The 51,968-nt window shown below is 62.9% G+C and carries 47 protein-coding genes and 2 pseudogenes (1 of these 49 only partly in view); 37 read left to right on the top strand and 12 right to left on the bottom strand.

The annotated features are described in order from the left end of the window. The first annotated feature begins 193 nt into the window (after positions 1-193). The 5 genes from cobF to RL_RS32925 all read left to right on the top strand — a co-directional run bounded on the left by cobF (position 194) and on the right by RL_RS32925 (position 4,536). Positions 194-958 (top strand): precorrin-6A synthase (deacetylating), encoded by a 765-nt coding sequence (gene cobF / locus RL_RS32945; RefSeq protein ID WP_011655355.1) that lies wholly within the window; start codon positions 194-196, stop codon positions 956-958. A 71-nt stretch (positions 959-1,029) separates the two neighbouring features. Beyond that, positions 1,030-2,412 carry a precorrin-3B synthase gene (gene cobG / locus RL_RS32940; protein WP_011655354.1) on the top strand — a complete coding sequence of 461 codons (1,383 nt, stop codon included), beginning with the start codon at positions 1,030-1,032 and terminating at the stop codon, positions 2,410-2,412. Positions 2,413-2,414: 2 nt separating this feature from the next. Then, positions 2,415-3,047 (top strand): precorrin-8X methylmutase, encoded by a 633-nt coding sequence (locus RL_RS32935; protein WP_011655353.1) that lies wholly within the window; start codon positions 2,415-2,417, stop codon positions 3,045-3,047. After that, positions 3,044-3,775, top strand: a complete 732-nt coding sequence (locus tag RL_RS32930) for a precorrin-2 C(20)-methyltransferase (protein ID WP_011655352.1) — start codon at positions 3,044-3,046, stop codon at positions 3,773-3,775. The genes RL_RS32935 and RL_RS32930 overlap by 4 nt, the downstream gene beginning before the upstream one ends. Continuing rightward, positions 3,772-4,536 (top strand): precorrin-3B C(17)-methyltransferase, encoded by a 765-nt coding sequence (locus RL_RS32925; RefSeq protein WP_011655351.1) that lies wholly within the window; start codon positions 3,772-3,774, stop codon positions 4,534-4,536. The genes RL_RS32930 and RL_RS32925 overlap by 4 nt, the downstream gene beginning before the upstream one ends. On the opposite strand, the gene RL_RS32920 is transcribed toward RL_RS32925, so the two are convergent. Further along, entirely contained in the window at positions 4,500-5,270 is a 771-nt protein-coding gene (locus RL_RS32920; protein WP_011655350.1) for a cobalt-precorrin-6A reductase, read from the bottom strand. The genes RL_RS32925 and RL_RS32920 overlap by 37 nt on opposite strands. Here RL_RS32920 and RL_RS32915 point away from each other — a divergent pair. Further along, positions 5,269-6,501, top strand: a complete 1,233-nt coding sequence (locus RL_RS32915; RefSeq protein ID WP_011655349.1) for a bifunctional cobalt-precorrin-7 (C(5))-methyltransferase/cobalt-precorrin-6B (C(15))-methyltransferase — start codon at positions 5,269-5,271, stop codon at positions 6,499-6,501. The two genes, RL_RS32920 and RL_RS32915, sit on opposite strands and share 2 nt — an antisense overlap. 4 nt (positions 6,502-6,505) lie before the next feature. Next, the gene (cobM, locus tag RL_RS32910; RefSeq protein ID WP_011655348.1) at positions 6,506-7,264 is read left to right on the top strand and encodes a precorrin-4 C(11)-methyltransferase; all 759 of its coding nucleotides are present in this window, start codon (positions 6,506-6,508) and stop codon (positions 7,262-7,264) included. A gap of 20 nt (positions 7,265-7,284) precedes the next feature. Here the strand turns inward: cobM and RL_RS32905 are convergent, their stop codons facing one another. Continuing rightward, on the bottom strand, positions 7,285-8,097 hold the full coding sequence (locus RL_RS32905; protein ID WP_011655347.1) for a TIM barrel protein: 813 nt from the start codon (positions 8,095-8,097) through the stop codon (positions 7,285-7,287). Positions 8,098-8,259: 162 nt separating this feature from the next. Further along, a complete protein-coding gene (locus RL_RS32900) occupies positions 8,260-9,288 on the bottom strand; it encodes a LacI family DNA-binding transcriptional regulator (RefSeq protein ID WP_011655346.1) in 1,029 nt (342 codons plus the stop codon). A 131-nt stretch (positions 9,289-9,419) separates the two neighbouring features. Here RL_RS32900 and RL_RS32895 point away from each other — a divergent pair, with 131 nt between their 5' ends. From RL_RS32895 to nadC, 8 genes are all read left to right on the top strand, one after another. Continuing rightward, positions 9,420-10,508, top strand: coding sequence for a fatty acid desaturase family protein (locus tag RL_RS32895; protein ID WP_011655345.1), 1,089 nt, complete (start codon positions 9,420-9,422; stop codon positions 10,506-10,508). 21 nt (positions 10,509-10,529) lie between these two features. Continuing rightward, positions 10,530-10,844 carry a MocE family 2Fe-2S type ferredoxin gene (locus RL_RS32890; protein ID WP_003548266.1) on the top strand — a complete coding sequence of 105 codons (315 nt, stop codon included), beginning with the start codon at positions 10,530-10,532 and terminating at the stop codon, positions 10,842-10,844. Between the two features lie 11 nt (positions 10,845-10,855). Then, on the top strand, positions 10,856-12,082 hold the full coding sequence (locus RL_RS32885) for an NAD(P)/FAD-dependent oxidoreductase (protein ID WP_011655344.1): 1,227 nt from the start codon (positions 10,856-10,858) through the stop codon (positions 12,080-12,082). A 26-nt stretch (positions 12,083-12,108) separates the two neighbouring features. After that, positions 12,109-12,924, top strand: coding sequence for a 3-methyl-2-oxobutanoate hydroxymethyltransferase (locus RL_RS32880; RefSeq protein ID WP_011655343.1), 816 nt, complete (start codon positions 12,109-12,111; stop codon positions 12,922-12,924). Between the two features lie 29 nt (positions 12,925-12,953). Further along, the gene (locus tag RL_RS32875) at positions 12,954-13,952 is read left to right on the top strand and encodes an NUDIX hydrolase (RefSeq protein WP_011655342.1); all 999 of its coding nucleotides are present in this window, start codon (positions 12,954-12,956) and stop codon (positions 13,950-13,952) included. A 69-nt stretch (positions 13,953-14,021) separates the two neighbouring features. Then, positions 14,022-14,993: a quinolinate synthase NadA gene (nadA, locus tag RL_RS32870; protein WP_011655341.1), complete on the top strand. Its 972-nt coding sequence runs from the start codon at positions 14,022-14,024 to the stop codon at positions 14,991-14,993. Beyond that, entirely contained in the window at positions 14,990-16,531 is a 1,542-nt protein-coding gene (locus RL_RS32865; protein WP_011655340.1) for an L-aspartate oxidase, read from the top strand. The genes nadA and RL_RS32865 overlap by 4 nt, the downstream gene beginning before the upstream one ends. Next, positions 16,509-17,432, top strand: a complete 924-nt coding sequence (gene nadC, locus RL_RS32860) for a carboxylating nicotinate-nucleotide diphosphorylase (RefSeq protein WP_173364461.1) — start codon at positions 16,509-16,511, stop codon at positions 17,430-17,432. The genes RL_RS32865 and nadC overlap by 23 nt, the downstream gene beginning before the upstream one ends. A gap of 4 nt (positions 17,433-17,436) precedes the next feature. On the opposite strand, the pseudogene RL_RS38735 reads toward nadC, so the two are convergent. Further along, positions 17,437-17,577 (bottom strand): annotated as a pseudogene (locus RL_RS38735) (lactoylglutathione lyase); the annotation flags it as partial. Positions 17,578-17,661: 84 nt separating this feature from the next. Next, positions 17,662-17,746 (bottom strand): annotated as a pseudogene (locus tag RL_RS40920) (IS6 family transposase); the annotation flags it as partial. A gap of 525 nt (positions 17,747-18,271) precedes the next feature. Between RL_RS40920 and RL_RS32850 the strand changes: the two are divergent. The 6 genes from RL_RS32850 (at position 18,272) to RL_RS32825 (ending at position 24,280) form a co-directional block, all read left to right on the top strand. Further along, positions 18,272-19,261: an ABC transporter substrate-binding protein gene (locus RL_RS32850; protein ID WP_011655337.1), complete on the top strand. Its 990-nt coding sequence runs from the start codon at positions 18,272-18,274 to the stop codon at positions 19,259-19,261. Between the two features lie 5 nt (positions 19,262-19,266). Then, on the top strand, positions 19,267-20,040 hold the full coding sequence (locus tag RL_RS32845) for an ABC transporter ATP-binding protein (RefSeq protein ID WP_011655336.1): 774 nt from the start codon (positions 19,267-19,269) through the stop codon (positions 20,038-20,040). 4 nt (positions 20,041-20,044) lie between these two features. Beyond that, the gene (locus tag RL_RS32840) at positions 20,045-20,839 is read left to right on the top strand and encodes an ABC transporter permease (protein ID WP_011655335.1); all 795 of its coding nucleotides are present in this window, start codon (positions 20,045-20,047) and stop codon (positions 20,837-20,839) included. An 86-nt stretch (positions 20,840-20,925) separates the two neighbouring features. Then, on the top strand, positions 20,926-21,921 hold the full coding sequence (locus RL_RS32835; RefSeq protein WP_011655334.1) for an isopenicillin N synthase family dioxygenase: 996 nt from the start codon (positions 20,926-20,928) through the stop codon (positions 21,919-21,921). A gap of 2 nt (positions 21,922-21,923) precedes the next feature. Further along, complete coding sequence (locus tag RL_RS32830; protein ID WP_086935625.1) at positions 21,924-22,895, top strand: LysR family transcriptional regulator; 972 nt, start codon at positions 21,924-21,926, stop codon at positions 22,893-22,895. A gap of 32 nt (positions 22,896-22,927) precedes the next feature. Next, positions 22,928-24,280, top strand: coding sequence for a cytosine deaminase (locus tag RL_RS32825; RefSeq protein ID WP_011655332.1), 1,353 nt, complete (start codon positions 22,928-22,930; stop codon positions 24,278-24,280). 74 nt (positions 24,281-24,354) lie between these two features. On the opposite strand, the gene RL_RS39795 is transcribed toward RL_RS32825, so the two are convergent. Then, positions 24,355-24,549, bottom strand: a complete 195-nt coding sequence (locus RL_RS39795; protein ID WP_011655331.1) for a hypothetical protein — start codon at positions 24,547-24,549, stop codon at positions 24,355-24,357. A 214-nt stretch (positions 24,550-24,763) separates the two neighbouring features. Next, positions 24,764-25,813 carry an IS110-like element ISRle1 family transposase gene (locus RL_RS32820; RefSeq protein ID WP_011655330.1) on the bottom strand — a complete coding sequence of 350 codons (1,050 nt, stop codon included), beginning with the start codon at positions 25,811-25,813 and terminating at the stop codon, positions 24,764-24,766. Between the two features lie 469 nt (positions 25,814-26,282). Between RL_RS32820 and RL_RS32815 the strand changes: the two genes are divergently transcribed. The 5 genes from RL_RS32815 to RL_RS32800 all read left to right on the top strand — a co-directional run bounded on the left by RL_RS32815 (position 26,283) and on the right by RL_RS32800 (position 30,873). After that, a complete protein-coding gene (locus RL_RS32815; RefSeq protein ID WP_011655329.1) occupies positions 26,283-28,274 on the top strand; it encodes a BTAD domain-containing putative transcriptional regulator in 1,992 nt (663 codons plus the stop codon). 106 nt (positions 28,275-28,380) lie between these two features. Next, positions 28,381-28,524, top strand: coding sequence for a hypothetical protein (locus tag RL_RS40325; RefSeq protein WP_165422440.1), 144 nt, complete (start codon positions 28,381-28,383; stop codon positions 28,522-28,524). Positions 28,525-28,537: 13 nt separating this feature from the next. Then, entirely contained in the window at positions 28,538-29,800 is a 1,263-nt protein-coding gene (locus RL_RS32810; RefSeq protein WP_011655328.1) for a YcaO-like family protein, read from the top strand. Next, positions 29,797-30,540, top strand: a complete 744-nt coding sequence (locus RL_RS32805; protein WP_011655327.1) for a TfuA-like protein — start codon at positions 29,797-29,799, stop codon at positions 30,538-30,540. The genes RL_RS32810 and RL_RS32805 overlap by 4 nt, the downstream gene beginning before the upstream one ends. 66 nt (positions 30,541-30,606) lie before the next feature. Further along, positions 30,607-30,873, top strand: coding sequence for a hypothetical protein (locus tag RL_RS32800; RefSeq protein ID WP_011655326.1), 267 nt, complete (start codon positions 30,607-30,609; stop codon positions 30,871-30,873). 68 nt (positions 30,874-30,941) lie between these two features. Here the strand turns inward: RL_RS32800 and RL_RS32795 are convergent, their stop codons facing one another. The 3 genes from RL_RS32795 to RL_RS32785 all read right to left on the bottom strand — a co-directional run bounded on the left by RL_RS32795 (position 30,942) and on the right by RL_RS32785 (position 33,243). Then, a complete protein-coding gene (locus RL_RS32795; protein ID WP_011655325.1) occupies positions 30,942-31,346 on the bottom strand; it encodes a helix-turn-helix domain-containing protein in 405 nt (134 codons plus the stop codon). A gap of 202 nt (positions 31,347-31,548) precedes the next feature. After that, positions 31,549-32,385: an amidohydrolase family protein gene (locus RL_RS32790; protein ID WP_011655324.1), complete on the bottom strand. Its 837-nt coding sequence runs from the start codon at positions 32,383-32,385 to the stop codon at positions 31,549-31,551. Positions 32,386-32,457: 72 nt separating this feature from the next. Beyond that, entirely contained in the window at positions 32,458-33,243 is a 786-nt protein-coding gene (locus RL_RS32785; protein WP_011655323.1) for an IclR family transcriptional regulator, read from the bottom strand. A 454-nt stretch (positions 33,244-33,697) separates the two neighbouring features. On the opposite strand from RL_RS32785, the gene RL_RS32780 reads away from it, so the two are divergent. The 3 genes from RL_RS32780 (at position 33,698) to RL_RS32770 (ending at position 38,642) form a co-directional block, all read left to right on the top strand. Continuing rightward, complete coding sequence (locus RL_RS32780; RefSeq protein ID WP_026160307.1) at positions 33,698-34,432, top strand: SDR family oxidoreductase; 735 nt, start codon at positions 33,698-33,700, stop codon at positions 34,430-34,432. A gap of 108 nt (positions 34,433-34,540) precedes the next feature. After that, on the top strand, positions 34,541-35,818 hold the full coding sequence (locus tag RL_RS32775) for an L-fuconate dehydratase (protein ID WP_011655321.1): 1,278 nt from the start codon (positions 34,541-34,543) through the stop codon (positions 35,816-35,818). Between the two features lie 244 nt (positions 35,819-36,062). After that, entirely contained in the window at positions 36,063-38,642 is a 2,580-nt protein-coding gene (locus tag RL_RS32770; RefSeq protein ID WP_011655320.1) for a caspase family protein, read from the top strand. Positions 38,643-38,662: 20 nt separating this feature from the next. On the opposite strand, the gene RL_RS40040 is transcribed toward RL_RS32770, so the two are convergent. Beyond that, a complete protein-coding gene (locus RL_RS40040) occupies positions 38,663-39,013 on the bottom strand; it encodes a hypothetical protein (RefSeq protein ID WP_086935624.1) in 351 nt (116 codons plus the stop codon). On the opposite strand from RL_RS40040, the gene RL_RS32760 reads away from it, so the two are divergent. After that, on the top strand, positions 39,005-40,222 hold the full coding sequence (locus RL_RS32760; protein ID WP_011655319.1) for a methyltransferase family protein: 1,218 nt from the start codon (positions 39,005-39,007) through the stop codon (positions 40,220-40,222). The genes RL_RS40040 and RL_RS32760 overlap by 9 nt on opposite strands. 106 nt (positions 40,223-40,328) lie before the next feature. Here the strand turns inward: RL_RS32760 and RL_RS32755 are convergent, their stop codons facing one another. Continuing rightward, positions 40,329-41,939, bottom strand: a complete 1,611-nt coding sequence (locus tag RL_RS32755) for a hypothetical protein (RefSeq protein WP_041936942.1) — start codon at positions 41,937-41,939, stop codon at positions 40,329-40,331. Positions 41,940-42,088: 149 nt separating this feature from the next. Here RL_RS32755 and RL_RS32750 point away from each other — a divergent pair, with 149 nt between their 5' ends. The 7 genes from RL_RS32750 to RL_RS32715 all read left to right on the top strand — a co-directional run. Then, positions 42,089-42,679 (top strand): hypothetical protein, encoded by a 591-nt coding sequence (locus RL_RS32750; protein WP_011655317.1) that lies wholly within the window; start codon positions 42,089-42,091, stop codon positions 42,677-42,679. A gap of 292 nt (positions 42,680-42,971) precedes the next feature. Continuing rightward, on the top strand, positions 42,972-43,349 hold the full coding sequence (locus RL_RS32740; RefSeq protein WP_041936972.1) for a hypothetical protein: 378 nt from the start codon (positions 42,972-42,974) through the stop codon (positions 43,347-43,349). Between the two features lie 210 nt (positions 43,350-43,559). After that, a complete protein-coding gene (locus RL_RS32735) occupies positions 43,560-45,509 on the top strand; it encodes a DUF4384 domain-containing protein (RefSeq protein WP_011655314.1) in 1,950 nt (649 codons plus the stop codon). 22 nt (positions 45,510-45,531) lie between these two features. After that, positions 45,532-47,148 (top strand): caspase family protein, encoded by a 1,617-nt coding sequence (locus RL_RS32730; protein ID WP_011655313.1) that lies wholly within the window; start codon positions 45,532-45,534, stop codon positions 47,146-47,148. After that, positions 47,145-49,658: a trypsin-like serine protease gene (locus tag RL_RS32725; protein ID WP_011655312.1), complete on the top strand. Its 2,514-nt coding sequence runs from the start codon at positions 47,145-47,147 to the stop codon at positions 49,656-49,658. The genes RL_RS32730 and RL_RS32725 overlap by 4 nt, the downstream gene beginning before the upstream one ends. A 13-nt stretch (positions 49,659-49,671) precedes the next feature. Continuing rightward, on the top strand, positions 49,672-50,856 hold the full coding sequence (locus RL_RS32720) for a serpin family protein (protein WP_011655311.1): 1,185 nt from the start codon (positions 49,672-49,674) through the stop codon (positions 50,854-50,856). 43 nt (positions 50,857-50,899) lie between these two features. Further along, on the top strand, positions 50,900-51,968 hold the beginning of the coding sequence (locus RL_RS32715; protein ID WP_011655310.1) for a protein kinase domain-containing protein. 1,337 nt of this gene lie beyond the right edge of the window; only the first 1,069 of its 2,406 coding nucleotides appear in the window; the start codon lies at positions 50,900-50,902; its stop codon lies off the right edge, out of view.

Below are 51,968 nucleotides of genomic sequence, written 5' to 3'. Positions count from 1 at the left end.
TCCTTTTCGATGCGCTTTTCTGTCAACATAGCGTCAAAAAGCGTATCGAAAGTGACACGATTCGGGATTTGCAGCAACAACAGGGCTCAGATGCCACCCACAGGCCGGGTTGGCCGCGGCCAACTCCCGTTCAGCCCTTGCGGCGAGCTGGCTTTTTCGGCAAGACCGCCGGGACTCAACGGGGAGTATCCGCTTGAAGCATATCAATATCATCGGCATCGGCACGGGCAACCCGGAGCACCTCACCATACAGGCGATCAATGCGATGAACGCGGCCGACGTGGTCTTCCTGCCGGTCAAGGGCGCCGGCAAGGAAGAGCTCGCCGAGATCCGGCGGGAGATCTGCGAACGCTATATCAGCCGGCCGGCCGGCAGGGTTTCAGAATTCGCGGTGCCGCAACGGCAGACGGCCGACAAGACCTATGTGCAGAGCGTCGATACTTGGCATGGCGAGATCGCCGGCATCTATGGAGAACTGATCTCCGGTCTCCCGGAGGAGGGCCGCGGCGCCTTTCTCGTCTGGGGCGATCCCAGTCTCTACGACAGCACGATCCGCATCATCGAACGCGTGCGCCAGGAAGGCAGCCTGGATTTCGATTACAGCGTCATTCCCGGCATCACCAGCATTCAGGCGCTGGCGGCCAGCCACAGAACCCCGATCAACCTCGTCGGCAAACCGATCGAGATCACCACAGGACGCAGGCTGGCGCGGGACGGGCTTCTGACCGACAGCACCATCGTCATGCTCGACGGCGAACAGGCTTTTGCAAAGATCGACGATCCCGATGCCGAGATCTTCTGGGGCGCCTATCTCGGTACCAAGGACGAGATCGTCAGAGCAGGGCGACTTGGCGATATCGCCACCGACATTCTGAGGCTCAGGACCGAGGCCAGGCAACGGCACGGCTGGATCATGGACATCTATCTCCTGCGCAAGGGACGGGATTTCGAGGAATAGCGGTCCGAAGCCTTTCCATCAGCTTTGCCGGCCCGGCCGCGATCATGTAAGAAATGATCAGAGGATCAAGAATGAGCATTCGGGCCGCAAAGGCGAGCGACAGGACAGGCGAGGCGGATCTGCACGATCGCCCGGCGGTGGAGATGCGTAGGCGCGGCGCCTGCCCCGCCCTTGCCGCGCCCATGCCGACCGGCGACGGTTTGCTGGTACGGCTGCGGCCGGCCGGTGGCGCGTTGACACTATCACAATTCGCAAGCCTTGCCCGCTCAGCCGCAGCCCATGGAAACGGCATTCTGGAAATCACCGCCCGCGGCAATCTGCAGATCCGAGGCCTTCGGGCTGAGACCGTCGGACAGCTCGCGGCCGATATTGATGCCGCCGGGATCACCGTGCCGGACGGGTCGGCGATCGAGACATCGCCGCTGCACGGCATCGACCCGGAGGGGGTAAGCGATCCGGCCGCAATGGAAATGGCCTTGCGCAGCACGCTCCGCGATCAGCTTGCGTCGCCGCGGCTCGCGCCAAAACTCTCGCTTATCATCGATGGCGGTGGAACCTTCGGCTTATCGGCACTTTCCGCCGATATCCGTATCGTCGCGCAATCCCCCGCAGATTGGCTTGTCGCGATCAATGGCGACGGTGAAACTGCAATGCCAGTCGCGATCGGTCCTGCAGAGGCTGCGATATCGGCCGTCGGCGAAATCCTGAGCCTGTTGGCGACCCTGGGGCAGGGCAGACGGGCAAGGGATATCGATCCGGCGCTTCTGCGGGCGCGTTTTCCCGCGATGGATGGCATTCAGTTCATTCCGTCACGCGCGGCGGGGATGCCGCTTGCCGGCTCGCACAGGCTTAAGGATGGCAAAACCATACTCGGCATCAGGCCGGAATTCGGGCAGATGAGAGCCTCCGATCTGATCGCTTTGCTCGATCTGGCAAAGGCCCGTGGCGCAACGGGCATCCGGCTTGCACCCGGTCGCGGTTTCTTCCTCATCGGGCTTCCAGCAGATACACTGCCGGCTATGCAGATCGCCGCAGCCGGACATGGCTTCGCCGCGCAACCCGGCGAGAACAGCGAGCATATCGCCGCCTGCGCCGGCGCCGGCGGCTGCGGCTCGGCCTTCTACGAGACGCGAACCCTGGCGCGCCGGCTCATTGCCGTGGCACCTGCCCTTTTCGACGGTTCGCTGACGCTGCATCTATCCGGCTGCGCCAAGGGCTGTGCGCACGCGCGGCCGGCGCTGACCCTGACCGGCTCGGCGGAGGGTTATGGCCTCATTCTCAATGGGCTTGCTGCGGATCAGCCGGACGAACGGATCGCTGGCGGTCGGATCGATTTCGCTATAGAGAGGCTCGCCCGGTCCATCGAAGACAACAAGGACGCTGGCGAATCGACCGCCGCCTGCCTTACACGGCTTGGCGCAACCGGCGTTTCGAAGGCGCTGCGACAGGAATAGGAATGCCAGACTACGATTATATCCGCAGCGGCGATGCGATCTACGAGCGTTCCTTTGCCATTATCCGTGCCGAGGCCGATCTTTCGCGCTTCACCGGCGATCAAGCCGAAATCGCCGTGCGCATGATCCACGCCTGCGGGCTGGTCGAGGCGGCCGAGCATTTCCGGTTCTCCGCCGATTTCGTCAGCGCGGCGCGCGACGCGCTGAAGGGTGGGGCGCCGATCTTCTGCGACGCGGAAATGGTATCCCAGGGTGTGACCCGGGCGCGGCTGCCGGCGCTGAACGAGGTGATCTGCACGCTGCGCGATCCCGCGACACCGGAGCTTGCGCGCGAGACCGGCAATACGCGCTCGGCCGCCGCCATGCATCTCTGGCTCGATCGGCTCGGCGGCAGCGTTGTCGCGATCGGAAACGCACCGACCGCCCTCTTCCATCTGCTCGAACTCCTGCGCGACGGCGCCCCGAAACCCGCGGCGATCCTCGGCATGCCCGTGGGTTTCGTCGGCGCGGCGGAATCGAAGGATGCATTGGCGGAGAATTCCTACGGCGTCCCCTTTGCCATCGTCCGCGGCCGGCTCGGCGGCAGCGCCATGACGGCAGCCGCCATCAACGCATTGGCGAGGCCAGGCCTATGACGACAAGCGGCCGTCTTATCGGCGTCGGCACGGGTCCCGGCGATCCGGAGCTCCTCACCCTCAAAGCCGTGCGCGCCATCGAAGGCGCTGATGTGATCGCCTATTTCGCCAAGCAGGGCAGGGGCGGCAACGGCAAGGCGATCGTCGAGCCGCTGCTGAAATCCGGGGTGACGCTACTGCCGCTCTATTATCCTGTGACGACCGAGATCGATAAGAATGACGAACGCTATCACAGGCTGATCACCCAATTCTACGATCTGTCCGCGAAAGCTGTTGCCGGGCATCTCGATGCTGGGCTGACTGTCGCCGTTCTCAGCGAAGGCGATCCGCTCTTCTATGGCTCCTATATGCACCTGCATGTCAGGCTTTCCACGCGCTACCCGACGGAAGTAATCCCGGGCATCAGCGCCATGTCGGGCTGCTGGTCGCTGGCGGGCATGCCGATCGTCCAGGGCGACGACGTGCTTACCGTACTGCCCGGTACGATGGCTGAGGCCGAGCTGACGCGCCGTCTTGCCGATACGCAAGCCGCCGTCATCATGAAGGTCGGCCGCAATCTGCCGAAGATCCGCCGGGCGCTGGCGGCGGCCGGCCGGCTTGCCGAAGCCGTCTATGTCGAGCGCGGCACCATGGCGAATGCGGCGATGGAAAAGCTCGCCGACAGAACCGACGGCGATGCGCCGTATTTTTCGCTCGTGCTGGTGCCGGGCTGGGAGGGCAGCCGATGAGCGGCAGGCTTTTCGTGATCGGCACCGGTCCCGGCAACCCCGAGCAGATGACGCCGGAAGCTTTGGCCGCTGTCGATGCAGCGACGGATTTCTTCGGCTACGGACCTTATCTCGACAGGCTGCAGCTCCGCCACGATCAGCTGCGGCATGCCTCGGACAATCGCGAGGAGCTCGACAGGGCAGGGGCCGCACTCGCCATGGCAGCAGATGGCGCCAAGGTCTGCGTCGTCTCGGGCGGCGACCCGGGCATCTTTGCCATGGCTGCCGCGGTCTGCGAAGCGATCGAGAACGGGCCGGCCGCGTGGCGCGCGGTCGATCTCACCATCCTGCCCGGCATCACGGCGATGCTGGCCGTGGCGGCAAGAGCAGGCGCCCCGCTTGGCCACGACTTCTGCGCCATATCGCTGTCTGACAATCTAAAGCCTTGGAATATAATAGAAACCCGTCTTGTATTGGCGGCAAAGGCAGGTTTTGTCATCGCCCTCTATAATCCGATCAGCCGGGCGCGGCCCTGGCAGCTCGGCGAAGCCTTCAAGCTGTTGCGTGACCATCTGCCTGCAGCAACACCGGTTATTTTCGGGCGGGCAGCCGGGCGGCCGGACGAACGTATCGCCGTCCAGCAGCTGTCGCAGGCGGATGCGTCGATTGCCGATATGGCGACCTGCATCATCATCGGCTCCGCCGAGACACGCATCGTCTCGCGGCCAGGCAGACTGGACCTCGTCTATACGCCGCGCTTCATGGCGGGGGGGAACAGGTGATCGATCGCCGCCAGCGCCGCCTCGACAGTGTCGACCGCCTTGACGATCGAGGCCGGTGCGCGCGCCACCATCATCACCTCGATACCGAGCAGGCGGGCTGCCTCGATCTTCGCATATGTAGCGGCACCGCCGCTGTTCTTGGCGACGATGGCGTCGATGTCGTGCCGCCTCAGCAGATCGCATTCACCGTCCAGCGTGAACGGTCCACGCTCGAGGATGTACTCGACATTATCAAGCGCAAGCGCCGGTTCGACGGGATCGACGCTGCGGACGAGATAGTGATGCTGCGGTGCGGCTTCCGCATGATGCGCGCCCTGCCGGCCCGTCGCCAGGAAGACATGGCGGGGGGAGGGGCCGAGCGCTTCGATGGCAGCCGGAATGCTCCGCACCTCCCGCCAGCGATCGCCCGGTCGACGTTGCCATTCGGGACGGCGCAGAACGATGGCAGCAATACAGGCGGTCTCGGCCGCGAAAGCGGCGTTGGCCGAAATGCGCTCGGCGAAGGGGTGCGTGGCGTCGATCAACAGGTCATATCCGCCAGCCTTCAGGAAAGCGGAAAGTGCCGCAGCGCCGCCGAAACCGCCGATGCGGACCGGAACAGGCTGCACGGCCGGTTTTTCGGTGCGTCCGGCAAGCGACAACAAAACATCGCGATCATCCCGCGCCGCCAGCGCCTCGGCCAGCAGCCGCGCCTCGCTGGTGCCGCCAAGGATCAAGATGCGGGGTCGTCCCATGTCTGATGTCGCTCCTGCGTCCGGTCAGCGCTGGCTGACTATTATCGGCATCGGCGAAGATGGTCCAGAAGGGTTGGGCGAGGAGGCGAAAAGGCTGATCGCGACCGCACCCGCCGTCTTCGGCGGCGTGCGGCACCACGCGCTTGCTGCCTCGCTGATCACAGGCGAAAAGCTTTCCTGGCAGAGCCCGTTCGAGCGCTCGGTCGAGGCTATCCTAGAAAGGCGTGGCACGCCTGTCGTCGTGCTCGCCTCTGGCGATCCCTTCCTCTATGGCGTCGGCGCAACGCTCTCCCGCCATGTGGCGGCGGAAGAGATGTGCACCATCCCCGCGCCCTCGGCCTTCAGCCTTGCCGCGTCCCGCCTTGGCTGGCCGCTGCAGGAGGTCGCGACGATCTCGCTGCATGGAAGACCGATCGACCTGATCCGGCCGCATCTGCATCCCGGACGGCGCATCATCGCGCTGACCTCGGATGAGAAGGGGTCTGGCGATCTGGCTGCGCTGCTGACTGCTGCTGGCTTCGGTCAGTCGCAACTTACGGTGCTCGAGGCGCTTGGCGGCGCTCGGGAACGACAGAGAAGCGTCCTGGCGGCGGATTTCGACCTGCTGGACATCGATCCCCTGAATGTCTGCGCACTCGAAATCGCGGCAGGGGAGGGGGCACGCATTCTGCCGTTTACCGCCGGGCTCGAGGACGAGTTGTTCGAGCATGATGGGCAGATCACCAAACGTGAAATCCGGGCGATGACGCTTTCGGCGCTCGCGCCGCGTCACGGCGAACTGCTCTGGGATATCGGCGCCGGCTCGGGATCGATCGGCATCGAATGGATGTTGGCCGATCCCAGCCTCAAGGCAATCGCCCTCGAACAGTCGCCGGAGCGGGCCGCACGTGTTGCTCGCAATGCATCCGCCTTCGGCGTGCCGCATCTCGCCGTCGTCGAAGGTGCGGCACCCCTCGCACTGAAGGGCCTGCCGGAGCCGGATGTGATCTTCCTCGGCGGTGGCGGCAGCGAGCCGGGTGTTATCGATACTGCGATTGCCGCGCTGAAGCGGGGAGGGCGGCTCGTTGCCAATGCCGTGACGCTGGAAATGGAAGCGGTGCTGCTCGCCGAACATGCAAAACGCGGCGGTTTCCTCACGCGGATCGAAATATCGCGTGCCCAGCCTGTGGGCGGCATGAGCGGCTGGCGGCCGGCAATGCCGGTAACGCAGTGGCGCTGGACGAAAGGATGACGAGATGACGGTGCATTTCATCGGCGCGGGGCCAGGTGCCGCGGATCTGATCACGGTGCGAGGCCGCGATCTCATCACCCGATGCCCGGTCTGCCTTTATGCCGGCTCGATCGTCTCGCCTGAACTGCTGCAATATTGTCCGCCGGGTGCGCGTATCGTCGATACGGCGCCGATGTCGCTCGACGAGATCGAGGCGGAATATCTTCGCGCTGCTGCGGCCGGCCAGGATGTCGCCCGGCTGCATTCCGGCGATCTCTCGGTCTGGAGTGCGGTCGCCGAGCAGGTGCGCCGGCTTCAAAAGCATGGCATCGACTATACGATGACGCCTGGTGTTCCGGCCTTTGCCGCTGCGGCCTCGGCGCTCGGCCGAGAACTGACGATCCCGGCCGTGGCCCAAAGCCTGGTGCTGACCCGCGTTTCCGGCCGCGCGTCACCGATGCCGAACGACGAGACACTGGCGAAGTTCGGCGCGACGGGCGCCACGCTGGCGATCCATCTGGCTATCCACGCGCTGAAGCAAGTGGTCGAAGAGTTGACGCCGCTTTGCGGCTCCGACTGCCCTGTTGCGATCGTCGTCAAGGCCTCCTGGCCGGACGAGCGCATCCTGCGCGGCACGCTTGCCGATATCGAGGCAAAGGTTGCGGCCGAACCGATCGAACGCACGGCGATCATCTTCGTCGGCCCCTCACTCGCGGCGGAAGATTTTCGCGAAAGCTCGCTCTACGATCCGGCCTATCAGCGCCGGTTCAGAGGCCGGGAATAACTGCAGGCGACTGGGCGGCTTTAAACCCGCGCTGTCAGATACTCCATGCTGGCGCGCAGCGCGCCGGCCGGATCTTTCAGCGCATGCACCTCCGCCGCGAAGGGCTCGAAGGAGAACGGGCCGGTATAGCCCGCCTGCAGCAGCGCCCTGAGCTGCCCGGCATTGTCGAGCAGGTCGTCGGCATTGACCAGGACACGGTGGGAATCGCGCATATCGGCAACGGAAACAGCCGCGTCGTCGACGCCGGAGATGTGCACAAGGCCGGTCAGATCAGGAAAGGTCGCCGCTTCGCCGGCAAGGTGATGGTGGAAGGTGTCGTGGACAAGCCTGAAGGTCGATTCCGCGCCGAGTTCCCTGATTGCTTCGGCCGCCTCGGTCTTCGAGCGCAGTGAGCAGATCTCGAAGCCGAGCGGCTCGACGAGACCGATAATGCCGGCCTCCTCCAGCATCGGCTTCAGCGCGGCCAGAGACTGGCGGAGATTGGCCTGCCGTTCGCCATCGGCGCAGCCGGTGCCGTCGTTCTTCGGAACGAGGACGAGCGCCCTGGCGCCCGACGCGCCGGCATAATCGATCAGCTCCTGCGCTTCGGCGGCCCGGGTCGCATTCCACTCATTGAAGCGCTGCAGGGCGTTGATCGAGATGATCGTCAGACCATGACGGGCAGCCGCTTGCCTGATCATCTCGGGATGGGTGCCGTCAAGGATGGCATTGCCGGAAAGGTCGTTGCGGATCTCGACGGCATCGATGCCGAGCGATCGGGCCAGCGCGAAAAAATCATCAATGGCAAGCGACGGCGCGGCCATATGGTTGAGCGCAAAACGGATCGAAGTCATGATCGGTATCTCCTCCTGATCTCCGCGTCAGGGCGGAGCGGTCCTCGTGAATGGATCCCGCGAATCTCTATCGGAATTCGCGCCGCAATCCATCCGTCATCGCCGGCGCCGGCTTTCATTGCTGAGAGAATTTCGAACGGAATGATGGAATTCCATCATTGCTTAGATGTTCTCCGAAATATGGATATCGAAAGGCAGGAAGAGTTGCCCGGGAACAGCCGTTTCGCCGTTTTCGATGGCGCCCGTCATCAGCACCATCAATTCCTTACAGAGAGCGGGCAGGGGGGTACCGATCGCCATGGCGACGATATCGTCGGCAAGGCCGGCTTTGCTGTCGGGCGTCAGCTCGTTGACCACCAGGACGATCTTGCCGCCGACGCCTTCTTCGCGGAATGCCGAAATTGCCCCCTCCATGCCGCCGCCGCAGACATAGAGGCCGACGAGATCCGGATGTTTCTGCAGCAGTGTCAACGTCGCCTCATGCGTGATTTCGGCGGTCTCGAGATTGATCAGCGTGTCGACGACATCGAACTCGGGCGCATTCTCGCGAAAATAGGAGCGGAAGCCGATTTCTCTGAGCTCATGGCCGTGAAAGCGGTGGCTGCCGACGAAACAGGCGACCTTGCCGGGTCTGCCGGCCGTCCGTGCAATCGTCCAGGCGGCGGTGCGCCCGACCTTGCGGTTGTTGACGCCGACATAGGCGTCGCGCACGCCCGTGGCGAGATCGGAGAGCAGCGAGAAGACGGGAATGCCGCGCTCCTTCAACTCCTCGACCGCCGTCGTCACCGCCGGATAATCCGGACCGACGAGAGCAACGGCCTGGTTGCGGGCACCGAGCGCCTTGATCTTTTCGACGATGGCTGCCGGTGTCGCGGCTGAAGGAAAGTCGATCTGCGTCTGGATGCGCGCGGTCGTGAGCGCCCGCGCTGCGGTTTCGATCTCACGCACGAAGCTCTGATAGAAGGGCTGCATCGGCTTCTGCAGCAGGAAGGCGAGCCTGTATTGCGGCAGATCCTCGAAGACGCGCTGCTTGATGAGGCCGACAGCGTGATAGCCGATCGACTGCGCCGCATCATAGACCCGTCGCGCCGTTTCCTCGCGCACGCGGTGGCGCGCGTTAAGAACGCGGTCGACGGTGGCGACACTGACGCCGGAGGCGCGGGCAAGATCGGATATGGTGGGACGGCGCATTGGTGTTCCTGATGGATTCAATCATGAATGCAAGCCAATCTTGATGGCTTTTGATAGATTATATCAAGCCTGCATTGAGCGCTTTCCAAAGTCAACCTATTCTCCCAGGCAAGGGCAATGGGAGGCGGATAATGGCGAGCCAGACGAAGAAACGTGACTACGACCTTCTCGGCGAAAGCGGTCGCACCGCCATCGAGACGGGGCTTGCGGCAGCCGAATGGTATCACACCGACATTCCGCGCAAGGAGATGAAGGCGCTGATGCAGCGCTCCGATGCGCCGGCGATCCGCGACACGATCATCTGGCTCGGCGCCATGGCAATCTTTGCCGGGCTCGGCATCTATTTCTGGGGCTCGTGGGTGGCCGTGCCCTTCTTCCTCGCCTATGGCGTGCTCTACGGCTCGGCCACCGACAGCCGCTGGCACGAATGCGGTCACGGCACCGCCTTCAAGACGCGCTGGATGAACGATGTCGTCTACCAGATTGCCTGCTTCATGATCATGCGCAATCCGGTGACCTGGCGCTGGAGCCATGCGCGCCACCATACCGATACGGTGATCGTCGGCCGCGATCCCGAGATCGCCGTCATGCGGCCGCCTGATCTCTTCCGGCTGGTGCTTAATTTCTTCGGCATCCTCGACGCCTGGCATGCGATCGTCGATATGCTGCGCAATGCCTTCGGCGTCGTCAGCGCGGCGGAAAAGACGTTCATTCCCGAGATGGAGCAGCCAAAGGCCATCCGCATCGCCCGCATCTGGCTGGCGATCTATGTCGCGACGATCGCGGCCGCGATCGCCATGGGTTCGATCCTGCCGCTCGTGCTGGTCGGCCTGCCGCGCCTTTACGGCGCCTGGCACCATGTGCTGACCGGACTGCTACAGCATGGCGGTCTTGCCGACAATGTCATCGATCATCGGTTGAACAGCCGCACGGTCTATATGAACCCGATCAGCCGCTTCATCTACTGGAACATGAATTATCACGTCGAACATCACATGTTTCCGATGGTGCCCTACCACGCGCTACCCAAGCTGCACGCGATGATCAAACACGACCTGCCGGCGCCGAACCCGTCGATCTGGTCCGGCTATCGCGAGATGATCCCGGCCTTCCTGCGCCAGCTGCGCAACGAGGATTATTTCCTGAAGCGCGACCTGCCGGCCACCGCGCGGCCCTATCGCGAGGAATTCCACAACGAGTTGGCCCCGGCCGCGCAATAAAGACAATCGAGGGAGGAAAAGATGAGCGGAAATTGGATCCAGGTCTGCGACAAGGACGAGATCGACGAGGAGGATGTCATCCGCTTCGACCACGACGGGCGCACATTCGCGGTCTATCGCAGCCCGGACGACGAATTCTTCGCGACCGACGGGCTCTGCACGCATGAACATATCCATCTCGCCGATGGGCTTGTCATGGATGAGATCATCGAATGTCCAAAGCATAATGGCCGCTTCAACTACAAAACGGGCGAAGCCAAGGGTGCGCCGGTCTGCGTCAATCTCAAGACTTATCCTGTCAAGATCGAAGACGGTGCCGTCTTCATCTCGCTCTGAGGGAGGCCGGCATGGCTCATTACGTCATCCTGGGTGCGGGCGAATGCGGTGCGCGCGCTGCCTTCGCCTTGCGGGAAAAGGGCTTTGCTGGCGAGATAACGCTGGTCGGCGCCGAGCCGCTTCCTCCTTATGAACGGCCGCCGCTTTCGAAGGCCGGCTCCACCGATGCAAGCGATCCGAAATTCATCGCCGCGGCGGAAAAATACGCCGAAAACGGCATCCGGCTGCTCACCGGCCTGGAGGCCAGGGATTTCGATCCCGCATCCAGGATCGTCACGCTTTCGGACGGGACGGCGCTTTCCTACGACAAGCTTCTGCTCGCAACCGGTGCGGCCGCGCGTTCGCTCCCCGGTGCGCCGGAGGGCAGCCGGCATATTCGCGCACTGCGGACGCATCACGATGCGGCGGCGCTGCGCGAAGCAATGAAGCCGGGCCGGCATATCGCCATCATCGGTGGCGGCTTCATCGGACTGGAACTTGCGGCGACGGCGCGGTTGCTCGGCGCCGGCGTCACCGTCATCGAGGGGCTGGAACGCGTACTGAAGCGCGGCGTGCCGGAGGAGATCGCCCATCTGCTCACCGAGCGCCACCGCGCTGAAGGCGTCGATATCCGCTGCGGCGTCTCCATCGAGGCGCTGACCGAAGAAAGCGGAAAAGCCCTGATCCGATTGTCGACCGGAGAGGTGATCGAAGCCGATCTCGTCCTCGTCGGCATCGGCGCACGGCCGAATGTCGAGATCGCCGAAAGGGCAGGCCTCGCAATCGACAACGGCATTGCCGTCGACACCCATCTCCAGACCTCCGCACCTGATGTCTTTGCGGCCGGCGATTGCTGCTCCTTTCCGCTGTCGATCTATGGCGGCCGGCGGGTGCGGCTCGAATCCTGGCGCAATGCCCAGGAGCAGGGCACATTGGCCGCGGCCAACATGCTCGGCCTCAATGAAGCCGTTTCATCAGTGCCGTGGTTCTGGTCGGATCAATACGACATGACGCTCCAGATATCAGGCCTTGCCGAAGGGGCTGCCGCGCATCAGCGCCGCGATCTCGGCGCAGGCGCCTTCATTCTTTTCCATCTCGACGCCGACGGACGCTTGATCGCCGCAAGCGGCATCGGACAGGGCAATGCGGTGGCGCGTGACATCAGGCTCGCCGAAATGCTGATCGCAGCGCGCGCCCATCCGAACCCGGCAGCACTGGCAGCCAGCGACATCAAGCTGAAATCCCTGCTCGCCGCCTGAGCCGCCCGATATTTTCAAAGGAATAGATGATGAAGAAACATAAACGCGCGACGGTCGCCGATCTGCTTGCGGAAAAAGGCAAGCGCCAGCTCACCATGCTGCGCGTCACCTCGCTGGAGGAGGCGGACGCCGCCGAAAAGGCCGGGATCGACATCGTCTCAGTGCCGCCCTCGCTGCTCGGGCCGGTCTTTCGCGAGATCGCCCCCACTCTCTTTGCCATTCCGGGGCTCGAATATGGCGACCATGTCTCGGCGGAAGACTATCTGCGTGCCGCCTTTGCGGCGCTCAAGGCGGGCGGCGATGCGGTCTATTGCGCCGCAAGCCTGCAGACGATCCGGCGCATGCGGGACGAGGGTATCCCGGTCTGCGGCCATCTCGGACTGATCCCTTCGAAGGCGACCTGGACCGGCGGCTTCCGTGCCGTCGGCAAGACGGCGGCGAGTGCGGCCGAAATCTGGCGGCAGACCAAGGCACTGGAAGAGGCCGGCGCCTTCGCCGCCGAAATCGAAGTCGTGCCGGGGGATGTCGCTGCCGCCATCAGCAGCAACACCTCGATGCTGATGATCTCCATGGGGGCAGGCAGCGGCTGCGACGCCCAATATCTCTTCGCCGACGACGTGCTCGGCGCCAATCGCGACCACACTCCGCGCCACGCCAAGATCTATCGCGACTTTGCCGCCGAACATGACCGGCTGCAGCGCGAGCGCATCGCCGCCTTCACGGAATTTGCCGAGGATGTCAGGACAGGCGCCTATCCGGAAAAGCGCCATCTCGTCGGTATCGACGACGCGGAACTGGAGATCTTCCTGCAGCGGCTGAAAAGCGAGACGGGCGATAGCTGAGGGCAAACGCGTTCTATTGCCTCGATGATGTGGGAAGCGCTGCAAAGGCGCTTCCTCTCCATTGGCTTCCGTCCCGGCCTGTGTCAGGAATTATCCGTTCGATTCATTCGGAACGGAGTATTCGGTCCCCTGTGACGATCGGCTTTGCGCATGCGGAATTGATTGCGGTGCTCGTCGCGGTGACGGGGGACGAACCGCGCGTGATGACCATCCGTTCCGGCAATGCGCTGCCGTCGGGCCCCTTCGAAATGGGTCATCGCACCCTGCAATCTGGCCTGCGCGAATGGGTGCAGGAGCAGACGGAACATCCCGTCGGCTATCTCGAACAGCTCTATACCTTCGCCGACCGCGACCGGAACAACGACATCCCAGGCGGGCGGACGATCTCGATCAGCTATCTCGGCCTCGTCAACGAGCAATCCGGCGCCGGCCGGCCGGGATGGCACGGCTGGTACGAATATTTCCCCTGGGAAGACCACCGGCAGGGCCGGCCAGCCGTGCTTGACGAGATCATGGCGCGTCTGAGGAGCTGGGCCGATGCCGATCCGGCAAGACGCGACCATCGCCATCGCCGGGCAGATTTCACTTTCGGCCTCGACGGCGGCGGCTGGAACGAGGATCTGGCCCTGCAGCGCTACGAACTGCTTTACGAGGCGGGGCTCGTCTCGGAAGCCGGATGCGGGGCGGAGGCCAATCTCGGCCGCGCGATGTTTGCCGATCACCGCCGAATTCTCGCCACCGGCATCGCCCGGCTGCGCGCCAAGATCAAATACCGCCCCGTCGTCTTCGAGCTGATGCCGGAGAGTTTTACGCTGCTGAGGCTGCAGCGCACCATCGAAGCTTTGGCGGGACTGACGCTGCACAAGCAGAACTTCCGCCGCCTCATCGAACAGCAGGAACTGGTCGAGGAAACCGGCGGAACCGAAAGCGAAACCGGCGGCCGCCCGGCCAAGCTTTTCCGCTTTCGCCATACCGTTCTCGAAGAACGCGCGCTGGCAGGAACGAAATTACCGCTCTCTCGCAATTGACATATGCTCACGGTGAGAATATCTCTTTGCTCATGATATGCTCAAACAGAGCATAATTAGGAGCCGGTCATGAATTATCCTGTTTCCGCATCCTCGCTCTACGAGCGCGTCAGCCGCGTCATTCCCAAAGCCGAATGGATGACGTTCGAAAATGACGTCGACGCGATCCTCGAACTCAAGCGCCGCCGCAACGCCGTCATTCTCGCGCACAACTATCAGACACCGGAGATCTTCCACGGCGTGGCCGATATCGTCGGCGACAGCCTGGCGCTCGCCCGCAAGGCGATCGAGGTCGACGCCGATGTCATCGTGCTTGCCGGCGTGCATTTCATGGCCGAGACCGCCAAGCTGCTGAACCCTGAGAAAACAGTATTGATCCCGGATCTCGGCGCCGGCTGTTCGCTGGCGGATTCGATCACGCCCGAGGATATCGCCCTGCTGCGCCAGGCCCATCCCGGCGTGCCCATCGTCACCTATGTCAACACCTCGGCCGCAGTGAAGGCTGCCTCCGACATCTGCTGCACCTCGGGCAATGCCAAGCAGGTGGTGGAATCGCTCGGCGTGCCGAAGGTGCTGATGATCCCGGACGAATATCTGGCGCGCAACGTCGCCCGCGAGACTGGCGTCGAGATCATCGCCTGGCATGGCCATTGCGAGGTGCACGAACTCTTCACCGCCGAGGATGTGCGCCAGCTGCGCGAAAACCATCCGGGCGTGACGGTACTCGCCCATCCGGAATGCCCGCCCGAAGTGGTGGCGGAAGCCGATTTCGCCGGCTCCACCGCTGTCATGTCGGACTATGTCGGCAGGCAGAAGCCGGCACGCGTCGTGCTGCTCACCGAATGCTCGATGAGCGACAATGTCGCCGTGCACCATCCCGATGTCGAGTTCATTCGCCCCTGCAATCTCTGCCCGCATATGAAGCGCATCACGCTGGCCAATATCCGCGCGGCACTCGAGGAAAATCGCCACGAGGTCACCGTCGATCCGGCAATTGCGGTGGCCGCGCGCCGCGCCGTCGAGAGGATGCTGGCGATATGACCGAGATTCTCGAGCATCTCACTGGGCGCACGGTGATCGTCGGCAGCGGGCTTGCGGGGTTGATGACCGCGCTGACACTGGCGCCTGAACCCTCCGTGATCGTCACCCGCGCGGCCCTTGGCGCGGAGACATCGAGCGCCTGGGCGCAGGGCGGCATCGCCGCTAGCATGGGCGCCGACGATAGCGCGGCGCTGCATCTTGCCGATACGCTTGCGGCCGGCGACGGGCTTTGCGATCCGCTGGTCGCCGCCGGCATCATCGCCGAGGCCCCGGCGGCGATCGCGGCGCTGGAGCAAGCCGGCGTCCGTTTCGACCGGAATGCCGCGGGCGAACTCTCGCTCGGACTGGAGGCGGCCCATAATCGCCGCCGTATCGTCCATGCCGAAGGCGACGGCTCGGGTGCTGCGATCATCGCCGCGCTGATCAAAGCAGTGATGGAAACGCCAGCTATATCAGTGCTCGAAGGTTTCGAGGCGCGGCGGATTCTGATGGACGGCGAGCGGGTCGCCGGCCTGCTCTGCGCGACCGCGAATGGCGCGGCCATTCTGCCGACCTCGAAGGTGGTGCTCGCCACCGGCGGCATCGGCGGGCTTTACGACGCGACCACCAATCCGATGGGCAATTTCGGCCAGGGGATCGCGCTCGCGGCAAGGGCGGGTGCCGCGCTCGCCGATATGGAATTCGTCCAGTTCCATCCGACCGCACTCGATTCACGCCGCCGGCCGCTGGCGCTCATCAGCGAGGCGGTGCGCGGGGAGGGGGCCTTGCTCGTCAACGAGCGCGGCGAACGCTTCATGGCCCGCATATTCGGCGCAGAGCTTGCGCCGCGCGACGTGGTGGCGCGGGCGATCAGCGCCGAAATCGCCCGCGGCGGCCGAGTCTTTCTCGACGCCCGCGCGGCTCTCGGCAGCCGCTTTGCCGCTCGTTTTCCTGTCATCTCCGCCCTTTGCGGCGAGGCCGGCATCGATCCGGCGAAAGACCTCATTCCTGTGCGCCCGGCCGTTCACTATCACATGGGCGGCGTCGCCACGGATGCAAATGGCCGCAGCTCGGTTCCCGGTCTCTGGGTCGCCGGTGAGGCGGCCGCGACCGGTCTGCACGGCGCAAACCGGCTTGCCAGCAATTCGCTGCTGGAGGCGGCTGTCATGGGCATGCGGGCGGCGCGCGACATATCAGGCGTGCCCGTAGGTGCCATCAGCGCCATCTTCGCCGAGAGACTGCCGGCGGCTGCCGATGCATCGCTCGTCCGGCCGAACGTCTCGCGTCCTCTCGGCGTGCTGCGCAATGCCGGCGCCATTCAGGGGGCGATCGCCGCCCTGCTGCCGCTTGCAGAAGGCAACGGCCCGGCCGCCGATCCGGCCATCGTCGCGCTGCTGATCGCCGTCTTTGCCAGCCTGCGGATGGAATCGCGCGGCGCCCATGCCCGCACCGATTTTCCGCTGAAGCTCGCCAACGCCAACCGGCGCCGGATGTGCCTTTCCGACGTTCTGGAGATCGCCCGCGCGACACCGCCCTATGCCCTTGCAAGGAGTGCCTGAGATGAGCCTTGTTCCCCTTCCGCGCCTGATCGTCGAGCCGCTGGTGCGGGCAGCCCTTCTCGAAGATCTCGGTCTTGCCGGCGACATAACCTCGGCCGCCGTCATCCCTAGGGATCATCGTTCGACGGTGGTGATGGCTGCGCGTCAGCCGGGCGTGATCGCCGGTCTCGATGCCGCCGAACTCGCTTTCGCTCTCGTCGATCCAGAGATCGTCATGCGCCGCCATCTCCAGGATGGCGATGCGGTCAAGCCCGGCGACGTGATCGCCACCATCGAAGGTCCGTCGCGTGGCTTGCTGAGCGCCGAGCGCACCGCGCTGAATTTCCTCGGCCATCTCTCAGGTATTGCGACTGTGACGGCTCAGATTGCCGCCGCCATTCGCGGCACCAGGGCGTCCGTTGCCTGCACGCGCAAGACGACGCCGGGCCTCAGGTCGCTGGAGAAATATGCCGTGCGGGCCGGCGGCGGCATGAACCACCGTTTCGCGCTTTATGACGCGGTGCTGATCAAGGATAATCACGTGGCCATCGCCGGTGGGGTGACGGAGGCGATCCGCCGGGCGCGGGCAGGCGTCGGCCATATGGTGAAGATCGAAGTCGAAGTGGACACCCTCGATCAGCTGTGTGAAGCGATGGAGACCGGCGTCGACGCCGTGTTGCTCGACAATATGACGCCGGATCAGCTGCGCGAGGCCGTCGCCATCGTCGCCGGCCGGGCCATCACCGAGGCATCCGGCCGCGTCACGCCGATGACGGCCGCCGCAATCGCCGCTTCCGGTGTCGACCTCATTTCCGTCGGCTGGTTGACGCACAGCGCGCCGGTACTGGATATCGGGCTCGATTTCGTCGAAGCCGCGGCCGCGACGGAGGTTAGCCCGAAACGGATTGCACAGGCGCTGTGATCCCTCAGGCCGGCTTCGGCTGGACTTCCTTGTCGCTGTCGAATTCCAGCAGTTCGATCATCACGCCGAGATCGGGCACCGTGTCGTAATAGGCATAACGTCCGTGGCCGCCGTCGAATTCGCCATGCTGGAGCAGGCGGTGGCCCGGCATCGTAAACTTAACGATCGCAAGGCAATTCTAGGCTGGCCGCGCCTCGACGGTTCTTGCCCGAGCGATTTGCGCCCACACGTGTCTGGGGATGTGGAAGAGGTTGGCGATCGGATCATGGAGAGAGACGAAGCGCTGGATGACGCTGTGATTTGAAGCGCTAAAGCTAAAGGTGCGACAAGAAAATTACGAGCTAAGCGCTCTAAATATTAGAACGCTCATTTCTTCAGCCGCCGGCCCGCTCGGCTGCAGAGGAATTTATCCTTTTATTTCAATCACATCGATGACGGGCCGGCCCACCTCAACCTCAATGCTGTCAATTTCGCCTGTTTTTTCAGCACACGAATTGAAGCGTTTAAAATCTTGCAGAACGCCGGAAATTCATGAGACAAAAGACCTGCGAGTAGAAGCGGTCTGAGCCTCGGTTCTGGACATTGCTCGACGGGTAAATCTGTCGAGGAGATGTCCTAATGCAGGGAAAAGCCAGTGATCTCGCCCCGAAATCCGCAGAGATCGACACTGGAGTTGATCACCTTCGCGCGCATCGTTGCTTTGCATGCCTGAGCAGCAAGCGTTCTGAAAAACGCGATTGCGCAATTGCCAGGCTCGTCGCGGATGGCTTCGATCCGGAGCGCGTCGCCAATCACTATCCGTCCTTAAAAACCGAACACTCATTGCGAAAGGTCGACCCATGTCCCGCACCAAGCTTGCCTTCTATGCACTTGCCGCAACCCTTTCTGCCGGCGCCACCTCCGCCGCCGACAAGGTGATCTTTCAGCTCGATTGGCTGCCGGGTGGCGACAAGGCGCCGATCTACGTCTGCATCCAGGAAGGTTTCTGTTCGGATGCCGGCCTTGAGGTGGAGATCGCCTCCGGTCGCGGCTCGACCGACGCCATCTCGCGCCTTGCCGCCGCGTCCTCCGACATCGGTGTTTCCGATATCGGCGCCCTGATGGCCGCCCGCGCCAATGAAGGCGTGAAGGTGACCGCCGTCATGTCGCTGTTCAACAAGGGGCCGCATGCCTTCTACGTCGCCAAGGGCGGTTCGATCGCAAGCGTCGCTGACGTCAAGGGCAAGACGATCGCGACGTCGCCCTTCACATCCTCGAATGTCTACCTGCCGCTGGTGCTCAAGGATGCCGGCATCGACATGGCGGATATCAAGCTCATCAAGGCCGATCCCGGCGCACTCGGCCCGATGCTGATGACCGGCAATGCCGATGGCATCATCGCCTGGATGACCGACCTGACGCGCTACAGCAACCAGGGCAAGGAAGCTGGCAAGGAGATCGTTGCCCTGCCATGGTCGGCAGCCGGGCTCGAGCTTTATTCCGCATCTCTCATCGCCAGCGACGATTTCCTCGCCAAGCGTCCGCAGGTCGCCGCCCGCTTTATCGCCGCCTACAAGAAATCCGTCGAGTTCGCCAAGGAGAATCCGCAGAAGGCTGCCGCTGCTGTCACCGCCATCGTACCGGAACTCGGCTCGGAAGATGTCCAGGGCTCGCTCAAGGACACGCTGCCGTTGATCTTCAACGAGGTGACGGAGAAGGACGGCCTCGGTGCCTTCGAAACCGCCCGCCTCGCCGAAACCTGGCGCCGTGTCTCTGAAGCGCAGGACATCGATCCGGCCAAGCTCGATCCGGAAACCACGGTCAACCGCACCTTCGCCGTCACGGAGTAACCGCCATGGCGATGCCCGCTATCCGCTTCGACAGGCTTGGACAGGTTTTCGAAACCCGGTCCGGGCGCACGGAAGCGCTGCGCGACGTCAGTTTCGATGTGGCCCGGCATGAGTTTGTCTCGATCCTCGGCCCTTCGGGCTGCGGGAAATCGACCCTGCTGCGCATGATCGCCGGCCTGTTGAAGCCGACCTCCGGCTCGGTAGACGTCTTCGCTCTGCCGGTGACGGCCCCGCGTGACGACATCGGGATCGTCTTCCAGAAGCCGACGCTGCTTCCCTGGGCGACTGTCGAAGACAATGTCGTGTTTCCCGCCCGCCACAAGACCGGCCGGGTAACGGCAGAGGAGCGCGGGCGGGCGGGTGAATTGCTGAGCATGGTCGGGCTTGCCGGCTTCGAGAAACGCCTGCCGGACGAACTGTCCGGCGGCATGCAGCAGCGTGTCGGCATCGCCCGCGCGCTGCTGATGGACCCGGATATCCTGCTGATGGACGAACCCTTCTCGGCGCTGGATGCCCTGACGCGCGAGGTGATGGGCTTCGATCTGCTGCGCATCTTCTCCGAACGTCCCAAGACCGTGGTCTTCATCACCCACTCCGTCAGCGAGGCGGCGCTTCTGTCCGACCGCGTTTTGGTGATGACCGGACGTCCGGGCTCGATCCTGACTGAAGTCACCGTTCCCGTCGGCCGGCCACGCGGCCCTGAAACTGCAAAGGACAAGGCGATCCATGACCTCTCCGATTACCTCCGCGATCTCCTCCTCACCCGTCACGCGGCGTGAGGCCATGCAGAGCCGTACGCCGGTCGCGTTCCTAAAGCAGCTACTGGCGTTGCCGGGCATCACGACCGCCGCGGCCCTGATCGGCACGGCGCTGCTATGGGAAGCGGCGGCGCGGCTCCTGTCGATCCCGACCTATCTGCTGCCGCCGCCAAGCGCGATCCTCGGCTCGTTCTCCTCCATCGGCTTCGAGCGCTGGATGGGTCACATCGCCGCGACGTTGCGGGTGGCGCTGATCGGTTATGCGATGTCCATCGTGATCGCCATTCCACTCGCGGTGGTCATGATGCGATCGCCATTCCTGTCGCGAACGCTCTATCCGCTGCTCGTCGTAGTGCAGTCGACGCCGGTGGTGGCAATTGCGCCGATCATCATCGTCGTGCTCGGGGCGGGCGATGCGCCACGCATCGTTATCACCTGTCTCATCACCTTCTTTCCGCTCGTCGTCTCCACCGCAACGGGCCTTGCGGCAACCCCGCCGGAGCTGATCGAGCTGTCGCGAAGCCTGCGCGCCTCGGGCTTCCGCGAGATCACCCAGATACGTCTGCCGTTTGCAGTGCCCTACATCTTCTCGGCGCTGAAAATCTCGATCACGCTTGCCGTCATCGGCGCCGTGGTTGCGGAGTTCTGCGCATCCGAAGCCGGCGTCGGCTATTTCATCCAGCTGTCGACCTCCCTGTTCAAGCTGCCACAGGCCTGGGCCGGCTTGCTGGTGCTCGCCGCCATGTCGCTCTTGCTGTTTCAGGCCGTGGTCCTGACGCAGAAGCTCCTCTTTCCCTGGAGCCTGCCGAAAAACGGCTGAACCCATCCGGAGTAGAAGCAGTCGGGCCTTGCCCGGACATTGCTCCTCAACCGCCGGTTCGCCGGCATTCACGTAAGGAGAATGATATGAATATCCAGACAGACACCCTCGCGGAACTCGCCAAGGAAGCGACTATCGGCGGCATGGGCACGACCGTTGACCGGGAAATCCCCGTCATCGACCTTTCTGACTTCGACAACCGCAAGCACGAGATCGCTGATGCACTCTGGCAGGCCTCGGTCGATATCGGTTTCTTCCAGGTCTACAATCACGGTATCGCCCAGGACGATATCGACGCTGCCTTCGAAACGGCCTGGACATTTTTCGCACTGCCGGCGGAGGTTAAGGCGAAAACCCCAATGCCGAAGGGCATCAATGCCGGCTGGGAATTCAAGGCGCAGGTCCGCCCCTCCACCGGTACTCCGGATAACAAGGAGAGCTTCCAGCTCACCCGGCCGGACATGATCCGCCTCAACCTGTGGCCGAGCGAAGACGATCTTCCGGGCTTCCGGGAAAAGATGCTCCGCTTCGAGCGACAGAACTGGGAGCTCGGCATGCGCATCCTCTCCTGCTTTGCGCTGAAGATGGGCTTTGCCGAGGATTTCTTCACCAAGGCGCATGACCCGTCTTCGGACCAGTATCAATCGACGCTGCGCCTCATCCATTACATGTCGATGGAAGGCGCCAAGCCGGAAGACTTCTCGTCGTGGCGTGCCGGCGCGCATTCGGACTTCGATTGCTTGACCATCCTTCACCAGAAGGAGGGCGAAGGCGGGCTCCAGGTGTGCCCGGGCAAGGATGCAGCCCTGAAGGAATGGACGGATGTTCCGCCGCGCAAGGGCTACATCACCTGCAACATTGGCGACATGCTGATGCGCTGGTCGGACGACCAGCTGCAGTCGACGCTGCACCGGGTGCGCATGCCGCGCGAGAATGAGTACATGGGCCGCCGACTGTCACTGCCCTTCTTCTGCCAGGCAAACCGCGATGCCGTCATGCAGGGTCCGCTCGGCAAATACGAGGCGATCACCGCCGGCGAATACCTGACCCGGCGCATCAACGCCAATTTCGCCAAGAAGTAACGTTGAAGATGGTCCGTTGCGGTGACATCGTGGAACAGTCAATCCGACTCCCGTCAGGCAACGGACCCATCATGCTTCATGGACGCGCGCTGCGTTATATCGACGAGGTGGCCCGACAGGGCTCTATCCGCAAGGCGGCAAAGACATTGCATGTCGCCGCCTCTGCGGTGAACCGCTATATCCTGGAGCTTGAGGAAGAGCTGCAGGCACCCATTTTCGAGCGCCTGCCGCGCGGCCTGAAATTGACGAGTTCCGGCGAGATCCTCATCCAGCACATTCGCGAGACACTGCAGGCGCATCAGCGGATGCGGGCGCAGATCCAGTCCCTCAAGGGGCTCAATCGCGGCGAGGTGGTGCTGGCGACCATGGCAACGCTCGCTGCGGGCCGGGTTGCCGAGATCGTTGCCGCCTACCGAGAAAAACATCCGCAGGTCAGCCTGCGGATCATGGTCGGCGACCGGACGACTGTTGCGGAGATGGTTGCGCTCGGCCAGGCCGATCTCGCCATTGCCTACAACCTGCCGGACGATACCCGGCTGCAACGTGCCGCCGAATTCCGCCATGCGCTGGGAGCCGTCGTCGCGCCCGCCCATCCCCTCGCAAACCGCAAGACCGTGCGCATGTCCGATTGCCTGCTCTATCCGCTGGTTCTGGCGGATCGATCGCTGTCGCTGCGCGAGGTCGTCGAGGCGACTGCCCCGGCGCGTGCCACCCTTGTTCCCGTCGTCGAGACCAATTCGATGGAACTGATGAAGCGCCTTGCCCGGACAACGCCTCACGTAACCTTCCTCAACCGGCTCGATGTCGACCGCGAGATGGCGACCGGCGACCTGGTCTTCATTCCGCTGACGGGAACCGACTCGCTGCAACGGCTCAACATCCTCCACCGCGCCCGCGGCTCGCTTTCACCCGCCGGCAGCCATTTCATGCAATTCGCGCAGGAGCGTCTGCTCGCCTCGTTCGACGAGAGCTGACCGCTCGGCAACCCATCCGATAGAGACCCACCATGAACGATCTTTCCCTGTTTCCCACCCTTGCCGCTCGTCTGGCGAGACAGGAGCGCATTCGTCTTGCGAAGGCGCGCGTCCCGGTCGCGCTGCTTGCAGATGACGTGCCTGGTGGCGGAGAGGTGGACCGGGACGGTTGCGCCCTCGTCGATATTCTGGTCGAGAACGGCAGGATCGCTGCGATAACGCCGGCCCTTGCCGATGGTGGCGAAGATGCAGTCGCGCTCGACGGCCGCCATGTCTGGCCGCTTCTGATCGACGCGCACGCCCATCTCGACAAGGGCCACACCATGGGACGTGCGCCCGATTCTGGCGGCACGCATCCCGGCGCGCGCGCCGCGACGACGGCGGACCGGCTTGCCCACTGGAATGCCGACGACCTCCTGCGGCGGATGGAATTCGCTCTTGCAACGGCTGACGCCCATGGCGTGGCCGCTATCCGCACCCATCTCGACAGTCACGAGGGGCAGGCGGAAATCACCTGGAGCGCGTTTGCCGAAACGCGCGAACGTTGGAAAGGCTGCATCACCTTGCAGGCTGCCGGCCTCGTGCCGCTCGATGCCTATCGCGACGACTATGGCACCCGCCTTGCCGATATCGTTGCCGTCCACGGCGGCTTGCTCGGCGGCGTCACCCGCGCCTCCGGGGGCACACATGGGTCAGGCCTCGACGACATCGACCTGCTGCTCGACCGGTTGTTTGCGCTGGCGAAGGAACGGGAACTGGATGTCGACCTACATGTCGACGAGGCGGCACAGGCCGATGCCCTGCCGCATGTGGCGCGTGCCGCCATCCGCCACGGTTACGAGGGGCGCGTGACGTGCGGCCACTGCTGTTCGCTTGCGCTTCTGGGCGAGCAAGAATTGCGCGACACGATCGCGCTGATCGCCGATGCCGGCCTCTCGATCATCACGCTGCCAACCGTCAACATGTATCTCCAGGATCGCGAAAACGGCCGCACGCCGCGCTGGCGCGGGGTCACGCCCGTACAGGAATTGCAGGCGGCTGGCATTCCGGTCGCCGCGGCCGGCGACAATTGCCGCGATCCGTTCTTTGCCTATGGCGATCACGACATGCTGGACACCTGGCGGCAAGCGGTGCGCATCCTGCATCTCGACCACCCCTACGGGGATGCGCCCGCTCTTGCCGGCCCGGCACCCGCTGGCATCATGGGCATCGACGCCGGTACGATCGGCGTCGGTCGTCCGGCAGACCTGATGATCCTGGAAGCCTGGAGCCTCGACCAGGTTATCGCCCGTCCGCACTCCGACCGCGTCCTCCTCCGCAAGGGGATCTTCGCCAAAAGGACATTGCCCTCCTACAGCATGCTCACAGATTTCCAGACCGCGTGAGCCGCTCTCTAGGGAACAAAAAAAGGGACTGGCAAAGCCCGCCGGTCCCCTTGTCTGTTCAGTCCCGAAGTCCGCTATATGACCGCCGATACCAGATCTCCCGGTGCTGGGGCCGCTTTTGGTGCCTGGATCTTTCTGAACAGGAAGAAGTAGAGCTTGATGTACTGGCCGACAGGATCGCTTTGATGGGCATCGTCATGTCTGGATGGCGCCCGTTTGGCAATGTGATTTTGGCCGATGTTTGAGCTTTGCGGGTCGGGTGCAGTCATGTCTCCGGCCTATTTATGCGGCGCGTGATGACCGCTGGCCCTGATGTTGTCCGCTTGAACCGATCCCTATCAACTTACCGCGCTTTGGGGCGCTATACGATGCCACGGGTTCTTCAGTTCGTGCGGTCCATTCCGCTTTCGCTGTCACATCATACCATCGTCACTCCGCCAACTGGTTTACCCCGTAGAGCAATGACCGTGAAGGCCCTTTCGCTTAAGCCGGAATCAGATCGGAGCATCTCGAAACGTGCTCCGACTGGAAGTTCACGTTCCTCGCCATAATCGCCCAGGCAATGCGGGCAATCTTGTTGGCGAGCGCGACTGCAACAAGCTTGAAGGGCTTCTTCGACAACAAGCCACGCGCCCAGTTCGCCAGAGGCGTATCAGCCGTCCCCTTCTTCATCCTGTAGAGGGCTGCGTACGCCCCGACCACGAGGAGTTTACGCAGGTGCCGGTTGCCCATTTTGGAAATGGAACCCAGCCTTGGTTTGCCACCGGTCGAATGTTGCCTGGGAACGAGACCGAGCCAGGCGGCAAACTCACGACCGCCCTCGAACAGCTTTGGCTCTGAGACGCTGGCCGAAAGGCAAGTTGCGATGACGGGGCCAATTCCGGGAACGGTCGCAAGCCGGATACTGACATCGTTGTTGCGATGGGCGGCAAGGAGCGCCTTGTCGAGCTTTGTGATCTGCCCCTCGATCTCTATCAACACTGTCGCCAAAGGCGCCAGAGCAGTGCGAACAGCTTGTGGGCTGTATCGTTCATCTTCCAGAATGGCGATCAACTGCCGGACATTGCGAGCGCCCTGTGGGGCCACAATGCCAAGCTCGGCAAAGTGACCACGCAAGGCATTGATAAGCGCAGTCCGTTGCGAGATCAGCAGCTCGCGTGCGCTGTGCAACATCAACGTTGCTTGCTGGTCCTCGGTCTTGACCGGAACGAACCGCATCGACGGCCGCGTGACGGCCTCGCAGATGGCTGCAGCATCGGCTGCATCGTTCTTCTGTCGGCGAAGGTACGGCTTGATGTAGTTCGGCGGGATTAGCCGGACATCATGGCCAGATGCTATCAGCGTTCGCGCCCAGTGATGCGCTGTCGCGCAGGCTTCCATGCCAATCAGGCAAGGGGAAAGCGCCTCGAAGAATGGTTGCATCTGTCCGCGTCTCAGGGCCTTGCGCAGAACGACCTGTCCTTCAGCGTTAATGCCGTGAAGCTGGAAAACATTTTTTGCGATATCAACACCAATCGTCGTAATCTCTTCCATGGTGGATGGCTCCCCTCAAAGGTTTTGCAACAACCTATCTTGGCACACTCGATGCCGTCGGAGGGCGCCATCCATCACATCAACTTAACGAAGGGTGGACTCGCTGTGAGATCGTTAAGTTTACGATGCTTGTACCACTTTCCCGCGAGACAAAGGCTGAGCATATCGTCACCGGGCATGACAATCCGGCCGATTGGCGCCGCTTCGCCCGACGTTCGATCGAGCACATCAAAGCGCTCGGACTACACGGTGGCTGCAATTTGGTCGAGAACAGCCCGTAATACGGACCGTCAATAGCTCAATAACCTGCCGTCAGGTAACGCAAACCGTATCCTGATGACAGTGTTGATCAAGCATCCCCTGCGCGAGTGACACGCGAATATGCAAATATTCGATGAAACTTCTGCTTTTTGAAGCAAAACCGCTATGCGCCGGCCTCTAATGGCTCTAACATAGTTTGGACTGGCCGGTGCGCTTGTGCGCCTTGGCTTTCAGGGGTGAGAACCGAGATGCGACGGACATCCGGCAGATGCTGACGAACAGGCTGTGCCTGCTCGGAAGACCGAGATTGCTGGCGGCGGGGAAGGAACTCCCCTTGCCGGAGAAGTCTTATTTTCTCCTCGCCATGCTCGCCGCCGAACCCAATTTCGAACTCGACCGCGAAACCGTCAGGCGGCAGCTCTGGCAATCGGAACTGCCGGAAAAGCGCGCGGGCAGCCTGCGCCAGCTGCTGGCGCGCATCGAACAGAGCATTCCCGCCGGCCTTCCACCGCTGCTTGCCGCGACCCGAACCCATATCGGCCTTGCCGATGGCTGGGAGGTCGACGTTCATATCCTGAAACAGAAAGGGCCGCTCGCACCCGACGACGGCGACCTGCTGAACGGCGAATTGCTCGAAGGCGTCAAATCGCCGACGCAGGGCGCCGAGGACTGGCTGACCTTTGAGCGCCAGCGGGTCGACGAGTTGCGCTCCGCCCATCTCACCCGGCTGGTCGAGACATCAGAAGACAGATCGGATGAAGAGCAGGTCACGCTTGCCAGGCGCCTGCTGGAACTCGACCCTGCCAGCGAGACGGCCTATCGCGCTTTGATGCGCACCTATGTCAGGATGAACGATCCGGCAGCCGCGCGTCAGGCCTATCTGAAGTGCAAGAGCCAGCTGAAAGACGACTTCGACACCGAGCCGGAAGAAAGCACCACCGCTCTTGCCCGCGAACTTAACTTGGTGCCGGCAGCACAGGCGACGTCGGGACATCCTCAGTCGGCGCTTAACCTTTCCGTCGGTCCGCTTGGTCAGCCGCGTATCATCATCCTGCCGCCGGAGAGCATTTTCACAGATCCGCTGATGGAGCGCGTCGGCAGGGCCCTTCTCGAAGACGTCACCATCGGCCTTAGCCAGCAGCGCGGCTTCAAGGTGATCGCGGCGCATACGAGCCTGGAGATCCTCAGCCGTTCGATCGATCCGTCTCGTGCCGTGCCCGGTCCGCTCGACCTCAGCTTCGACTATGCGGTCTACGTCACCATCCAGGGCCGCGACGAGGATGTCTTTGCGACCTGCCGGCTGACGCGGACGACGACCTCGGAAGTGATCTGGGCCATCGAACTGCCGCTGGTCATGCAGAAGATCAGCGAATCCTTCGCGCATCTGACGCGGCGGATCGTCTCCTCGCTCGCCGACACGATCGAGCGTCACGAACTGGCGATACCGATCGGCGAGGCGCCGCCGTCCGCCTACCGTCTCTACCTGGAAGGCAAGCGGCTGATTGCCCAGACCGATCTGCAGCATCTGCGCCAGGCGCGCAAATGGTTCAAATCCTCGCTCAATCGTTATGAACATTTCTCCGCCGCTCATGCCGGCATGTCGCGCGCGCTCGGCATGGAATGGCTGATCCGCGGCATGCGGGACAAGGAACTGCTCGACGAGGCGAACGGTGCTGCCCGGCAGGCGCAGCAGTCCGACCCGAACAGCGGCCGGGCCTATCGCGAGCTCGGCTTCGTGGCGCTTTATCGCCGCCGCTTCGACGAAAGCCTGGAATATTTCCAGCAGGCTCAGGATCTCAATCCTAACGACGCAGACATCCTCGCCGATTTCGCCGATGCGCTTTCCCATGATGGCGATTTCGATCGAGCGCTGGAACTAAGCCGCGCGGCCTTCAAACTCAACCCGCTGCCGCCGGACTATTATTACTGGAACCTCGGCGGCATCCACTTCATGCGCGAAGAATATGAAATGGCGATCGAGGCGCTGGAGCCGGTGAAGGCGAAGCAGGCAACAGCCCGTCTGCTCGCCGCCTCGCATGCCATGGCAGGCGATACGGGCAAAGCCAGGAGTTACGCCAGGGTGGTGCTGGAAAACTTCCCCGATTTCCGCAGCGAGGACATCCGTCATTTCGTCCCCGATCGCGATCCCGCCTATACGGAACCGCTGATAAAGGGCCTGCAACTTGCTGGTCTTCCCTGATTGCATGGCCTTTTAACAAAGCCTGTAACGCTTAAATGACGGAGGCAATGTTTCTTTCCGATGGTTAACGGCAGCAAGGCGCTGCCCAACCAATCGGAGATGGAACATGAAGACGAATGCTGAAACCACCGCAGCTCAGACACAGTCGCTGCGCTTTTCTGCTGCCGCCAGGGCAGTCCTGAAGCAGGACGAACTCAACGTTTCCGCCAATGCGCTCGAGAGCCTGACGCATGCGCTGAGGTTCCGCTAAGGAACAGATCGGTATGTCCGCTTTCACCGACCTTGAAACGCTTGCCGGTGACCTTAAACGATCATCGGCCGGTGTCAGCGATTATCATGACCGCGCGGTCACGCCGGCTCAGACCCTCGCGGCCATCAGGCCGCATCTGCGCGAATTCGGCATCACACGCGTCGGTCTGCTGACCGCACTCGACGTCCTGAACATCCCCGTCGCCTTCGCAACGAGGCCGAACAGCCATACGCTCTCGGTGTTTCAGGGCAAGGGTATCGACAATGATGCCGCCATGACCTCGGCGGCGATGGAAGCGGTCGAGACGCGGATCGCCGAAATTGCCCCCGCCGACCTGACGCAGGCGACGGTCGACAGCATGCGGGCGGAGCATGCGGCGATGATCGATCTCGACAATGTCGCACGCTGCGCGCCCGACGAGATCGGCAGCAGTCCTATTCCCTGGTGCACGGGGCTCGACATCCTTTCCGGCAGCAGCGTCTTCGTGCCCTGGTGGCTCGTCGGACTCGACCATCGCGGCGAGAGGCCGGCGGGCTTCGAGCAGTCGAGCGATGGGCTTGCCTCCGGCAACACGCCGTCCGAGGCGGTCCTGCATGGGCTTTGCGAGCTGGTAGAACGCGACGCCTGGGCCTTGACCCAGCTGAAATCGCCGGAGCGGCTGAAGGAGAGCCGCATCGACCCCGCCTCCTTCGGCGATGCGGTCATCGACGTCATGACCGACCGGATCACGCGCGCCGGCATGAAACTGCTGCTGCTCGACATGACGACGGATATCGGCGTTCCCGCCTTTCTGGCTGTCATCATGCCAGGCAATCTTTCCGACCGTGTCGACGCGCGCTGGTCGCATGTCTGCGGTGGCTGCGGCTGCCACCCCGATCCCGTGCGCGCCGCGCTGCGTGCCATCACCGAAGCGGCGCAGAGCCGGCTGACCGCGATCGCCGGCAGCCGCGACGATTTCTCGCCGCGCATCTATCAGCGGCTCGACCGGAGTGCGGCGATGCAGCAGGTGGTCGAACTCTGCGAGGGCGATGGCCGGATGCGCTCGTTCCAGGCCCGCCATCGCCGCCCGGCGACGATCCAGGACACCATCGGCCATATTGCCGACCGGCTGACGGCGACCGGGATCGAGCAGATCGTCGTCGTGCCGTTTTCGCACCCGGCCCTGCCGATCTCCGTCGTCAGAGTGATCGTGCCGGGACTGGAGGTCGATATCTCAGGCCAATACATTCAGCTCGGCATGCGCGCGGTCAACACCATAAGAGGAGCCGAATCATGAAGGTGCTGTTCGTCGGCCCGAGCCTTGGCCGTGATCTTGCCGCGACAAGAGCCATGTCTCCTGGCATCGATTTCCGGCCGCCGGCCGCCGCCGGCGACATCCTGAAGGCCGTTCGGGACGGCGCCACCGCGATCGGCCTCGTCGACGGCTATTTCGGCGATCTGCCTTCGGTCTGGCACAAGGAAATATTGTACGCACTCGAACATGATGTCGCCGTTGCCGGCGGGGCCAGCATGGGGGCGTTGCGGGCAGCCGAATGCGCGCCCTTCGGTATGGTCGGGCTCGGCTCGATCTTCGAAGATTACGAGTCCGGGCGGCTGCTCGACGATGAGGCCGTTGCGCTGGTGCATGCGCCGCAGGAGTTCGGCTGGCTGCCGCTTTCCGTTCCCTGGGTCGATTTCGAGCCGACGATCGATGCGCTTTACGCCAGCGGCGAGATTACGCCCGGCGAGCGCAAGAAGCTGTTGCTGGCCGGCCGGTTTCTGCATTTCTCCGAGCGCACCTATGCGAAGGTGGCCGACGAGTGCCATTTCCGCAAGCCGCGCCGCGACCATATCCTCGCCGCCATCCGCGGCAGCCGCGTCGAGCGTAAGCGCAACGACGCGCGACTGGTGCTGGACTGGCTGCGCCGGGATAAATTCCTCCCCGTCAACCGTGACTGGCGCTTTGCCGCGACCTCACATTGGGAGCTTCTGCATGCCGAAGTCACGCGCAATTCGGTTCCTGTAACGCTTGAATAACGGTCGCGGCAGAAAGATGCAGCAGAGTTGGAATCGTAGGGTTCCACGACCAAAAAGGCGGGAACGATGTTTGATCAATACAACGAGGGTACCGGCAGCGAATACGCAAGGATCTTCCGGCTGCTGTCGGCAGCCAAGGATGAGGCTGAAAAGCTTCAGCTGCGTAACCTGATGCACCTGACGAACATGGCGCTGCTGCAGGTCGTCATCGATTGGGACGGCATCGATCCCGACAGGGAGCTTGACGTCAATCTCGAGAAACTGCTCGGCAGCAAAGCCAAGATCGCAATGAAGGATGCCAGCGAGAATCTAATCCTGATCGATCGCCATTGAGCCCGATCGATTGCTATTGATCCTCATGCCTATGCCTCATGCGGTCCGTTGGGATCGCGTGAAGGACTCTATTCAGCCGCTTCAGACTCCACCTGTTCGGTGTGGGCAATCGCCTGGACGAGCTTCAGGATCTTCTTGCGAAGCGCTTCGTTCTTGATCGAAAAGAACGCCGCATTGAGAAGCACGCCTTCACGCGAAATAACGAATTCCTCGCTGGGAGCAGGGTTGTCGTTGGCATTATCAGGCGTCGACAGGTCGTCGAAAAACGTCCGGACATCGACCTTCAGCGCGCCGGCGATTTCGACCAGCATGCTGGCGGAAACGCGGTTGGAGCCCTTTTCGTATTTCTGGATCTGCTGGAACGTTACGCCCACGCGATCGCCCAGTTCCGTTTGAGAAACTTTCCTCAACAGACGCTGGATGCGGATCGTCTTTCCGACGTGAACATCGACGGAATGCGGTTCTTCTTTCATCTCATTTCCCTTCTGAAGGCAGCGGACAAGGGGTTATTCGCCATATCCGTGTCAACAACTTTTAGCCGAGATAAATAAGGCTAGCAATTGCTTGCATGTAGATAGAGTTAAACCCGAAAATTGGGCGCTTTTTGTCCCGGAATGGTACAAAAAACATGCCGGAATGGCACGCCCAGGAGACCGGTCGCTTTATTTTGTGACGTCAGAGCGACCAGAGGCGCTGTGCGTTAGCGAAAAGCAACTTGGAACGCTCCGCCTCGCTCACGCCAAAAAGCATCGCATGGGTCGCCGCAACCCAGGTAGAGAGGCCGCCACCGAGCGTGCAAACCGGCCAGTCGCTGCCCCAGACGACGCGGTCCCAGCCGAAACTTGCGGTCACATGTTCGATATAGGGCTGCAGCGTTTGCGCCGTCCATGTCTTCGCATCGGTATAGGCGACGACGCCGGAGATCTTGCAGACGACGTTCGGCCGCCGGGCAATCTCCGATATGCCGGCCTTCCAGGGCTCAAAGGCATCCGAGCGGATATCCGGCACGCCGCAATGGTCGAGCACGAACTGCACGTCGGGCGCTAGATCGGCGAGGGCGGTCACACGGTCCGCCTGATGCGGCAAGGTGCAAAGGTCGAAGGTCAGGCCGCTGCCGCTGATGCGCCTGATGTTTTCGCGGAAAAGGGCGCCTTCGGAAACATCATCGGGCACGACATGCAGCACGCGGCGGAACCCCTTGACGAAGGGATCGGCCTTTTGCCGCTCGAGATAGGCGGCAAAGCCTTGCTCTTCCGGCCGGCAGGAGACAATGGCGCCGGCAATCAGACTGCCTTCCTTCTTGGCGATGCTGGCGACGTGATCGGTCTCGGCCTGCATCGCGGCGGGATCGACGTCGACCTCCATATGCAGCACCGTGGTGATGCCGCAGCGCCGGGCCTCGGTCGCATAGGCCTCGTAGAGGAAATCATGATCGAGATCAGCCGCGCCCGAGAGCCAGGGATAGGGCAGCGCCGACCGATCGATGATATGCAGATGGGTGTCGATGAACACGCTCTTCCTCCCAGAATGGTGTCGCGAAACTATCCCTGGTGAATGGATTGTTCAAATAGAAATTCATTGGCCTCAGGCGGAGGTGACGACATCGGCGCCGGCAAGCAGCGAAAGCTGGGCCGCCGCCTTCTGCACCAGCGTGATCGCCTGGGTGATATCGGGAGCCGACGGCGCGTTGACGAGCGCGATGAAGGGGCAGGTGAGGGCGGCGATGCAGCGGCGGTCCGGCCCGAGAACGGGAGCGGAGAGATTGTAGACGCCTGAAGTCTGGGCGCTCGCCATCATCTCGTAGCCGCGCTCGCGGATCTGGTCGAGACGGTCGTAGAATTCTGGCCCGAGTTCGATCTCCGCGCGGCTGCGCACATGTTCGGAGATCATCATCTCGCGCTCCTCCTCGCTGCGGAAGGCCAGCAGCACATGCCCAGACCCGGTGTCGAACAGACTGATATGGGCGCCGATGCGGATCGAAAATCCCCAATAGTCCGGCGCCTCCTGCTGGGCGATGACGACGGCAGCACCCCGATCGAAGACGGCAAGATGATTGGCCTGGCGCGTGCGCTGCGCGAGATCGCGCATCAGCGGCGTGGCGTAAGAGGCGAGCCGGCGCACCGGTGCGTGCAGCTGCGCAAGGCCGAAGAGCTTCAGCGTCAGCGAGTAGCGGTCGCCATCCAGCCGGGTGACGTAACCGCGGCGTACCAAGCGATCGAGCATGCGGTAAAATTCGTTGGGGCTGCGGTCGAGCCGCTTGGCGATTTCGGCCTGGGTGAGGCCACTGTCGACGCCGGCGAGCAGCTCCAGGATATCGAGGCCCTTGTCGAGGGCAGGAGCGCGGTAGCGGTCGGACTCGTCGGTCTCCATTGCTTCCTCCTGTGAATATCGATCTGCATATACGCAGAACCGTAGCCGTAAAAGGAAAACTTCGCGCTTGACCCTTGGCCAATCGTCTGTTTGTCTATAAACAGACAAATCACCACTGAAGAGCATGCCGGGAGACAGGGAGGAAGACCGTGCAGCGCATAGAAATGGTCATCGGCCCTGGAGCCGGCGAAGGTCGCCGAAGTCAAGCGCCCGCATGCAGCCGATCGGCAGGATCCGGCGCTGGTCTGCCTTTGCAACAGTGGCAACTCCTCCATTTAAGACAGAGAGCCGCGCGCATCTTGCCAGAACCCGGTCGAAACGCGCAAAGAGGGCGAATGGCGGACGACGATGGACGAGGCGCTCCATCGCGACCGAGCTTCGCCAAGACAAGAAACGCACTCCATCGTCCAGCGTAGACATTCCAGAAAAGGCCCGTGATATGACAACCCCCGATTTGACAAGCAGACTTGCCGGCAAGACCGTTCTCATCACCGCCGCCGGCCAGGGCATCGGCCGGGCAACGGCGGCGGCCTTTGCCGCGATCGGCGCCAAGGTCCACGCGACCGATATCAACACCGAGGCCTTGGCGACGCTTGCCGCCGAAACCGGCGTCTCCACCCATAAGCTGAACGTGCTCGAAGAGGATGCGGTCAAGGCCCTGGTCGCCGAGATCGGCGCCGTCGACGTGCTGTTCAACTGCGCCGGTTTCGTCCATGCCGGCTCGATCCTGGAGATGACGGATTCCGATCTCGAATTCGCCTTCGACCTCAACGTCAAGGCGATGATCCGCACCATCCGCGCCGTGCTGCCGGGCATGATCGAGCGCAAGGACGGAGCGATCATCAACATGGCCTCCGTCGCCTCCAGCATCAAGGGCGTGCCGAACCGCTTCGCCTATGGCGTCACCAAGGCGGCGGTGATCGGGCTCACCAAGGCCGTCGCCGCCGATTACGTCGGTCAGGGCATCCGCTGCAACGCCATCTGCCCCGGCACGGTGGAAAGCCCGTCGCTGCAGGACCGCATGCGGGCGCAGGGCGACTACGACGCGGCGCGTGCCGCCTTCATCGCCCGCCAGCCGATGGGCCGGCTGGGCTCACCGGAAGAGATCGCCGATCTCGCCGTCTATCTCGCCGGCGCGACCTACACGTCGGGCCAGGCGATCGCCATCGACGGCGGCTGGACGATCTGATTTCAGCTGATGCGGCCGGCGCGGCAGTCTTGCCGGCCGGCCCGGCCACTGCAATCGGCCCAATATAATCGGCCCCATAATCGGTCTATGCAATCGGGAGGAACAACCATGACCCGCATCACCGACCTTCGTGTCTTCGATCTCCGCTTTCCCACGTCGCAAAGCCTGGATGGATCCGATGCAATGAATCCCGATCCGGATTATTCGGCGGCCTACGTCATTCTCGATACGGATGCGCCTGATCTTGCCGGCCACGGCCTGACCTTCACAATCGGCCGCGGTAACGACATTTGCTGCATGGCGATCGAAGCGATGCGCCACCTCGTCGTCGGCACCGACCTCACAGAAGTTCTCGCCCATCCCGGCGCCTTCTGGCGGCATCTGACCAGTGATAGCCAGCTGCGCTGGATCGGCCCGGAAAAGGGCGCCATCCACCTGGCGACGGGCGCGGTCGTCAATGCCGTCTGGGATCTGCTCGCCAAACAGGCCGGCAAGCCCGTCTGGCGGCTCGTCGCCGAGATGTCGCCGGAAGAAATCGCCGATATCGTCGATTACCGCTATCTCACCGACGTGCTGACGCGCGCCGAAGCGATCGAGATCCTGAAGCGCGCCGAGGCGGGCAAGGCGGAACGCATCGCCATCCTCGAAAAGGAAGGCTATGCCTGCTACACGACCTCGGCCGGCTGGCTGGGCTACGGCGACGAAAAGCTGCGCCGCCTCTGCCAGGAGGCGATCGATGCCGGTTTCAACCATATCAAGATGAAGGTCGGCCGCGATCTCGAAGACGATATCCGCCGCCTCAGGATCGCCCGCGAGGTGATCGGCCCCGACCGCTACCTGATGATCGACGCCAACCAGGTCTGGGACGTCGGCCAGGCGATCGACTGGGTGAAGGCGCTTTCCTTCGCCAAGCCCTTCTTCATCGAGGAACCCACAAGCCCCGATGATGTCGCCGGCCACCGCAAGATCCGCCAGGCGATCGCTCCGGTGAAGGTCGCGACCGGCGAGATGTGCCAGAACCGCATCATGTTCAAGCAGTTCATCGCCGAGGGCGCGATCGACATCGTGCAGATCGATTCCTGCCGCATGGGCGGGCTGAACGAGGTCCTCTCCGTGCTGCTGATTGCCGCCAAGTTCGACCTGCCGGTCTGGCCGCATGCCGGCGGCGTCGGCCTCTGCGAATATGTGCAGCATCTGTCGATGATCGATTACGTTGCAGTGTCAGGCACCAAGGAAGGTCGCGTCATCGAATATGTCGATCACCTGCACGAACACTTCCTCGACCCCTGCCTGATCGAGAACGCCGCCTACATGCCGCCCACCCTGCCGGGCTTCTCCATCGAGATGAAACCGGCCTCGATCAGCAACTATACGTTTCGAGGTTAAGGAAACTTCGCCGGAGATGACGTATCTAATTCCGGCCGCATGATAATTTCCTGATTTCGATAGTCTTTCCGGCCGCCGATGGGCTTCCAATCTGACGGGACTGCTCCAATTCACTTGGAGGCGGCGAAGCTTGCTTTTTAGAGCGCCGAGGAATAGTTTTGAATTGTGAATGCGGAGGGGGCCCAGCACCAGCAGGCCAGCAAATTTTATTGAACTTAGACAATAGAATGTTTGCGATCGAGCCATGCCCAAGTTTCACTGCGTCAAGAGACTGTGCGCTTATCTGCTGATCATCGCGGCAATGCTGCTATCGATCGGGACGGTACATGCAGCCACCACCGAGGAGAGCGGACGCCGCGTCGCCCTCGTCATCGGCAACTCGGTCTACAAGACGCTGCCCTCGCTTCCCAATCCTGCCAATGATGTCGAAGAGGTCGCGACCACGTTGCGCGCGGCGGGTTTCGACGTGACGATCGGCGTCAATGTCGACCGCATCGGGCTCGAAGATACGGTGCGCCGCTTCCTGCGTTCGACCAGCAATGCCGAGGCCGGCCTCATCTACTATTCGGGCCACGGCATCCAGGTGGGCGGCCAGAATTTCATCGTGCCGGTCGATGCGACGCTGGAGACGCCCTATGACGTCGAGACGCAGACCATGCCGCTCGACCTCATCCTGAACCATCTCAAGCAGAATTCGCGGGTGCAACTGATCTTCCTCGACGCCTGCCGCAACAATCCCTTCAATGCCCAGAAATTCTGGATGGCGGAAAAACTGGAGCCGGTCGGCGCCACACGCGGGCTTGCACGCATCGACAGCGATCTCGGCAGCCTGATCGCCTTTTCGACAGAACCCGGCCAAGTGGCGCTCGATGGCACCGGCGCGCTCAGCCCCTATTCCGAATCCTTCATCAAGCGGGCGAGCGAACCCAACAAGGAAATCCGCCAGGTTCTGACCGATGTGCGCCGCGACGTGATGGCTATGACCGGCGGCAAGCAGGTCCCCTGGGAAAACTCCTCGCTGATGGACAGCTTCTATTTCATTCCCGCGCCGCCACCGCCGAGCGTCGAATCGATGCAGCAGGTGAGCGTGCCGGAGGGTGCGGCCACGACCAGATTGCCGATCGCCCCGCCGCATGACGAGACCGGCTCGGCGCTGCTCGTCACCCTCAACCAGCTTCCCAAGACCGGCAAGCTCAGCTTCGACGGCAAGCCGGTCGAGCAGGGCGCGAAGATGCCAGCCGCGGCACTGACGGCGCTGACTTATGATTCATCAGGTGTTGCCGCCGGAACCGTCGGCCTGATCGGCTATACCGTGAGCGACCCTTACGGCCAGGCAACGCAAGGTGTGGTCGCGATCACCGTGTCGGCGGATGCCGGCGCCAAGCTCGCCCAGCTCGAACAGGAAAAGCAGGTGCGGCTCGCCGATGCCACCGCTTATTTGAAAGAACTGCCGCGCGACGTGGACACGACGATCGGCGTCGGCCCTGTTGAAGCCAGCCTGCCGGTCGTGCCGGCATCGACCGCGGGGATGACCTTCAAGGTCGCGGCATTGCCCGACAAGGGCACGCTGCGTGCCGGAGATCGGGTGATCGGGCTCGGTCACGTGCTTGAAGCAGCCGATATTCCGGCCCTTTCCTACGAGCCGCAGATCGGCACGGAAAACCAGACCTTCGCCTTGACGTTGCAGGCCGCCAACGACGACCTGCCGCCGGCGACCGTCACTTTCAAGCCGATGCTCAACGCCTGCGATACATCAGCCGCAGCTCCGCTCGACCTGCAGGGCGTGACGACAGGCAAGCTGCCGAACGAGATCGTCGCCGATGAAGCACTGCCCGCCTGCATGGACGCAGTGAAGGCCTATCCCGAGGTGCCGCGCTTCGTCTATCAGCTCGGCCGTGCCCAGCTTGCCAACCGCGATACCAAAACGGCGTTCGCGACGATCAAGAAGGCAATGGATGCCGGGCATGTCCGAGCGATACAGGAACTATCAAGGCTTTACGAGTTCGGCGCCTCCGTCCCGCGCGACGCAGCCAAGGCAAGCCAGATCGCCAAGGATGGTGCGGCCAAGGGCGATCCCTTTGCCTTGCACAGCTACGGCAAGGCCCTCTACCACGGCCGCGGCACCAAGGCCGATCAGCAGCTGGGGTTGCGCCTGATGCTGCAGGCTGCCGATCTCGGCCATACCTATGCGATGAACGAGCTCGGCTATATCTTCCTGAACGGCGTCAACGTTCCGGCCGACCCCGAGCGCGGTATCCGCTTCTACGAAGCCGGCGTCCAGCGCAACGACATCTATTCGCTGAACAATCTTGCGCTCGTCTACCGTTTCGGAAAAGGCGCTCCGGAGGACCTCCCGAAAGCGCTCGATCTTTTCACGCGCGCGGCAGAAGGCGGTCAACCCCATGCTCCGACAAATCTCGGACGCATGTACCGCGACGGTATCGGCGTTGCCGCGGACAGGGCGGAAGCGGTGAAGTGGCTGGAGATGGGCGCGGAACGCGGCGATTATTGGGGTGCACTCGACCGCGCGATGCTCGCGAAGGAAGAGGGTGCGGACGCTGACAGCCTTGCCATCGCGGCGCGTTATTTCGCGCTGGCGACCGCCATCAACATGCCGGGCAGCGGCGATCCGAAGAACCAGGCGCTGGCGGAACTCAAGAGGATGCCTGGCGCTGCGAAGAAAAAAGCGGAGGCCGCCTTTGCCGCCGAGCTGACCGCTCAGGAAAAAAAGACAATTTCGAAGACCAAGTCGCTCGATGACAGGCTCGTCAAGCTCGCCAAGGCGACCTGGGTAAAGCGAAATCCGAGGTACGATCTCTTCTGAAACGGCGGTCTGGGGGCGCCCTACATGAACAGTAAGATAATCATCCGTGGCCTATTGTGCTCGACATTCATCGCAGGGTCCGGTGCAATCCTGCAGAGCTGCATCTTCGATCCTGGCGCCAGGACGCTGTTTGCCAGCGAAGAGCCCGCGGCCAGGAGCGCCACGCCGACCAGGAAAACCACGCCCAACGTTAGAAAAGTGGCCGCACAACCGGCTTTCGCCCGCTCAGAGAACAGTTCCAGTGGGAATTCCGGCGGCAGTGGCTCTGGCGGCGGCATGGGCGGTGGCTCTAGCTCTGGCGGATCGTCGAGCTCCGGAAACTCTTCGAGCGGCGGTCCTTCCTGGTAAAGGCAGGATCCTTCATGATCCAAGCTGCGACGTTCATCGGAGCAGCAATGGGCATCGCACTCTCCACGTATCTCCGGCTTGAGTCCGGCATGGCGATGGCCCTTGCGTTGTTCTGCCTTCTCCTGACATGGACTGTCGTCGAGGGCACACCGGCCGCTCGTCGGACCTGGGCATCGCGAGAAAGGCGGAACGAGGCTTCCGCTACTTTCTGGCGGCGCATCGGAACGAAGCTTGTCGGCCTTGCCGCGCTGCTTGGCGTGGTCGTCATCGCCTGCTCGGTCTTTCCGTTTTTCACGCACTCGTCGGCGGTCCGATGGATCATCGAGGCTGGCCACACCACTATTCCCATTTCCATCGCACTAGCCGGCGCCACCATTCTCTACGTCGCGGTCACCGATCTGATCGCGGAGGAGCCCGACGATTATCTAAACCAGGTCGGGCGCGCGGTGTTGATGCAGGATTTTCGCGAGGAGGACGTGCTGTTCGCATTGCGCCTGCTCGCGATCAAGTGCTTCTTTCTCGTCCTGATGTTCTCGGGCGGTATGGCAGCTCTTTCCGATCTTGCCGACAAACCGGCCTGGGCATTTCCTCCGCTCTCGGCGGCCTGGTTCGAAGGCCTGTTGCGGCTTGCCTTTCTTCTCGACATGGTGCTTGCCACCGGCGGTTATATCGCCACCTTCAAGCTTTTCGGATGGCATGTCAGGGCAACGGAGACGACGGCACTCGGCTGGCTCGTCTGCCTCATATGTTATGAGCCGTTCTTCCCTGCGATCTCGCATGCCTTCGTGCCCTATGGCGAGGGACCGGGCTGGGAGACCGTGATCCGGGAAGGCTCGGCCGTCTTCATCCTCTGGAGCGTCGCGACGCTGTTCTTCACCATCATCTATGTCTGGGCGACCGTCGCTTTCGGGCCGCGATTTTCAAATCTCACGCATCGCGGCATCATCACATCAGGGCCCTATCGCTTCATGAAGCATCCGGCCTATGTCTCGAAGAACATCGCCTGGTGGCTGGTTGCGATCCCAGGCTTCCTCGCCAGCGGCCTTGCGGAAGGGCTTGCCCGGGCCGGCATGCTGGCGATCGTCAGTCTTATCTACGTCATGCGCGCCCGCGCCGAAGAACGCATGCTGAGCCGGGATCCTGCCTATCGGGATTATGCCGAGCGCGTCGCGGCGCAGGGGCTTCTGGCGATGGCGAAGCGGCGGCTGACATCTACAGCGCCGCGCGTCTGAAAAGACGCGCAAAGGACGCTGTAACACTTTGAATTGCTGCATAATTCCTTAAATCGATCCCGATTTAAGGAATTATGCAGTGGGCCGGCGGCGTGACTCCCACCGTTCAGCCGTCGAGCCCCTTGAAGCGCACCGGCTGGTAGCCGCGCATCAACAGGCTGCCGAGCGAATAGGTATTGCGGCAGACGCGGCCCTTGCAGGCATTCGGCGATGCCTCCATCACCTCCACCTTCTTGTCGGCCGTGAAGCGCATGAACAACAGCACATGCGAGCCCGGCTTGTTCAACGCGTCGCCCGGCCGCATCGACCAGGGGTCTGAGAGGCGCTTGGTGATCCCGGGGATGGCGCGCGTCGAAACGTGCATCTTCAGGCCCCAGGCGTCGCTGACGAAACCGGAGCAGTCGACGCCGAGAATGTTGGATTGCGGCGCGCTCTTGGTGCAGACGTTGCCGGCAGTCTGGCCCTTTTCCACACCGCCGACGAAATTTTCGAGCGGCGTCTTGCAGCCCCAGCAGTAGGGAACACCCTTGACCGTCTGGCCGCGCTTGCCGATCAGGTAGATCGGACGGCGCAGCCGGTTCATGTTGACGCAGCCCGGTCCGGGATCCTTGCCATAGGCGGTTGATGTCACCATCCAGTTCAGCGTCTCGAAGCCGATTGCCCGCTCGATGACGTCGCTGCGCGATTTCGGCACGATCGCCACCTTCGGCGTCTTGCCGGGCTTGCCTGCAGTCGGCTGCTTGGTGGGCCTGATAACGGCAAGCTTGCGGCCGGGCTCCCGGCCGTCGAGCCGCAGAACCTGCGCCCGGCTTTCCTGCGAGCGGAGATAGAGCACGTCGCCGCGCGGGCCGATCGCCACGAAGCGCCTGGAAAATACCGTGCCCGGTTCGATCGGCAGATCGTAGACCCGATCCATCGCCCCGTTCGGCGTGAAGCGCACCACCAGCATGCCGGTGCGCTCGGGCCGGTCGGCGGGCACAAGCTCGACCAGCGCATAGGGCCTGCCTGTCGTGTCGATGTCGAGAAGTTCGACGGTGCCGATCCGCCCTTCCGAGGCGAGCTGCAGCGAAAGGAAATTCTCCTCCGAGCTGCTGCGCCGCAGCAGGATCTCCGCCTTGTCGTTTGCGGCCGCCGAGACCTCGGCAACGATATCGCCGAGCCCGCGGCTCGGCACGTATTGAATGACCGGCGGGCGGGCCTCGGGCCGGCTGGTGCTGCGGCCGATCTCGTCGATGATGCTGTTCAGCGGTCCCGGCGATACCGAGCCCATGGAGGCGAAGACCGAGCGGGTGTAGTCGTCGGCGTCAGCGCCGCCGTCGACGGCGCGCAGCGTCTGCGACCGGCCGTCGGCATCGGTTGAGCGCTCGAGCGGCACGACGCCGTCGGACCAGAGGTAGAGTTCGTTGTGAACGACGGCGAGATCCTCCGGCGTGGCATTTTCCGGCAGCGGCAGGATCTCAGGCTCGGCCTGCGAACGTTCGGCGTCGACGGCAAGCACGCGGCCGTTGTTCTGGTCGAGGATGTAGATGGTGCCGTCGTCGCCAACGGTGATCGCCGCCGGCCCGGATGCCTCCGCTTCCTCGTTGGAGGAGATGATGCCGACCGAACGCGCGCCGTCGCCGCCGCGAAGCTCGATGATCGTCGTATCTTTGGCGAAAACCGGCGAGGCGACCGCAAGTGCCGCGGCAAACAAGATATGCGACCCAAAACTACGCATTGCCTCGACCCCCAAGGACCGTCACGTCTTTAAAAATGGTAGGCTAGATATGACTTCTCAGCAAGCCGTTGCTTTCCAAACGATTTGGAGATCTGCGCCGGCGATAGTACAAGATCATCGTCTCGAAGATTTGTCGGCAGGAAATGCTTATGCTCGAATGGAACGGTGACGAATTGGCGCTCGACATAAGCTTGCTGGAGCAGGTTCGCGCGGCGAGAATAGGTTTCTCAGACCGCGTCTGCGCCGCCTCGGCCAGCAAGGACGACAAGCATCTGGCGCAGCTGCGTTCGGAGCCGACCTATCTGATGGCCGAGTTCCTCTATTCGATGAAGGTCTTCGGCATCAGCACCGCCGAGGATATCGAACGCTTCGCCGATCTGCACAATGATTACGTCGTTTCGCTCACCCGCGATTCGGCCAAGCTGCAGCGCCTGGGGCTCTCGCAGGATCGTGCGCTCGCCTCGATGTTCACCGCCGACACCAAGCCGCGGCTGATCCAGAACTGGGCTGATAAATCAGGCGCGATCGACCAGTCCAATCTCGCCCGTTTCCTTGTCGCGGTGATGTCGAGCGAGACTTGCCGCAAGACGCTGATCGATTTCGAGACGGCAGGCTTCATGCAGCGCAAGCGCTCGCCCTACGGCACCATGGTCGTCTGGTCGACCGGAATGATCGAGGAGATCTTCGGCGAGATGCTGCGCGATCTGCGCCTTAGCCTGCAGCAATTGAAGATCCTCTGATGCATGTCGCCCGGAAGTGTGCGGCGGGGGTCAACGACATGCATGAAACAAAGAGCGAAAGCGCCGCTGCCAGCCGATTTCAACCCTCCCAATCGATTGGCACCGAGCGCCGTTGCCTTCCTTCCGGCCTCTCCCTATTCTCGGGGCGCTTATGCATGTCGCCCGGAAGGGTGCAGCAGTTCCGGGGCAACGACATGCATAAAAACAAAGAGCGAAAGCACGTCGCATGAATCAAGTTTAATGCGACGTGCTTTTGTCGCGCAGTGGCGCCAATAAGACGGATGTGACGACGATGACGAAATCCTGGCTCATGACCTTGTCGATCGGCCTTCTGCTGGCGCTGCAGATACCTGAGATCGCGCATTCCGGCCCGGCTGAGGATGCGCTCGCGGCGCGAAACCCCTCGCTTGCGGCGCTGCGCCAGCATGACGAAAAGGCCTTTGCCGCGGCGACTGCGATCATCGCCGAACACGAACGCGCCAAGGGGTTGACGCCCGGCGAGGCGAAGCTGCCCGATGCGACCTCGCCCGGCCGCGACATGGGCTCAGGCCCCGGCAAGGAATTCACGGTCGACAATCCGGATATTCTCTGGCTCTACAATTCCTCGCCCGAGGGAATGAGCGACCTGATCTCGATTTTGAAATCAGCCGGACAGAAACCCAAGAACTAACCGCCTCCTCGCAGTTGAACGGACTATAACAGGCCACGGTTATTCCAGAGCGTGAGTCTTGCTCACGTCTTTGCCTTGGCGGATTCTTCCAGGCTCCAAATAATTTGTAACCCTCCCTCAAGCAAGACAGGCGAAACCATCCCAATTTCGCCAGTCAGTGCTATTCTCATCTTCAACACAGTGTGAGATGTTCGAAGAGGAGGTTTTTCAATGCCGAACCGCAAAGCCATCCTGGCTGCAGCCACCTTTCTTTCGTTCTTTTCGGTGGTTCCCGCCGTCGAGGCGCAGAACGAACGCACGTTGACCGAAGCGCCGGCGCAGACCGGGCCTGTCACCATCACCTTCGATCGCGCTGAAGCCAAATACGCCATCGGCGAAGTTGTCGGCCTCTTCATCCAGTCGACCGAGAACGCCTATGTCACGGTGCTGAACGTCTCGCCGAACGGCGCGGTCGTGAAGCTTTTCCCGAACAAGTACCAGACCGACGCCCTTGTCGGCGCCGGAAAGCGCGTGCAGGTGCCGGATCCGGCAAGCGGCGCCAAGCTGCAGGTTTCTGGCCCGGTCGGCCAGGAGCAGATCAAAGTCTTCTATTCCTCCAAGCCGCTCAACATCTTCGCCGATCTCGGCGGCAGTGGCGGCGGCATGTTCCGCTCGATCGACGGCGGCATGGATGCCGTTTCCCGCAGCCTTGAAGAAGCTCGCAGCCTGGGCACCAAGATCAGCAGCAAGACGCTGATGCTGACGACGGTCGATAGTCCGGCTGCCATCCCGCCCGTCGCAGCCGCCCCCGCAGCGAAACCGGTCGAGCAGGCTGCAAAGCCGCCCGTTGCGCCGAAACCTGCGGCCGCTCCGAAGCCGAAGCAGGTAACGAAACAGGAAGTCGCCAAGAAGCCGGAAACGGTCGTGGAAAAACCCAAGCCGGCTGCCCCGAAAAAGGTCGCGCCGAAGCCTGTCGAGCAGGCAACACAACAGCCGCCGAAGAAATACAAGATCGTCACCAACCTGGCGCCCGGCCAGGAGCTTGCCGCCGACGAACTGGAGCTGATCGGTCCGGCCGACACCACCTCATCCACCCGGCCGACCCAATATAAGCAGCCGACGCAGTACAAGCAGCCGAGCCAGTCTTCGCAGACGAAGATGCCGAAACTGCCGATGCCGCAGATCAAGATGCCGCAGTTCAAGCTTCCCGGCGGCTTCAGCATCAAGATGCCGCAGCTAAACCTCGGCCGTTCGGCCGAACCTGCCCAGGCCGGCGAAGAGATCGAGGTAGCGAACGCCGATACGCCTGTTTGCACAGCCCTTCTCGACAAGCTGAACACCGCCGTCGCCGCCAAGGATATCGGTGCTGCCGCGGCTGAGGCCGATGCAATCGCCGTCAGCGCCGATTGCGGCCAGTTCCAGGTGAACGCCCAGCGCCGCGTCGCCGCCCTCAGGCTTTCCGCAGCCCAGGAGATGATGGCCGCCAACCAGCCGGTCGCCGATTACGAGCCGCTGCTTGTCGCCGCCGACAGCCCGCAGGTGCTCTGGCAGGCCTCCGCCACACTTGGCGAGATCTATTTCTCCGCGCGCCGCTTCGCCGATGCCGCCGCCGATTACCAGCAGGCGATCGAGATCATCAAGAACGAGACCCGCACGCCGAAGGCACCGCCCGCCGAGACGATCTCCGACCTCATCCAGCGCGCCGCCCAGGCCCGCATCCTTGCCGCCAACCCGACCAGCGACAATCCTGAAGGCAGCTTCGTGCCGGCCGAGAAGGATCACCGCAGCGGCGTGCTCGGCGGCATCTATTCCGAGAATGTGCGCGGCATCGTGCCGGTCTCCATTCCGGTTCCGATCACCTTCGATTTCAACAAGTCGAGCTTCACCTCGATCGGCACCGAAGCCGCCCAGGAATTGCTGGAGGCGCTGAAGGAGCAGAAGCCCGGCCGCATCATCCTCGTCGGCCATACCGACCGGCGCGGCGGCGACGACTATAATCAGAAGCTTTCTGAACGCCGTGCCCAGGCCGTCGCCGACTTCCTGAAGAGCAACGGCCTCGACGCGACAATCGACGCCGAAGGCCGCGGAGCTTCCGAGCCGGTGGACGTCACGGCAACCGCAAACCTCACCGAAGACGATGTCGATGCGCTGAACCGCCGCGTCGAATGGCGCCGCGAATAGGCCGGGCGAGGGGGAACTGGCCATGACCGCATTCGTTTCCATGGCCGCAGCACTTGCCCTCCTCACCATGGCGGCCACCGACAGCCTGGCAAAGGTGATCGAGGCGCCCGAGCGTGGTGCGGTCAGGGCCGTGCTGATCGGCATCGACCTCTACCGCAATGTTCCGCCGCTGCACGGCGCCGTCGCCGACGCAGACGACCTTTCGCTTTCGCTGCGCTCGGTCGGCGTCGAGGACATGACGCTCTTGAAGAATGGCGCTGCCGACCGCGAGGGCATCTTCCATGCGATCGAGGCCGTGACTGAACGGGCAGGGCGTGGCGACCTGATCGTGCTCGGCATCGCCGGTCATGGGTCGAGCGAGCCCGAGCGTGTCAAGGGTTCCAAACCGAGCGGCCGCGACGAGGTCTATATCCTTGCAGGCTTCGACACACGGCTGCCGGGATCGCGCGAGCGCATCTTCGGCGACGAATTCAAGACGCTGATCCGCAAGCTCGAGGGCAAGGGCGCCGATGTCGTCTTCATCGCCGATACCTGCCATGCCGGCGGCATGACCCGCGACGTCGATCCGCGCGGCGCCGAGATCACCTGGCGTCAGGCGCCTTCCTATACGATAGAGGAGGACGATCTCGCGCCGATTTCGACCACGGCGGATGCGCTGTCCACCGGCTTCGATTTCAAGCGGCTGACCTTTCTCGCCGCCGTCGACGAAAACACCAAGTCGCCCGAGATATCAATTCCCGGCATTCCGCAGAAACGCGGCGCCCTGAGTTATGCCACCGCCCGCGCCTTCGAAGGGGCGGCGGACCGGAACGGCGACGGCGCCGTCAGCCGCCGCGAACTGTTCGAATATGTGCGCCAGGCAGTCTATCAGTTCACCAACCAGCGGCAGAACATCTTTACCGAAAGCCCGCCTGGAACCGATCTCGATCGTGCGGTCGTCTATCATTACGAAGGGGCGGGGGCCCAGGCGGCGGCGGAGAAATCAAACACTCCGCTGCTCGCCGAGCCCGCGCCGATCAGCATTGCCGCCCTCGGCTCCGAGCCGGTGCTGCAGGGGATCGACCCCGCCGTCACGCCGTTCAAGCTGGCGGAGGGTGCTGATGCCGAGCTCGTCTTCGATCCCGAAAAACACGAGGCGATTGCCGGCGGCGATGTCGTCGCCTCCGGCGTCGGCGCCGGCGACATGCCTTTCGTCGTCGACCGGATGGCCGCGCTCGATGCGCTGAAGCGGCTCTCCGAGACCAACCCGCAGACCGTGCGCGTGACGCCTTCCGACACCGTCCATCGCGAAGGTGAGCGCGTCGGCGTCACGGTTTCGGATCTATCAGGCCGCAAGCTCGTGCTCTTCGACGTCACCGGCGATGGAACCGTACAGTTCCTCTATCCCAACGAAAAGGAGGTCGATGCCGCGATGTCTCAGACCTTCGATCTCGATCTTTCCGTCGTCGCACCTTTCGGCACGGACCTGCTCGTCGCCGTCACCTCCGAAACCCCGATGCCCGAACTTATTGAATTCCTGAAGCAGAACGACAGGCGCCGCACCGCCGGCAATATCGCCAAGCGCCTCGGCGAATTCCTGCCCGAGGGCGCGCGTGTCGGATTTACGGTCCTCTATACCTCCGCCGGAGCCAAGCTATGAGCACGTCGATCAGCAGGATCCTCAATATTGCGTCCGTCATGCTGCTGCTCGCCTCTCCGGCTCTTGCGCAGCAGGACACGGATTTCGCCGGCGAAGATGGCGGGCGTGTCATCGGCGGCCAGGCGGCCAAGAAGGGCGAATGGCCCTGGCAGGTGAAGATCCTGGCGCCCGATCCCGAACAGCGCGGCCGCTTCGGCGGCCATTGCGGCGGCTCGCTGATCTCGCCGCGCTGGATATTGACGGCCGCCCATTGCGTCACCAGCGGCCGCTCCGGCAAGCAGGATCTCTTCGCCCGGGACCTGCTGATCGTCGAGGGCAAGTCGAAGATCGACAAGGTGATCGCGGTCGATGGGCCCGACAAGCCGGGCCTTGCCGTGGAAGAGGTGATCATTCACGAAGATTTCGACCGCAAGGTCTTCGCCAACGACATCGCCCTCATCAAGCTGAGCGAGCCGGCTAAATCGAAGCCGGCGATCCTTGCCTCGGCCTCCGATGACGAGGTGGAGGCCGCTGGCCACCCGGCCGTCGTCACCGGCTGGGGCTACACCAAGGCCGATCACGGCTGGGACGACAAATACCTGCCGACCGAGCTGCAGGAAGTGGAATTGCCGATCGTTCCGCGTGAGGATTGCCGCGCCGCCTACCGCGACAGCTCGATGCGCATGAACCCGATCGACGAGCGCAATGTCTGCGCCGGCTACGCCGAGGGCGGCAAGGATGCCTGCCAGGGCGACAGCGGCGGGCCGCTCGTCGCCCAGCGTCCCGACAAGCGCTGGATCCAGCTCGGCATCGTCAGCTGGGGTGCTGGCTGCGCCGAGGCCGAACATTACGGCGTCTATACCCGTGTTGCCGCCTTCCGCGACTGGATCGCCGCAAAGACCGACGGCGACGTGCCGAATGTTGAAGGGCCTGCGGCCGACGATCAGGTCGCGTCCACTACGACCAGTGGCGAGACGAAGCAGAGGAAGTCCGGACAGGAAGAGGCAAATCTCGCCATCACCACCCCGCCCGCCGGCGATGCAGCACCATCAGGCACGACCGAAACGCCTGCTGCCGACACGCCGGCTAACCAGCCCGCCGCCGACGAACCCGCCGTTCAGCCGCCCGTCGTCCAGACGCCGGTGATCGAAAGCTCGCCCGGCGACCGCGCGCTGCTGATCGGCATCGACGACTACGAGATGCGCGAGGCGAAGCTGACCGGTTCCGCCACCGACGTGAAAGCGATGCAGGTCTTCCTCGCCAAGACCCTTGCCTACCGCCCGGAACAGATCCACACGCTGACCAACCGCAAGGCGACCCGCGAGGCGATCCTGGCCGAGATCGACGACTGGCTGGTGCGCCAATCGACGCCCGGAAGCCGGGTCTTCCTTTATTTCAGCGGCCAGGGCTCGGAAGAAATGGGTGCGGAGGCAACGACCAGCCCGACGCTGGTTGCAGTCGATGCCAAGCTGGTGCGCGAGGGCGGCAAGGTGACGGTCACCAACCAGATCCGCGAAACAGAGATCGCCGCACGGCTGAACAGCCTCAAGGACCGCCGCGTGACGCTGCTGATCGATGCCTGCCATGTCGGGCCCGGCAGCCGCAGCGCGGTGGCCGCACCCTCCGGCACAGTGCGTTGCCTCGGCCCGGCGCTGGCAGCGCTCGAACCGCCGAACAAATCGGGCAAGGAAGCGAAATTCTCCTTCGGCGGCGAAAACGCCATGGTCTGGTCGGCCGTCAACGCGGGGCAGTGGGCGCTCGTCGACCGCGAGGCCAAGCCGGCGCTCGGCGTCTTCACCCGCCACTTCATCGAAGGCGTGCAGGATGGCGTGGCGCGCGCGGCCGACAAGCCGAATGTCAGCAATGCCGCTTTGCTCGATTACGTCCGGCGCAAATCGGACGAATATTGCCGGACGCATGCGGGAGACTGCCGCTTTACGCCGGTGCCGCAATTTTATGGCCAGCCGGATGCGCTCGGCCGGGATGTGATTACCGGCGAGGAGGCGAAGACGGCGGTCGCCGCCGTCGAGAACACGCTGAAGAGCGATAACGAGGCGGGCGTCGCCGTCGACGTGCTGCCCGGCACCGCGGTCAGCATCGGCGACAAGGTGGCGATGCGTGTCTCCACCAAAAAGTCCGGTTACCTGATCCTGGTCGATATCGACGCCTCCGGCAAGCTGACGCAGCTTTACCCGAACAAGCGCTCGATGGGGCTGAAGCCGACAGCCAAAAGCGGCGACAACCGGCTCGATCCGGCCCGGCCGGTCGTCGTGCCCGATGCGCGCAATCCCTATACCGGCTTCGAATATGTGGTGGAGGGGCCGGCCGGCGTCGGCATGGTCGTTGCCATCCTCAGTGACAAGCCGATCGAAGTGCTCGACCTGCCCGATGTGCCGACGCCGCTCGTCGGCCAGCGCGCCGCCTTCAACTATGTCTACGATCTCGCCCGAAGCCTCAGGATCGTCGGCGACGACGAGACCGGCGCCCAAGGCAAATGGTCGTTCGATTCCAAATTCTATCGCATCCGCTGAACAGGAGCGAACCATGCCGAAATCCACTCTGCTGGCGGGTCTTGCCGCTTCCCTGATGGCGCTTGCCCCGGCCGCCCATGCCGGCAACTCCGGCGACAGCAAGGCGATGCTCGCCGCGCAGGCAGGGCTTGCCGCCGAACTCATCGACCGCACGCTGGCAAAGGAGGGTGCTGCCAATATCATGGTGTCGCCGGCAAGCCTTGCCGCAGCACTCGGTCTTGCAAGCCTCGGCGCCTCCGACCAAGGCAAAGCCTCGATCGCCAAGGGCCTCGGCTTCGGCGGCGAGATAAAGGGACCGGAGACGGCGCTTGACGCAATGACCCCCGAGAAGCCGGCAGCGGCGGACGCGCCTTTGGCGACGGCGGTCGCGATCGTCTTCGACGACAAGCTGGTGCTCGTTCCCGATGCGCTCTCCATGCTCGCCGGCCACCGGATCAAGCCTTCGATCGAGGATCTCGACGGACCGAAATCGGTCGAGCACATCAACGGCTGGGTCAAACAGGCAACGCGAGGCGCCATTCCTGTCATCCTGGACGCACCGCCCGGCGGCGGCTTCGTCAGTCTCGGCGCACTCTCCTTCAAGGCACGCTGGAAGACGTCCTTCGATAGGGAAAGCCCAGCAAGCCCATTTCAGCGGCCGGATGGGTCGACGATTTCGGTGCCGATGATGCATCTTGCCGGCGATGGCCAGAGGTTCCGCTTCGACGAGAAATTCACCGCCGTCGACCTTGCCTATGCCGGCGAGAGCTACAGCATGGTCGTAGTGGCGGCGCGCTCCGGCAAGGGTGTGGGTGGATCGGACCTGAAGGCGCTCGCTTCCTGGCTGCAGGGGGAAAAATTCGAAGCCGCCAAGGGCGAAATCTTCCTGCCCCGCTTTTCCCTGAACGACGGGCGTGATTTGATGCCGATACTCAATGCGATGGGAGTGGCGCCCGAGAAGGCCAAGGATGCGGGTTTCCCGGGTTTTACCAAGGAAAACATCAGCCTGGCGCGCGTCCTTCAGAAGACGATGATCAAGGTTGACGAAAACGGCACGGAGGCGGCGGCAGCCACGGCTGTTATCACGGAACGCAGCATCGATCCGAAGCTTATTCGCGTCGTGGCCGATGCCCGTTTTGCCTTCGCGCTTCGCGATACCAAGACCGGCCTGCTGCTGGCCGCAGGCCTGATTGGTGATCCATTACTGGCAGGCGAATAGAATTCGGTTTTCATGAATGAAATGAATGCAGGGGGACACGTGCATGAGAAGTGATCTGATCGCCCGCTACACGATCGGCGAGCCGGTCTATGAGAACGAGTTCATCGTCTATCCGGCCCAGGACAAGCGGATGGACCATTCGGTGTTCATCGTCGCGCCCGATATGGCGCTGAAACTGGACAAGGCTCGTTTCGAGCGGGTCTGGACCTCCATCAACGAGGCCAAATCGCTGACGGCGCGACGCTTCGTCGAAATCGAGGACCTCATTCCGCCGTCGCCGGAAGACGACAATTTTTATATCGTCGAGAAGCGGCCGTCGAAAACGCTGCACCAATATCTCGACGAAACGGAGATGGTGGCTTACGAACGCGCCGTCGAGATAGGCCGCCACATCCTCGAGGGCCTGGCGACGCTGCATGGCGCCGGCTACGCCCACAATGCCCTGACGGACCAATGCATCTACGTGTCGGAGGATTATTCCGGCCTGTCGGTGCGGATCGGCAACCTGCACCTGATCTCGAAGATCGGCGAACACATCATCCCGCCCTATGTGCCGGAATTCGGCGCGCCGGAAATCTATGCCAGCGGTACTTTTTCCGCCTCCGCCGCGCTCGACATCTATGCCATGGGCATGATCGCCTACAAGCTTTTCCTGCCGCGGCAGACCTATGCCAGCGTCTTCGACAGCGTCATGGTCTGGGAAGACGAACACCAGCGCGAGCAGAGCTGGAAGAACATCCATCTCGATCCTTCCAATATCTTTCCCCGCCTCGATGTGCTGATCCCGGGCTTTCCCGAGGGTCTTGCAAGCCTGGTGGAAAGGATGCTGAGCCGCGATCCGAGCGCGCGGCCGCGCACGGGCGCCGATGCGCTGGGCGAATTCGCGCGCGTCACGACAGGCATCCAACCGATGTCGTGGGATCCGCGCGGCGGCATGGCGCAGCAGCAGGACACCCCGAAACCGAAAAAGTGGACGCCTGTCAGAATCTCCATGATCGCAGCGCTGCTCTTGATCTGCATCGGCGTCGGTGCCGTCACCATCCCGAAGTTGCTCCGCCCGGATCCGAAACTCGTCGCCGATGTCGGCGTCTGGAAGAAGGAGGCCGAAAGCC

The sequence above is a fragment of the Rhizobium johnstonii 3841 genome (assembly GCF_000009265.1).
Classification (GTDB): domain Bacteria; phylum Pseudomonadota; class Alphaproteobacteria; order Rhizobiales; family Rhizobiaceae; genus Rhizobium; species Rhizobium acaciae.
Note: the sequence above shows the minus strand (reverse complement) of the source record. Positions and strands in the feature narration are given on the sequence as shown.

What these genes read in the sequence shown, in the direction of transcription:
- RL_RS32760 (WP_011655319.1), top strand. Translation starts at nt 39,005, where the DNA reads ATGATCCAAGCTGCGACGTTCATCGGAGCAGCAATGGGCATCGCACTC.
- RL_RS32905 (WP_011655347.1), bottom strand. Translation starts at nt 8,097, where the DNA reads ATGACTTCGATCCGTTTTGCGCTCAACCATATGGCCGCGCCGTCGCTT.
- RL_RS32770 (WP_011655320.1), top strand. Translation starts at nt 36,063, where the DNA reads ATGCCCAAGTTTCACTGCGTCAAGAGACTGTGCGCTTATCTGCTGATC.
- RL_RS32730 (WP_011655313.1), top strand. Translation starts at nt 45,532, where the DNA reads ATGACCGCATTCGTTTCCATGGCCGCAGCACTTGCCCTCCTCACCATG.
- RL_RS32810 (WP_011655328.1), top strand. Translation starts at nt 28,538, where the DNA reads ATGTCCGCTTTCACCGACCTTGAAACGCTTGCCGGTGACCTTAAACGA.
- RL_RS32740 (WP_041936972.1), top strand. Translation starts at nt 42,972, where the DNA reads ATGACGAAATCCTGGCTCATGACCTTGTCGATCGGCCTTCTGCTGGCG.
- RL_RS32820 (WP_011655330.1), bottom strand. Translation starts at nt 25,813, where the DNA reads ATGGAAGAGATTACGACGATTGGTGTTGATATCGCAAAAAATGTTTTC.
- RL_RS32825 (WP_011655332.1), top strand. Translation starts at nt 22,928, where the DNA reads ATGAACGATCTTTCCCTGTTTCCCACCCTTGCCGCTCGTCTGGCGAGA.
- RL_RS32850 (WP_011655337.1), top strand. Translation starts at nt 18,272, where the DNA reads ATGTCCCGCACCAAGCTTGCCTTCTATGCACTTGCCGCAACCCTTTCT.
- RL_RS32750 (WP_011655317.1), top strand. Translation starts at nt 42,089, where the DNA reads ATGCTCGAATGGAACGGTGACGAATTGGCGCTCGACATAAGCTTGCTG.
- RL_RS32895 (WP_011655345.1), top strand. Translation starts at nt 9,420, where the DNA reads ATGGCGAGCCAGACGAAGAAACGTGACTACGACCTTCTCGGCGAAAGC.
- RL_RS32720 (WP_011655311.1), top strand. Translation starts at nt 49,672, where the DNA reads ATGCCGAAATCCACTCTGCTGGCGGGTCTTGCCGCTTCCCTGATGGCG.
- RL_RS32845 (WP_011655336.1), top strand. Translation starts at nt 19,267, where the DNA reads ATGGCGATGCCCGCTATCCGCTTCGACAGGCTTGGACAGGTTTTCGAA.
- RL_RS39795 (WP_011655331.1), bottom strand. Translation starts at nt 24,549, where the DNA reads ATGACTGCACCCGACCCGCAAAGCTCAAACATCGGCCAAAATCACATT.
- RL_RS32795 (WP_011655325.1), bottom strand. Translation starts at nt 31,346, where the DNA reads ATGAAAGAAGAACCGCATTCCGTCGATGTTCACGTCGGAAAGACGATC.
- RL_RS32800 (WP_011655326.1), top strand. Translation starts at nt 30,607, where the DNA reads ATGTTTGATCAATACAACGAGGGTACCGGCAGCGAATACGCAAGGATC.
- RL_RS40325 (WP_165422440.1), top strand. Translation starts at nt 28,381, where the DNA reads ATGAAGACGAATGCTGAAACCACCGCAGCTCAGACACAGTCGCTGCGC.
- RL_RS32835 (WP_011655334.1), top strand. Translation starts at nt 20,926, where the DNA reads ATGAATATCCAGACAGACACCCTCGCGGAACTCGCCAAGGAAGCGACT.
- RL_RS32925 (WP_011655351.1), top strand. Translation starts at nt 3,772, where the DNA reads ATGAGCGGCAGGCTTTTCGTGATCGGCACCGGTCCCGGCAACCCCGAG.
- RL_RS32775 (WP_011655321.1), top strand. Translation starts at nt 34,541, where the DNA reads ATGACCCGCATCACCGACCTTCGTGTCTTCGATCTCCGCTTTCCCACG.
- RL_RS32785 (WP_011655323.1), bottom strand. Translation starts at nt 33,243, where the DNA reads ATGGAGACCGACGAGTCCGACCGCTACCGCGCTCCTGCCCTCGACAAG.
- RL_RS32880 (WP_011655343.1), top strand. Translation starts at nt 12,109, where the DNA reads ATGATGAAGAAACATAAACGCGCGACGGTCGCCGATCTGCTTGCGGAA.
- RL_RS32935 (WP_011655353.1), top strand. Translation starts at nt 2,415, where the DNA reads ATGCCAGACTACGATTATATCCGCAGCGGCGATGCGATCTACGAGCGT.
- nadC (WP_173364461.1), top strand. Translation starts at nt 16,509, where the DNA reads ATGCCCTTGCAAGGAGTGCCTGAGATGAGCCTTGTTCCCCTTCCGCGC.
- RL_RS32755 (WP_041936942.1), bottom strand. Translation starts at nt 41,939, where the DNA reads ATGCGTAGTTTTGGGTCGCATATCTTGTTTGCCGCGGCACTTGCGGTC.
- RL_RS32885 (WP_011655344.1), top strand. Translation starts at nt 10,856, where the DNA reads ATGGCTCATTACGTCATCCTGGGTGCGGGCGAATGCGGTGCGCGCGCT.
- RL_RS32920 (WP_011655350.1), bottom strand. Translation starts at nt 5,270, where the DNA reads ATGGGACGACCCCGCATCTTGATCCTTGGCGGCACCAGCGAGGCGCGG.
- RL_RS32900 (WP_011655346.1), bottom strand. Translation starts at nt 9,288, where the DNA reads ATGCGCCGTCCCACCATATCCGATCTTGCCCGCGCCTCCGGCGTCAGT.
- RL_RS32805 (WP_011655327.1), top strand. Translation starts at nt 29,797, where the DNA reads ATGAAGGTGCTGTTCGTCGGCCCGAGCCTTGGCCGTGATCTTGCCGCG.
- RL_RS32865 (WP_011655340.1), top strand. Translation starts at nt 14,990, where the DNA reads ATGACCGAGATTCTCGAGCATCTCACTGGGCGCACGGTGATCGTCGGC.
- RL_RS32840 (WP_011655335.1), top strand. Translation starts at nt 20,045, where the DNA reads ATGCAGAGCCGTACGCCGGTCGCGTTCCTAAAGCAGCTACTGGCGTTG.
- cobM (WP_011655348.1), top strand. Translation starts at nt 6,506, where the DNA reads ATGACGGTGCATTTCATCGGCGCGGGGCCAGGTGCCGCGGATCTGATC.
- RL_RS32890 (WP_003548266.1), top strand. Translation starts at nt 10,530, where the DNA reads ATGAGCGGAAATTGGATCCAGGTCTGCGACAAGGACGAGATCGACGAG.
- RL_RS32915 (WP_011655349.1), top strand. Translation starts at nt 5,269, where the DNA reads ATGTCTGATGTCGCTCCTGCGTCCGGTCAGCGCTGGCTGACTATTATC.
- RL_RS32725 (WP_011655312.1), top strand. Translation starts at nt 47,145, where the DNA reads ATGAGCACGTCGATCAGCAGGATCCTCAATATTGCGTCCGTCATGCTG.
- RL_RS32930 (WP_011655352.1), top strand. Translation starts at nt 3,044, where the DNA reads ATGACGACAAGCGGCCGTCTTATCGGCGTCGGCACGGGTCCCGGCGAT.
- nadA (WP_011655341.1), top strand. Translation starts at nt 14,022, where the DNA reads ATGAATTATCCTGTTTCCGCATCCTCGCTCTACGAGCGCGTCAGCCGC.
- RL_RS32735 (WP_011655314.1), top strand. Translation starts at nt 43,560, where the DNA reads ATGCCGAACCGCAAAGCCATCCTGGCTGCAGCCACCTTTCTTTCGTTC.
- cobG (WP_011655354.1), top strand. Translation starts at nt 1,030, where the DNA reads ATGAGCATTCGGGCCGCAAAGGCGAGCGACAGGACAGGCGAGGCGGAT.